Below are 57671 nucleotides of genomic sequence, written 5' to 3'. Positions count from 1 at the left end.
ATCAATGGGTTATCAAAGCTCAACGGAAGGTGGTTTTTTAGCACGACGCCGCCACTTACAAGCGCTTGAAACTGCTGCGGAACATTTGGAACGCGGTCATGTGCAATTAACCCAATTCTTTGCGGGCGAATTACTCGCAGAAGAATTACGTATGGTACAAAATGCGCTCAGTGAAATTACAGGGCAGTTTACCTCGGATGATCTGCTAGGCAATATCTTTAGCTCGTTCTGTATCGGCAAATAGCAACAGAACAAGCGGTCGAATTTAGCAAATATTTTACCAATAAAAAAACCACGGAATATTTTATGTTCCGTGGTTCAGTCTTTATTCGTACCAAGTAAAATGCTAAGTAATTTGGCGGAAGTGAATGGGAGTCGAACCCACCCAAGAACGCTGGCGTCCTCAATAGGATTTGAAGTCCTACCGCCTCACCAGAGGCGACTCACTTCCGTTGAAAAAGTAGCGGTATTCTACTTTATTTATTAGAATTGTTCAAAATTCTCCTACTCTTTTTTATTATGCAAACATTATTCCGACTTATTCCCTCAATTGATAAACTACTAAAAAGCCAACAAGCTATTGATTTAATTAATAAATTTGGTCATCAAGCCTTTGTTTCTGAGGCAAGAAACTTAATTGAAGAAGCTCGTCAACAGATGGTTACCACACAAAAATTGCCTGCATTTCTTGAACACGAATCGGCGCTTTTTACCAAACTGTCTGCAAAGCTACAAGCGATACAGCAGCCTCAAATCAAAAAAGTGTTCAATCTGACAGGCACGGTGTTGCATACCAATTTGGGGAGAGGGCTATGGTCGGAAGCAGCTATTTCTGCCGCCACAGACGCAATGCGTCACAATGTTGCATTAGAATTTGATATTGAACAGGGCAAGCGCTCACATCGTGATAATGCGGTGTCTGCCTTGATTGCACAGCTAACGGGCGCAGAAGCCGCTTGTGTAGTAAACAATAACGCAGCCGCGGTGCTATTGATGCTTGCAACTTTCGCTCAAGGCAAAGAGGTTATCGTTTCTCGGGGAGAATTAGTGGAAATTGGGGGCGCCTTTCGCATTCCAGATATTATGCAACAAGCGGGTTGTACCCTAGTTGAAGTGGGTACTACGAACCGCACTCATTTAAAAGATTATCGCAATGCTATCAATGAAAATACCGCTTTTTTAATGAAAGTGCATACCAGCAATTATCAGATTCAAGGCTTTACCAGCAGTGTCTCTGAAGAAGAATTGGTGGAGCTAGGTAACGAATTTAATTTAGCGGTAATCAGCGATTTAGGTAGTGGCTCTTTAACGAATATGGCGCAGCTTAATTTACCTGCGGAGCCAATGGTGCAAGAAAAAGTCGCTGCAGGTGTGGATTTAGTCTCGTTTTCTGGCGATAAATTGCTTGGTGGCCCTCAAGCTGGAATTATTGTCGGCAAAAAAGCACAGATTGAAGCGCTACAAGCCCATCCTCTAAAACGGGTATTGCGTTGTGATAAAGTGATTTTAAGTGCTTTAGAGGCAACACTGCGTCACTATTTATTCCCAGAAAAATTAACCGAGGCATTACCGACGTTACATTTACTTACTCAACCACTTTATGTCTTAAAGCTGAAAGCTGAGCAATTAAAACAAGCCCTCAGCAAACATTTAACCGCTGAATTTAGTTTACAAATTGAAGATAGCCTTGCTCAAATTGGCAGTGGTGCGCTTCCAATGGAAACGCTCGCTTCGGTGGCAGTTACAATCAGCGCCGAGAAACAAAGTGATTTATTAGCGTTAGAACAGCGCTTTAAAAGCTTTCGCTGTCCGATTATTGGGCGCTTTGCTCAGCAAAAATTTTGGTTAGATTTACGCTCGGTCGCACAATTTGAGCTACTCATTACAATGTTGGAGAGAGAATGATTATTGTCACCGCAGGCCATGTCGATCATGGCAAAAGCGCTTTGTTACAAGCGCTTACAGGCACTAATACTGCTCATTTACCTGAAGAGAAAAAGCGTGGTTTAACTATTGATCTTGGCTACGCCTATTTGCCGATAACCAACGATTCACCTCAAAATGAAATTCTTGGTTTTATTGATGTACCAGGGCATCAAAAATTTTTATCGAATATGTTAGCAGGACTCGGGGGCGTACAGCATGCGTTATTAGTGATTTCTGTCGAAGAAGGCATTAAACCCCAAACCATTGAGCATTTGGAAATTCTTAACTTATTGAATTTCAAGCAAATTATAGTAGTGCTAACCAAAGCAGATCGGGTTGAAGCAACGCAAATTACCCCGCTTATTCAGCAAATTAAACAACAATTACCTTCGCTGAATCATGCACCTTTTTTTGTGACTTCTAGCCTAACAGGGGAAGGTATTGCCGAGCTAAAAGCATACTTAATAGCCGAAAACCAACAGCAAAGTTGCATACCGCCATTTAGGTATGTGATCGACCGTGTGTTTCATATCAAAGGTGCTGGGCTTGTCGTAACAGGGACAGCTGTGGCAGGTAAAGTGAGCGTCGGAGATTCGCTGTATCTTTCTGATGGCACAAGGGTGCGCATTAAAGCCATTCATGCGCAAAATAGCCCGTCAGAAATTGGTATGGCAGGACAACGTTTGGCGCTTAATTTGGCAAATATTGAAAAAGAGCAAATTCGCCGAGGTCATTGGCTGAGCGAACTACCACCCGCTTTTGCAACGGATCGAATTACCGTAAAACTGACTGCTGCCCAAGCGTTAAAAGAAACTTCTGCCGTGCATATTTACCATTTCGCTTCGCATATTACGGGCAAACTGAGCTTATTAAATGCAAAACAAGCGGTCAAAAAAGCCGAATATTTTGCAGAATTATTGCTTGATGAGCCGTTGCATATTGCATTAAATGATAAACTGATTATTCGTAGTGGTGATGATAGCCAAACCGTGGCAGGCGCACAGGTGTTAGAAATCCATTCGCCCAAACGTTATAAACGAAGTGAAGCTCGCTTAGCTTATTTGGCGCAATTGGCACAAACTGAAAGCTACGCACAACGTATTAGCCTTTATTTGCAACGTGATGCGATTGCACGAGACCGTTTACTGTGGGATGAACAATTACTCCCTGCACAGCTGGAACAATTAGGCTTTAAACTCAATGATGAATGGCTTTATAGCAATGCGTTTAAAATCGATGCACAACAAAAAGTATTAGCTAAATTGGCTGAATATCATGAGCTTCACCAAGATCAGTTAGGTGTGGCAAAAGCCCGTTTACGCCGTATGGCACTGCTTGATTTACCTGAAAAGCTCGGCTTAATGCTGATTGATGATCTACTGGCCACACACCAATTAGCCCAAACTCGAGGCTGGTTACATCTGGCGGAGCATCGAATTGAATTTAACTCGCATGAATTGCAAATTTGGCAACAAATTCGACCGCTTTTTGAAGCAACTAACCAAGCACTATGGGTAAGAGATATTGCTAATCAATTGGCAATGGATGAAACCGAAATGCGTAATTTATTGTATAAAGCGGGCAAATTAGGCTATTTAATTCCGATTGTTAAAGACCGCTTCTTATTAACTGAGCAGATTGAAACTTTCGCACAATTTATTCGCAATTTTATTCAGCAACATGGTGAAATCTCAGTAAATCAGCTACGAGATGAGATCCAATACGGACGCAAACTTACCGTACAACTAATTGAATATTTTGATCGCTCTGGATTTTTACGTCGTAAAGGCAATATCCACTTACTGAGAGACAACGACATTTTTTAATATGAAAAACAAAACACAAAACGTGCGTGCTGTTGCCGCACAAATTATCTTACAGGTGTTAGATCAAGGGAAATCGCTCTCGAGCTTAGTGCCAGAAGCACAAAGCCAACTTGATCCCAAAGACCTCCCTTTAGTACAAGAAATGGTATTTGGTATCTGCCGTGTACTGCCTCGCTTGGAACACATTATCAAGCTATTAGTCGATAAACCACTGAAAGGTAAAACCCGCTTGGTACATTGTTTGCTATTAGTCGGGTTATATCAATTGCTCTATATGCGAGTGCCTGCACATGCCGCAGTAGATGAAGTGGTGAACGCCACGAAATTAGTCAAGCTAGATAGTTTTAGAGCGCTAACCAATGGCGTGTTACGCCGTTTCTTGCGTGAGCAAGCCGATATTTTAGCGAAAGTAGATAAACACTGGCAGACAATGCATCCAGATTGGTTTATTAATCGAATCAAAAAAGTTTATCCCAATTGGCGAGAGATTATTGAAGCCAATAATCAACGCCCACCAATGTGGATTCGTGCAAATCGCCAACATATTAAAGCGCAAGACTACCGTGTGTTATTGGGCGATTTAGTTGCCAAAAGTTCAGAAAATTCGACCGCTTGTGTGCCCGAATGCGCTATCTTGTTAGAAAATCCTGTACCTGTTAGCAAATTAATGCATTTCGAACAAGGCTGGGCAACTGTGCAAGATGCGCATGCTCAATGGTCTGCCGAATTACTCGACGCTCAAAATGGCGAGCTGATTTTAGATGCTTGCGCAGCCCCTGGTGGTAAAACGACCCATATTTTAGAAACAGCACCGCAGGCACAAGTAATTGCGTTAGATATTGAAGAAGGGCGTTTAAAACGCGTGCGAGAAAACTTAGCACGTCTAGGACAAACGGCGAAAGTGATTTGTGGCGATGCGGCTAAACCTGAAGAATGGCTTGACCAAGATGTAATGTTTGATCGCATTTTATTAGATGCACCTTGCTCAGCAACGGGCGTGATTCGTCGCCACCCAGATATAAAATGGTTACGCAAAGATCAAGATATTGCAGAACTAGCAAAACTACAAAGCGACATTCTTAATGCACTATGGCGTCGCTTAAAACCAAATGGCGTTTTATTATACGCAACCTGTTCAATTTTACCTGAAGAAAACGAACAGCAAATTCAACAGTTTATTGCACAACAAAACGATGCCAAATTACTCGAAATGGACTTTCACACTGAAAAAACTGCAATGAAGCAATTTCTACCACAGCAAAATGGCGGTGATGGCTTCTTCTATGCGAAATTGGTAAAAACGACATGAAAATAATTATTTTAGGGGCTGGGCAAGTCGGCTCTACTCTCGCAGAAAATTTGGTGAGTGAAGATAACGATATTACCCTGATTGACGATGATCAGGGTCGTTTAAACACGCTACAAGATAAGCACGATTTACAAGTTTTAAAAGGTAACAGCGCTTCACCACAAATATTGCGTGATGCAGGTGCAAGCGATGCAGATTTGATTGTTGCAGTAACGGAAAGCGATGAAACCAATATGATCGCTTGCCAAATTGCGCATACGTTGTTTCATATTCCGACCAAAATTGCTCGTATTCGTAATTCAGACTATGTGCGTGAGAAAGAAAAATTGTTTAACGATGGTGCGTTACCTATCGATCATATTATTGCGCCAGAAGTCTTGGTTAAAAAAGAAATCTTGCGCTTGATTAATTACCCAGGGGCATTACAAGTAGCGCATTTTGCAAATGAATTAGTGAGTTTAGTGAGCGTAAAAGCCTATTATGGCGGTCCGTTAGTTGGCTATCCTATTTCAGCACTACGTGATCACCTGCCCTATATTGAAACTCGTATCGTCTCAATCTTCCGCCAAGAGCGCGCAATTATTCCGCAAGGATCGACCATTATTGAAGCAGGTGACGAAGTATTCTTTATTTGTGCCACGCACAATATTAAAGCAGTGATGAGTGAGCTACAGCGTTTAGAACGGCCACATAAACGAGTGATGATTGTTGGCGGAGGCAGTATCGGTACTGGTTTGGCGAAAGATCTTGAAGAACAATGTAGCGTAAAAATGATTGAGCGAGATCCACACAAAGCGGAAAAACTCGCCCAAAAATTAGAAAAAGCACTCGTGTTGTGCGGTGATGCTTCCGATCAGGAGCTGTTATTTGAAGAACATATCGAAAATATTGATCTGTTTTTAGCGCTTACCAGCGATGATGAAGCAAATATTATGTCGGCATTATTAGCAAAACGTTTAGGTGCGAAAAAAGCGATTGTGTTAGTGCAGAAAATGGCTTACCTCCACTTAATTCAGGGCGGTACGATTGATATTGCACTTTCACCAAAACAAGCCACCATTTCAGCCCTTTCTAGCCATGTGCGCAAAGGCGATATTGTACAAGTTGCCTCACTCAAACAAGGGCAAGCGGAATGTATCGAAGCGATTGCACACGGAGATATTGAATCCTCTAAAGTGGTTGGTCGAAGCGTGCGCGAGCTAAAATTGCCACAAGGGGCGATTGTCGGGGCAATTGTGCGTAACGAAGAAGTAATTATTGCGCACAAATCCACCCAAATTGAAGAAAATGATAGAGTGATTGTTTTTGTAAACGACAAAAAACAAGTGAGCGAAATTGAAAAATTGTTCCAACTCAGCACTTTTTTCTTATAAATCACGATAGCCATAGTTATTCACTATGGCTATTTTTTTATGCACAAAAGTAATTGAGCTGATAAATTCTGATCCATATCACAAAATCATAAAAAAAGCGGAATGGAATGTTTTTAGTCGGTTTCTTTCTTGGTTTGCCAGTGCTACTATCCTACCTAGAAATTATTAGATACCCCAATTCAACATTTATATTATCCACAGGAGAACACAAATGGAATATCGTATTGAAAAAGATACAATGGGCGAAGTTCAAGTACCTGCTAATCGTTATTGGGCAGCACAAACCGAACGTTCTCGTAACAACTTCAAAATTGGTCCAGAAGCTTCAATGCCTGCTGAAATCATCGAAGCATTTGCTTACTTGAAAAAAGCAGCGGCGTTTGCCAATACAGATTTAGGTGTGCTTCCTGCTGCAAAACGTGACTTAATTGCGACCGCTTGTGATGAAATTTTAGCGCATAAACTTGATGGCGAGTTTCCATTAGTAATTTGGCAAACGGGTTCAGGCACACAATCAAATATGAACCTCAATGAAGTGATTGCTAACCGTGCGCACGTCATTAATGGCGGTACATTAGGTGAAAAATCCGTTATTCACCCAAATGATGATGTAAATAAATCACAATCTTCAAACGATACCTACCCAACAGCAATGCATATTGCAGCTTACAAAAAAGTGGTAGAACATACTTTACCTTGTGTAAAACGCTTACAAAAAACCTTCGCCGAAAAAGCTGAAGCATTTAAAGATGTGGTAAAAATCGGCCGTACGCACTTAATGGATGCAACGCCATTAACATTAGGCCAAGAATTCTCTGCTTACGCAGCGCAATTAGCATTTGGTATTAAAGCGCTTGAAAACACCCTTCCACACTTATCTGAACTCGCATTAGGTGGTACAGCGGTGGGGACAGGTTTAAATACACCGAAAGGCTATGATGTATTGGTGGCAGACTATATTGCTAAATTTACAGGTTTACCGTTTGTAACTGCACAAAATAAATTTGAAGCACTTGCAACCCACGATGCTATCGTAGAAACTCACGGTGCATTAAAACAAATTGCTGTGTCGCTTTATAAAATTGCTAACGACATTCGCTTACTAGCTTCAGGCCCTCGTTCTGGTATCGGTGAAATCTTAATTCCAGAAAACGAACCAGGCTCATCAATCATGCCAGGTAAAGTAAATCCGACCCAGTGCGAAGCAATGACGATGGTAGCGGCGCAAGTATTAGGTAATGACACAACAATTTCATTTGCAGGTACGCAAGGTCATTTCCAATTAAACGTATTCAAACCTGTAATGGCAGCAAACTTCTTACAATCTGCACAGCTTTTAGGTGATGTTTGTGTGTCATTCGATGAACACTGTGCAACAGGCATTGAACCAAACTTCCCACGTATTAAACAGCAACTTGAGCAATCATTAATGTTAGTCACCGCATTAAATACGCATATTGGTTACGAAAATGCGGCGAAAATTGCGAAAACTGCTCACAAAAACGGGACAACCTTAAAAGAAGAAGCAATTAACTTAGGCTTAGTAACCGCTGAACAATTCGATGAATGGGTGCGTCCAGAAGATATGGTGGGTAGCTTAAAATAAGCGACAACCAACATACAAAAGGGCTATCAAATGATAGCCCTTTTTGCTACTTACAAGCGGTCGGATTTTCCGCCACTTTTGCAAATATCCAGTATTATGTAGCACTTGCACAAGACCTAAACCGCAATAAAAATTAAGATCTCCATTGAAATTTATCCTTCAATGGAGATTTTTAGGGGCTATCCTAGATAACTAGCTTAAACTGCCCTTAACTAGTTGTTTTAAAAAAGAAATTTGAGATTTTAAATTACTGTGATTGAGGCGAAAATGGTTAAATTCACTCACATCAAGTACATCATAACTTCGGTAGAAATCGGTGTAAACAATGCTGTCAGGCTTCACTTTTCCCGAATTATCGGCAAAAGCGTTGCAGATTGTGTATTCGGCACCACGATGGTATAAACCTTGCCGTCCCACTTTAATAGCCCGAATACAGCTGTTTTGCCTGTTACACCACGCTCACGCTTACCTTTGCGAACACCACCAAAGTAGCTCTCATCTGCTTCAATTTCGCCTTAAAACATTTCGAGATGAAGGCTATGTTGATAAATAAGCAAACGCAAGCGGTGGAAATAGTAAGCTGCTATGACTTTGTTTACGTTCACTAACTCAGCGCCTGTTCGGGCTGTTACGCCTGCCACGAATAGCTCAATGAGTTTAAATCGTTTGTGCTGACTTAGACGACTTTTCCTCATTTGGGTATCTTAACCTAAATGGCATTTTTAGTCGTTATCTGGGACAGCCCCTAAATGTTTTGCTGTAAACAAAGCTCTGTGCGTTTCAGATAGCATTTGATGTATCCTTTAAATTCTTATCTGAAAACAAGTGAGTAATTGTCTTATTTTTAATAAAACTCGATTTTAAAAATAAAAAAGATTATAATGTTTAATCAGTAGGAGTTTATTATATGATTGAAGCAATAGATTTATTTTGTGGAGCAGGTGGTTTAACTGCTGGATTACAAAAAGCAGGAATTAAAGTAAAAGCTGGATACGACATTGAAGAACAGTGTCGTTATGCTTTTGAATTTAATAACAATTCTGAATTTGTGAACAAAGATGTTGCGCAGGTTGAAAATGTTGAGATTGCACAGCGCTATTCTCATGATGCAATTCGCTTGTTAGCAGGTTGTGCACCCTGTCAACCTTTTTCTAAATACAATCAAGGAAAAGATACTTCACTAGATAAAAAGTGGCCGCTGTTATATGCTTTTGCTCGTTTAATTGAAGGTAATTTACCTGAATTAGTGACAATGGAAAATGTGCCAGACGTGGTTAAGCATCTAGTCTATCACGACTTTGTCAAAAAATTAGAAGAATTAGGGTATCATACTTGGGCTGACACAGTAAGTTGTGCGGATTATGGTGTGCCACAACGCCGTCGCCGTCACGTTTTGCTTGCTTCTCGTCTAGGTCCAATTGAATTAATTGAACCAACACATAAAGAAAACTGGGTCAATATTAAAGATGTGATCGGACACTTGCCAAAAATTAAAGCAGGAGAACAACATAAAGATGACCCATTACATCGAGCTGTATCTCTTAATGAGATAAATTTAAAGCGCATTCAAGCATCTAAACAAGGTGGTTCTTGGAAAGATTGGCCAGAAGAGCTACGTTTAGCGTGTCATAGAAAAGATTCAGGCTCTACTTATGTAAGTATCTATGGACGAATGTGTTGGAATGAGCCAAGTCCAACAATGACTACGCAATGTTACGGATACGGTAATGGACGTTTTGGACATCCTGAGCAAGATCGAGCGATTTCACTACGTGAGGCTGCTATTTTCCAATCATTCCCCGATGATTACCAATTTCACCCAGTAGATGTGAAAATGCAAACAAAAGATATAGGAAGAATGATCGGAAATGCCGTACCAGTTCGCTTAGGAGAGATTATAGGGCTAAGTTTGAAAAATCATCTGCAATTAATATAATTTTGATTTGCTAGATAGTCATTAATAAGTCGCATAAGATTTTCTAAATACGTAAAAATATCTAGGGAGAAAGTTTCAAGGTCATCAACTGCTAAATCAGCGCCATAATCAATAAAAGATTTTTTACCATGAGCTAGTTGATTTCTCCCTTTTTTTACCCTAACTAATGTATTACATTGTTGTCTTGTAAATATAGTTGATTCTGCAATTTGATAGAAACCGTATATTTCTCCTAATTCCTTTATACTTCTATTATCTACATTCCCCGAAAACCAAGGGGACTTATCTTCATCTTCTACTTTTTTTCTATAAAATTCCAACCATTCTTGGAACAAAATTTTTTCGATAGATCTTACTCTTGGTCTATTGATGTGTTGAATAATATATCCAGCCATCTTATTTGAGCTTTTATGGTGTTCAATAATTCTTGTCATCAATTTTTCATTTATTTTGCGAACATTTAATTGGTTGGATTCTAATTTATTTTTAAAATGTTCGTGGATTTCTCTCATCAAAGTACTCACAATCGCTTCAGACAGGCTATACAATAATAATATACCACTAGATTTTAAAGTATGCATTAGCTCATTAGAAACGTTATCTTCCTTAATAGTTATAGGTAGTATTTGATTATCAGGGAAAGTGGTATTTGATTGTGGTTCAAAAAATAAATCTTCAAATCTATTAGTTTCTACCTTGTATTTGATTTTTGTATCACGACTTGCTAATTTTTTCAAAAAAGAAATAAAATCTTCAACCTCTTTCTTTTTATCTAAAAATAGTGCTGTTGTTTCGGGAATAAAGTTCATTTTATTGCTTACTACCAAGTAATTGATCTCTTACAAATTCTATTCTATCTTTTACTTTAGGTCTTGAATTACTTCCATCTGAGCGAATATGATTTAAAAACTCATCTGACTCTAACCATTCCTCTGTTGATGATGGTTCTAATTGTGGATTTTTTGCTAAAGCCAAAGTTGTTCCAACTGCAATTACCTCAAATCTCAATCTAGGTACTGTTTGAGTTGTTTTATTTCTTTTAAACCCATATTTAAAATGTTTTTTCACAAAAGATAACATTGTAATAAATTGATGTTCTAGCTCATCTTTATTAAAGTTATTTTCTTTGTATGAAACATATTCATCAAGAAAGCTATCAACTCTATGTTTGAAGTTTAAATAATTTTCACTATATGCGAAATAGCGTAATACTAATTCATCATATTCTGCTTTTTTCTTTTTAGATGATCCTATAGGGCATAATGTATGCAATTCTGCATTTTGGGCAAGTTTTCTAATTAATTTCAAGAATTCACCATCATTTGTACCTCGTCTTATCTCCATTGGCTCTAATTTTGAACCGCCAGAATTTAATCTAGCAAAGATTTCTCTACGAGCCTCTTCATCAACAGCCTCAGTTAGCTCTATCATCCTGAGAGTTTTGCGTAAAAAACGAAGCTGTCTAACTCTAGGGAAATCTTTAAAATAGAGACCATTTGCTTTAGGAATATATTTTAAGGAAGCTAGAGAGAATTTATTCTGAACAAAATCCACTAAGGTCCTAATTCTTTGGCTACCATCTACAATTTCTAAACGACCTTCATTATCTGCTACAAACAAATAGGGAATAGGTAAATTGAGTAAAATGGATTCAATAAACTCCCTTTGTTGCTTTACACTCCAACGAAAAGCCCTCTGATATTCAGGAACAAATAGCTCAGCACTATTATCTTCTGAACCGTTTATATATTTATCAATAATGACACCAATAGGGTATTCACGAATGTCGTGTGAGGTCATTCGCTGTTTATCTCGGATTTCTTGTTCTAATTCTTCTAATAATGAATTGTTAGCATTTTCTGTTAAAAAAGACATTATAAATTTCCTTTCACATCTAGAATTACCATCAAGATAATTATCCTCTAAAATTAACTACTTGCAAAATTCTTTTAAGCATTAATCTCATCATTATTCTTCTTTTCAAGTAACTTATTCATCAGGCTTTCTTTATCGTTAGCATGGGATAGTACAAGTTTTAATTGCGCAATCTCTATCAATAATGAAGATTTTCACAAGCCCTGATACATAAACTTAGCAGAAATTAAGTTTGGAAACAGATATTCTTTTCGCTTGATTGAATCATTTTACATTATGAGTTTTCTGTTGACTTACATGTTAGTTAGGCTAGTTAGCATTTCGCTGTTAAGATAACTGACGCACATTCTTAGTCACTACATTAATGATCTTGCATATAATAATCATAAATTGCAAAAGTGTTCCTGATATTGAATGTAAATTGGCAAAATGTAAATTACTACTTGTAAGAGTAGCAAGCTCAATTTAAGTCAGAGTATCTTAACATTCATTATTCTTTTATGGAAACCTCACAGATTAATACGGATTTAGCCGTAATGAATTATGAAGAATTTAAGTGCTTTATGAAAGAATTAGCCACAATGTATTCCAATATATCAGACGATGGTTATCCATTACTTTATGATACCTTACGAAAAATCAGTAAAGCGAGAACAACATGTCCTTTTGAATACCATATTATTTATGGGGCATATGAAATTACCAATAAACAAGTGCTTGTCGCTTAATGAAAATGAGCTGGGTAACACCACCGTCTGCTTTGCCGAAGATAACCTACATTTAAATTGTCCGTCCAAAGGACGACAACAATTTACTCAACAAGGCTATATCACTTCCACAGAAAGTGCTTACCCTTGCATTATGGAAGAAATGCTATTAGATAAAATTTGAGAAAAACAAAGACAAAGTGTAACACCTCTAACTAAAGAATAATTAGAAGCACTTAGTTAATATTAGTACTTAATTCATTTTGGTGCTTAAAATAAAGTAAAATACCTTTACCTGTATAACGAGTAAAGGTATTTTTTATGCGGTTAAGGCTGAATTTGGGTTTTGTGCAAGCTCTACATAATACCGCAAATGTTCTGACCAAAATGACCGCTTATTGCTTCACCCCAGTAATACGACACCATTCTTCTTTTTCCACAACAGGATCAAGTTTGAAATCACCTGCGTAAGCCTCACAAACAGAAGCCGCTTGGGTTGCTAAAATACCTGATAATCCTAAATCGCCTTGTGGTTTAACTAAGGTAATAATATTTGGTGCAAGCTCTTTAAGTGGACCAGCTAGAATATTCGCCACCACCACATCAGCCTGTAGATTTTGTGGCTGATCTTTCGCTAAAAATAACTGTAAACGATCGGCTACACCATTTGCTTGCGCATTATTGGTTGAAGCGAGAATTGCTTGTGGATCAATATCAATCCCGATCGCTTGTTTCGCCCCGAGTTTAAGTGCTGCAATCGCTAAAATTCCTGAACCACAACCGAAATCGATCACCGTTTTACCTTCAAGATCTAAGCTATCTAGCCATTGTAAACAAAGCGCCGTAGTTGAGTGTGTCCCCGTACCAAATGCTAAACCTGGATCTAACATCACATTTACCGCATTTTCATCTGGCACTTCACGCCAACTTGGACAAATCCATAAACGTTTACCGAATTGCATTGGGTGGAAATTATCCATCCACTCACGTTCCCAATCTTTATCTTCAATTTGCTCGATTTTATGGGCAAAATCAGCCAAAACTAGACCGCTTGCCAGCAATGCTTCTACTACCGCATTCATATCGGTTTCCGCATCAAATAACCCCACTACATCGGTATTCCCCCATAAGCGAGTTTCACCAGGTAATGGCTCAAAAATTGGCGTATCTTGGCTGTCCATAAAGGTTACCGATACTGCACCAATTTCTTCTAAAAAATCACTAATTTGCTCTGCCTGTTTATCCGTACTATTTAAACGAATTTGTACCCATGCCATATTGTTTTCCTTATTGCTATCTGCAAAATGCAGATAATTTGTAAAATATCAGTCAAAAATGACCGCTTATTGCTTCAATTAGCCTCTACCACCAACCGTAATTTTATCGAGTTTCACTGTCGGTTGTCCTACGCCAACAGGCACAGATTGTCCTTCTTTACCACAGGTGCCAATACCTGGGTCGAGTTGCATTTTCTTACCCACCATAGAAACTTGTTGCATTGCATCAATCCCACTCCCGATAAGGGTTGCGCCTGTAACTGGCTTCGTGATTTTGCCCTTTTCGATTAAATAAGCTTCTGCGGTTGAGAACACAAATTTACCCGAAGTAATATCGACCTGACCGCCACTGAAATGCGGTGCGTAGATACCGTAATCGACTGATTCAATCATCTCTTCAAAACTGTGCGAACCTTCCGTGAGATAAGTGTTTGTCATGCGAGGCATTGGCAAATGCGCATAAGATTCACGGCGACCATTGCCTGTTGGTGCCACGCCCATTAAGCGAGCATTAAGTTTATCTTGAATGTAGCCTTTTAAAATACCATTTTCGATCAACACATTACGTTGTGAAGGCATACCCTCATCATCCACCGTAATGGAACCACGTACATCAGCAACAGTACCATCATCCACAATAGTACAAAGTGGCGAAGTCACCAATTCACCAATTTTGCCTGTGAACAACGAAGATTCTTTACGGTTAAAATCGCCTTCTAAACCGTGCCCCACCGCTTCGTGCAATAAAATACCAGGCCAACCTGCTCCCAGTACAATCGGCATTGTTCCTGCTGGTGCTGGCATTGCACCTAAATTCACGAGCGCCATACGCACCGCTTCTTTAGCAAGGTAAATCGCACGGGTATCACCCGTCATTTCGCCATTGACCACTTGTGGCTCAAAGAACCAATTTAAACCGAAACGCCCGCCTGCACCTGCAGAGCCACGCTCACGTTTGCCGTTTTCTTCTACCAACACTGACACCGATAAACGTACTAGCGGTCGAATATCTGCTGCCAGTGTACCGTCTGTTGCAGCAACTAGCATTTCTTCATACACTGCAGAAAGGCTTGCATTAACTTGAATCACACGGCGATCTTCCGCACGCGCAACTTTGTCCACTAATTGCAATAGCTCCACTTTTTGCTCACGGCTAAGCGTATCTAACGGATTGATTGAAGCGTAACGTGGAATGGCGATGGTCTCTTTGAAATTTTTTACGAATAATTGACCGCTTGCACTAGTAATTGAACGAGCCGCTGTAGCGCATTGTTCTAATTGTTCTAAGCCGATTTGATCTGCGTAAGCAAAGCCGGTTTTTTCGCCTGAAACCGCACGCACACCAAAACCACGATCAATATAAAAACCGCCTTCTTTGATAATCGAATCTTCCAACGACCAGCTTTCGTCTTGGCTTAATTGGAAATACAAATCTGCATAATCGATCTGACGATTAGAAAAATGATCAAGCACTCGAGTTAAGTGTGATAATTCAAGTCCGCTTGGTGCAAGCAAACTTTCTGAAACTTGGTTTAACATGGTTTTTCTCTCGTTATAAAAATCCTGCCATTCTATCCTAAATCACGCCTTTTCCCCAAATGACAAGCGGTCAAATTTAGCTAATTTTTTGCAAAATTTCAGCTAAATTTGACCGCTTGTTTACTACGATTAAGCGCTTTCGACGCTAAATGCCATGACTTCTTCAATTTTTTCTGCATTCATCGCAATCATCATCAGTCGATCCACGCCTAACGCCACACCAGAACAATTTGGAATACCTGCTTTAAGCGCCGCAAGAAAGCGAGTGTCTAACTGCTGTGGCGGTAAATTCATTTGCGTGCGTTGCACATTATCTTGTTCAAAACGGCGCATTTGTTCTTTGGCATCGCTTAATTCGTGGAAGCCGTTTGCCAGTTCTAAACCTTGATAATACACTTCAAAACGTTCCGCCACGCGGTGATCTTCCGAGCTAATTTGCGCTAGTGCCGCCTGTGAAGACGGGAAATGATAAACTGCGGTTGGGCGTTCCTTACCGATATTCGGCTCGACAATTTCACTGAACAGGAATTGGAGCAAAGTATCTCGGTTTTCATCATCTTCACAAGGGAAACCATGTTTACGTGCTTTTTCAATGAGTTGCGCACGTGTTGCAGACAGAGGGTCTAATCCCACATAAGTTTGAAATACAAATTGGTAGCTGTAAGATTCAGCGGGTTCACAATCTAAAATTTGCTGAAGCAAATCATCGACTTCATTGATCAAACGATACATATCAAAATGCGGGCGATACCATTCCAACATGGTAAATTCGGGGTTGTGGCGTTTGCCTGCTTCCTCGTTACGGAACACGCGGCATAATTGGAAAATCGCACCGCTTCCCGCCGCTAATAAACGTTTCATATGGTATTCAGGGCTAGTCATGAGGTGTAACGTTTTTGCTTCGCTGGCGAAAGGCGATAAAAATTGGGTGCTGAATGTAGAAAGATGAACATCGGTGACCGAAAATTCACTTAACGCTGGTGTTTCAACCTCTAATACGCCACGATCTTTAAAAAATTGGCGAATTTCCGCCATAATTTTACTGCGTTTAATAAGGTTTTGAATGGAAGCGGTCGGTTTCCATTCAATATTTGCAAGATTTAGTTCGCTCATAAGAAATAATTTAGCAAGAAAATAAAATCAGATTTTAGCGAGAATTCGATAACTTTGCGAAGTGAAATTTCAAAATTAAACCAAATTAGTTTGATCTTTTCCCTAAAAAATTTGCAACATAAATTGCAAAATTATCACAAAAAACCACCGCTTAATGCGACAGATTCTCATCTACGATTGCGATTAATTCTCAATACATTCAATGATTTACTACCTTTTTTGAGGTAGATCACAAAACGCAAATTTTTACCAAAATAAAACACGAAATAGGCTTATATTGCACAAAAAATAGTGGCACAATGCGGGTAAGTTATATTGATTAATTTATCTTCTTTTGGAGTGCATTATGCAAAGTGTTAATTTTGATGTCGCAATTATTGGAGCTGGCGGTGGCGGTTTACGTGCAGCGATTGCTGCTGCGGAAGCAAATCCAAATCTTAAAATTGCGTTAATTTCGAAAGTTTATCCTATGCGTAGCCATACAGTGGCAGCAGAAGGCGGTTCAGCGGCGGTAATTAAAGATACCGACTCTTTTGATAATCACTTTAATGATACTGTAGGCGGTGGCGACTGGTTATGTGAACAAGATATCGTAGAATATTTTGTAGAACACTCCCCAATCGAAATGACCCAATTAGAACGTTGGGGTTGTCCTTGGTCTCGTCGTCCAGACGGTGAAGTAAACGTACGCCGTTTCGGTGGGATGAAAATCGAACGTACTTGGTTTGCTGCTGACAAAACAGGTTTCCACTTATTACACACTCTTTTCCAAACCTCTATCAAATATCCTAACATCGTACGTTTTGACGAACATTTCGTATTAGATATTCTTACCGACAACGGCGAAGCTCGTGGTTGTGTAGCGATGAATATGATGGAAGGCACACTGGTTCAAATCAATGCAAATGCAGTAGTAATCGCCACAGGCGGTGGTTGCCGTACTTATCGTTTCAATACTAACGGCGGTATCGTAACAGGCGACGGTTTATCAATGGCTTATCGCCATGGGGTGGCACTTCGTGATATGGAATTCGTACAATATCACCCAACAGGCTTACCAAATACAGGTATTTTAATGACCGAAGGTTGTCGTGGTGAAGGCGGCATCTTAGTGAATAAAGACGGTTACCGTTACTTACAAGATTATGGTCTAGGCCCTGAAACGCCAATCGGTAAACCTGAAAACAAGTATATGGAACTTGGTCCTCGTGACAAAGTTTCACAAGCGTTCTGGCAAGAATGGAAAAAAGGTAACACCTTAAAAACGGCAAAAGGCGTGGACGTAGTTCACTTAGATTTACGCCATTTAGGTGAAAAACACTTAACTGAGCGTTTACCATTTATCTGCGAATTAGCGCGTGCTTATGAAGGTGTTGATCCTGTAACGTCACCAATCCCTGTACGCCCAGTGGTGCATTACACCATGGGTGGTATTGAAGTGGATATGAACGCAGAAACTTCAATCAAAGGTTTATTTGCAGTCGGTGAATGTGCTTCTTCAGGCTTACACGGTGCAAACCGTTTAGGTTCTAATTCATTAGCTGAACTTGTTGTATTCGGTAAAGTTGCGGGTGAAAATGCGGCACGCCGCGCCCAAGAAGCAAGCTCTCGTAATCAAGCACAAATTGATGCACAAGCACAAGATGTCGTTGCTCGTTTACATGCTTTAGCTCGCCAAGAAGGTAATGAATCTTGGGCGGATATTCGTAACCAAATGGGCGATGCAATGGAAGAAGGTTGCGGTATCTATCGTACACAAGAAAGTATGGAAGATGCAGTAAATAAAATCCATGAATTAAGAGAACGTTACAAAAATATCAGCGTGAAAGATAAATCAAGCGTATTCAATACTGATTTACTCTACAAAATTGAATTAGGCTTTATTTTAGATGTGGCGCAATCAATCGCTTGCTCAGCTGTTGAACGTAAAGAGTCTCGTGGTGCTCACCAACGTTTAGACTATACCGAACGCGATGATGTGAACTACCTCAAACACACTCAAGCATTCTACAACGCAGATGGCGCACCCACTATCAAATACTCTGATGTGAAAATTACTAAATCACAACCAGCAAAACGTGTGTACGGTGCAGAAGCAGAAGCGCAAGAAAAAGCAAAAAAAGCAGCAGAACAGGCACAAAAATAGGAGAGCGAGAATATGGCAAATTTAGAAAAAATGACCATTGAAGTGCTTCGCTACAATCCAGAAACAGATAGCGAACCACATTTAGATAAATATGAAGTGCCATTCGATAGTCAAACTTCATTATTAGATGCACTTGGTTATATCAAAGATGAACTTGAGCCAGAGCTTTCTTATCGCTGGTCGTGTCGTATGGCAATCTGTGGCTCATGCGGTATGATGGTAAACGGTAAACCGAAACTGGCATGTAAAACCTTCTTACGTGATTATAGCGGTTTTATGCGCATTGAACCGCTTGCGAACTTCCCGATTGAGCGTGACTTAGTGGTAGATTTAAGTCACTTTATTGATAGCATTGAAGCAATCAAACCTTATGTGATTGATAACAAAGCACCTGAAGGTCAGCGCACGAAACAAACACCTGCGCAATTAGAGAAATATCGTCAATTCTCAATGTGTATTAACTGTGGTTTATGTTATGCCGCTTGTCCACAATTTGGTTTAAACCCAGAATTTATCGGACCTGCTGCAATTACGCTAGCTCACCGTTATAACTTAGATAACCGTGATAATGGTCGTGAGCAACGTATGAAGTTATTAAGCTCAAAAAACGGTGTCTGGAGTTGTACTTTCGTTGGTTATTGTTCAGAAGTGTGTCCGAAGCACGTAGGCCCAGCCTCTGCAATTAACCAAGGTAAATTAGAAAGTGCGAAAGATTACGTAATTTCAATGCTTAAACCAAAAGGCTAGGGGGCGATATGACAACAGCAACTAAACGTAAAGCGTATGTCCGTGAAATGAAAGCAAATTGGTGGACAAAACTAGGCTTCTATAAAATGTACATGGTGCGGGAAGCAACTTGTTTAGCCACCGTATGGTTCTGCCTTGTGCTACTTTATGGGGTAATTAGCTTAGGTAGCAATGGTGATTTAGAAAGCTTTAAAGGCTTTTTACAAAATCCTATCGTATTGATTTTAAACGTTATCAGTATTGCTGCATTGCTCTATCATGCTGCAACACTTTATGTGATGACACCACAAGTACTAACTTTCATTGTAAATAATGAACGAGTAAACCCAAATATTTTACGCAATGTACTTTGGGCGGTAACAGGAATCGTCAGCCTTGTTGCATTAGTATTAAGTTATATCTAAGGGAGGAATGGCAATGAGTAAACAAGATCCAAAACGTTCTAATGAGCCACCTGTATGGTTGATGTTCAGTGCTGGCGGCACAATTAGCGCTATTTGCTTTCCTATCTTAATTTTAATGTTAGGCGTGTTATTACCGCTCGGTTTATTACCAACAGAAAACATTATCGCTTTTGCACATACTTGGTTTGGTAAATTAGTCATTTTAGCGGTAACCATTTTCCCAATGTGGGCGGGTATGCACCGTGTTCATCACGGTTTACATGACCTCAAAATTCACTTTCCTGCTGGGGGCTGGGTATTCTACGGCTTATCTGCGCTCTACTCAGTGATTGTGTTATTTGCAGTAATTGCACTGTAATCAATATAACGTGAATAAAGCCATCCGCAAGGATGGCTTTTTTGCTAGAGAGAATTGGCGCATTAAAAATGGTGCGTGGGCAGTAAAATGCAAGCGGTCGAATTTTCCAAAACTTTTGGATAGTTAGCTTAATATTTTGCGGCAATTATCCGCAACTTCACGCAAAATAGCCGAATAATCCGTACTTTCTAGTCCAATACAACCAAAATAGTGCATTTTTACATGTTCAATGCCACAAAAATTGAAAAGTCCATTACCCATAGTGTGTTCAAACGCTTGTAAAAAGCCTTTTTGTTGATATTTTTCATTCGGGTTACCTAAGGTAACGAACTGTTGCATTTTTTTGTCTTTTAATAAGCCTATGCTTTCAATTTCGCCATTTTGATAAGCAAAACCGTAACTTAATACCCGATCTAAATAACCTTTCAAAATCGCAGGAAAGCCCATCCACCACAATGGATAAATTAAAGTAATGACGTCTGCTTGTTGCCAATATTGATGTTCGGTTTGGATTTCTATGGGATATTGGCTAATTAGGCTGGATTGAAATTCTTGCCAAGTTAAGTTTGGATTAAAATTTAGTTGATATAAATCTCGCACGATAACTTGATGTCCTTGGCTGGCTTGAATGGCTTGTGAAAGTATAGCGTGATTAAAACTTTCAGGGTTCGGATGAGCATAAATAATTAAGTGATTCATATTTTTCTCCACTAAATAATAACCGTTCGTAATTATCGCCAAAATTGTGCATTACATACAAAACTTGCCTCAACTATTCTTTGATAATAATCAATCTTTACCCCCATTCCCAACCAAATACCTCCTTAGAGTAATAAAAGCTGACCAGTAAAAATCGGATAATGCCAACCATTTAAATTAGATTTGAACTGGGGATGTTTTGTCCAATTTTAGCCAACAATCTCTCCCTCGTCGGAGCTTCTTGCGTGGTCATTTTTTGAATGCACTACAAACCGAACAGGTCAAGCAACAGGGGCATAATGCGATACGCCCACCATGGACAAATCTTGCAGATTTTTATCAAAAATGCACCGCTTGCGATCAGTGTATTTCCGTTTGCGAAACACAAATTATCGTAAAAGGCGCTGGCGGTTATCCTGAAATTGATTTTAGCCGTAGCGAATGTACTTTTTGCCAAGCTTGTGTAAACAGCTGTGAGGCGGATGTTTTTTTACCTATCACGGAACAAGCGTGGCTTCATAAAATTGAAGTGCAAGAAACTTGCCTGTTAAATCAACGAGTTGAATGTCGTTCTTGTGGTGATAGCTGTGAAAGCCGTGCAATTCGTTTTCGCCCAGCTTTAGGCGGTATTGCAAATTTAGTGTTGGATTTGACCGCTTGTAACGGCTGTGGCGCTTGCTTGAGCGTGTGTCCAACCAAGGCAATTAGAATTAATAAGGAAAATAATGAGCAATTTTGATTTAGATAAAAACTGGTACGTTTGTAGCCTTGTGGTACAAGCACAACCAGCCAAACTTGAGCAAGTGAAGGCAGATATTCTTGCGATTCCGTTTGCAGAAATTCACGGTGAAAAAGCCGAAGAAGGTAAGTTAGTAGTAACGCTTGAGAGCGACCGACAACTTGCACTTGCCGATTTAATTGATCAGGTAAAAGAAATTAGCGGTGTGATTGTGGTTTCGCTTATTTCAAATTACTTGGATGAACAATAATTTTTTAATCATTTATAAACGTGGGAAACATTATGGAACTCAATCGTAGAGATTTTATGAAAGCAAACGCAGCTATCGCTGCGGCTGCTGCTGCAGGAATGACAATTCCTGTGAAAAATGTTTATGCTGCTGATGATGGTATCAAATGGGATAAAGCCCCATGCCGTTTCTGTGGTACGGGTTGTAGTGTACTTGTTGGTACGAAAGATGGTCGTGTTGTGGCAACACAAGGTGACCCAGATGCAGAAGTAAACCGTGGTTTAAACTGTATTAAGGGCTATTTCTTATCAAAAATTATGTACGGTGCAGACCGTGTACAAACGCCTTTATTACGTATGAAAGACGGTAAGTTCCACAAAGAAGGCGACTTTACACCAGTTTCTTGGGATCAAGCTTTCAGCATTATGGCAGAGAAAGTGAAAGATATTCTTAAGAAAAAAGAGCCAAATTCAGTAGGTATGTTCTCATCAGGACAAACTACTATTTTTGAGGGCTACGCCAAAGTAAAATTATGGAAAGCAGGTTTACGTTCTAACACAATCGACCCGAATGCACGTCACTGTATGGCGTCTGCAGCGGTGGCGTTTATGCGTACCTTTGGTATGGATGAACCAATGGGCTGTTATAACGACATCGAGAAAACCGATGCGTTTGTACTTTGGGGTTCAAACATGGCGGAAATGCACCCAATTTTATGGAGTCGTATTTCTGACCGTCGTTTATCAGACGATAAAGTGAAAGTCGTGGTAATGTCTACTTTTGAACACCGTTCGTTTGAACTTGCGGACACGCCAATTATTTTCAAACCACATTCAGATTTAGCTATTCTTAACTATATCGCGAACTATATTATTCAAAACGATAAAGTGAATTGGGATTTTGTGAATAAACACACCAAATTCAAACGTGGTGAAACTGATATCGGCTATGGTTTACGTCCAGAGCATCCGCTACAACAAGCGGCTAAAAATGCGAAAACCGCTGGTAAAATGTACGATTCTGATTTCGAAGAATTCAAGAAAATTGTTGAACCTTACACATTAGAAAAAGCGCACGAAATCTCTGGCGTACCAAAAGATCAGTTAGAAACATTAGCGAAAATGTACGCTGATCCAGAACAGAAATTAGTTTCTTACTGGACAATGGGCTTTAACCAACACACGCGTGGTGTGTGGGTAAACCATATGATGTACAACGTACACTTATTAACAGGTAAGATTTCAATCCCAGGTTGTGGTCCATTCTCTCTGACAGGTCAGCCATCTGCTTGTGGTACAGCGCGTGAAGTAGGTACATTCGTACACCGTTTACCAGCAGACATGGTGGTAACTAATCCGAAACACGTTGAGATCGTAGAAAAAGCTTGGAAATTACCAAAAGGTACTATTCCTACTGTACCAGGTTATCCCGCAGTACAACAAAGCCGTATGTTAAAAGACGGCAAACTTAATTTCTTATGGCAACTTTGTACTAATAATATGCAAGGTGGTCCAAATATTAATGAAGAAATTTTCCCAGGCTGGCGTAATCCTGAAAACTTTATCGTGGTATCAGATCCATACCCATCCGTTTCAGCGGTGGCAGCGGACTTAATTCTTCCAACCTGTATGTGGGTAGAAAAAGAAGGTGCTTACGGTAACGCAGAACGTCGTACTCAATTCTGGCGTCAACAAGTAAAAGGCCCTGGCGAATCTCGTTCAGACTTATGGCAAATTGTTGAGTTCTCAAAATACTTCAAAACTGATGAAGTTTGGGGCGAAGAATTATTAGCACAAATACCTGAGTATCGTGGTAAAACCCTTTATGAAGTGCTTTACCTCAATGGCGAAGTAAACAAATACCAAGTGCCAACTAACGTTCCAGGTTATATCAATGATGAAGCGGAGCACTTTGGTTTCTACTTACAGAAAGGCTTATTTGAAGAGTATGCAAAATTTGGTCGCGGTCACGGTCACGATTTAGCGGACTTCGATACCTATCATCAAGTGCGTGGCTTACGTTGGCCAGTAGTAGACGGTAAAGAAACCTTATGGCGTTACCGTGAAGGTTTCGACCCATATGTGAAAGCAGGTGAAGGTGTATCGTTCTACGGTTACCCAGATAAGAAAGCGATTATTTTAGGTGTGCCGTATGAAGCGCCAGCGGAAAGCCCAGATGAAGAATACGATTTATGGTTATGTACGGGGCGTGTACTGGAGCATTGGCATACAGGTACTATGACTCGTCGTGTTCCAGAGTTACACCGAGCCTTCCCAAATAACTTATGTTGGATGCACCCAACGGATGCGAAAAAACGTGGTTTACGTCATGGTGATAAAGTGAAATTAATCACTCGTCGTGGTGAAATGATCACTCACTTAGACACTCGTGGTCGTAATAAAGCACCTGAAGGCTTGGTATATACCACCTTCTTCGATGCAGGTCAGTTAGCCAATAAATTAGTATTAGATGCAACCGACCCAATCTCAGGCGAAACCGATTACAAAAAATGTGCGGTCAAAGTGGTTAAGGCTTAACCAAAATGGCAGGGACACAATACTTTGTGTCCCGTGTTCGGATGCCAAGCATGGCGTCCCAACCCAACTTTAAGGATTATTATGAAACTTGATCCGAATCGCCGTCAATTTTTGAAAAATGCAACGAAAACCGCTGCAGGAATTTGCGGGGTTGGAGTAATTTTAGGGTTACAACAACACCAAGCAAATGCCAAAGAAGGGGTTGCATTACGTCCGCCAGGTGCATTAGAGGAGAAAGATTTCCTCGCAGCTTGTACTCGTTGTGGACAATGTGTACAGGCTTGTCCGTACGATATGTTGCATTTGGCTAGTTTGCTTTCGCCAATGGAAGCTGGCACACCTTATTTCGTAGCTCGAGATAAGCCGTGTGAAATGTGTCCTGATATTCCGTGTATGAATGCTTGTCCAAGCGGTGCATTGAGTAAGGAATTAACCGATATTAATGATGCTCGCATGGGATTAGCGGTATTACTAGACCACGAAACTTGCCTGAACTGGCAAGGTTTACGTTGTGATGTTTGCTACCGTGTTTGTCCATTAGTGGATAAAGCAATTACGCTCGAGCGAATTCATAACGATCGAACACAGATTCACGCCAAACTTATTCCCACTGTGCATTCAGATGCCTGTACGGGGTGTGGTAAATGTGAGCAGGCTTGCGTATTAGAAGAAGCGGCAATCAAAGTGTTACCAATGAATCTGGCGAAAGGCTTACTCGGCCGACATTACCGTCTAGGTTGGAAAGAAAAACAAAATGCAGGTAAAGCATTGTTGGAAGACCAACACCCAGATGGCTTACGTCCAGCACTAGATGCACGAATGCCAGAAGGAATGCATGAACCGACTTATCAGTTTATGCAAGTACAGCCAAATCAAAAAGTCGCAACGCCAAACCGTGCTACTTATGATTATGTGCCGAAATCTACTACAGTACCTGAAGCGGAACATTTCCCTAATTTAGATTTAAACATTAAGGGGGTGAAATAATGGCTGAAGTGAAATATACACCAAACAAGCCGAAAGATGCAGGGTTAGAAGCTCGGCAGAAATTAGGTTGGTGGCGAGCTTATCGCTTTTTGATTCTGCGTCGTTTGAGCCAATTAAGCATTATCTTAATGTTTTTAAGCGGACCGTTTTGGAATGTGTGGATTTTAAAAGGCAATTATAGTGGCAGTATGTTGTTTGACACGATGCCGATGAGCGATCCGCTGATCACAGCAGAAAGCCTTGCTACAGGTTATTTGCCCGAATGGACAACGATCTTAGGTGCACTGATTATCATCGCATTTTATGCGGTAGTTGCTAGCAAAGCCTTTTGTAGTTGGGTTTGCCCAATGAATATGGTAACCGATGCAGCAGCGTGGCTTAGACGTAAATTAGGCATTCGTCAAAGCGCTAAAATTTCTCGCAATTTGCGTTACGCCATTTTAGCAATGATTTTAGTGGGAAGCGCAATTTCAGGCACACTATTGTGGGAGTGGCTCAATCCTGTAGCAGCATTAGGTCGAGCATTTGTATTTGGCTTAGGTGCGACATTATGGTTGATAGCAGTTATTTTCTTATTTGATCTGCTGGTAGTAGAACACGGTTGGTGCGGGCATTTATGCCCTATTGGCGCAAGTTATGCATTGATTGGTGCGAAAAGCGTACTAAAAGTCAATGTGGTAGATCGCAACCGTTGCGACCGCTGTATGGACTGTTACAACGTCTGCCCAGAACCACAAGTTTTACGCATACCATTACATAGTAAACCAGAAGATAGTACAGTGGTGTTATCAAAAGATTGCATTAGCTGCGGACGTTGTATTGATGTTTGTGCTGAGAATGTTTTCGCATTCGGTACACGTTTTCAAAGCAGTATTGAAGTAAAAAATATTTAAACGGATAAAGCATTTTTAATTTTTAAACGGAGTGATTTAACATGAGAAAATATCTCACCCTCTTATTTACCGCACTGGCGGGATTTGCTGTGGCAGAAACGCAAGTGGCAAAAAGTATTGATAGTACAGTAGAAAGCATTGCTCCTGCTTATACCAATGCACAAAAAGATGCAGGAAATATTCCAATTACTTTCCCTCATCAACCCCCTCTTGTTCCGCATAGTATCCGTGGCTTACAAGTAACTAAAAACACTAACCAATGTTTAGGTTGTCATAGCCCAGAGGTTGCACCAACTACGGGTGCAACTCGTGTACCAGAGAGCCATTTTATGGATCGTGATGGCAAACGTACAGAAGGTACTTCGCCACGTCGTTACTTCTGTTTACAGTGTCACGTACAACAAACAGACGTAAACCCAATTATTCAAAATAAATTTGACACTATTCGTCAAACGCAAGGTAAATAAGGAGAAAGGTAATGATTAAGAAATTTTGGAACTGGTTCCGCACGCCAAGTAAAATGGCAGCGGGTACGCTCATTATCATCTCTGCCATTGGTGGTATTTTAGCGTGGGGTGGTTTTAACCAAGGTTTAGAACACACCAATACTGAGCAATTCTGTTCAGACTGTCATATGAATGACGTTGTGCCTGAATACCGTGCTTCAGCACACTATTCAAACCGTAGTGGTGTAAAAGCAATCTGTTCAGACTGTCACGTACCACACGAATTTATTGATAAATGGAAACGGAAAATCATCGCTTCAAAAGAAGTTTATGCGCATTTCACTGGCAAAGTGGATACTAAAGAAAAATTTGAAGCACACCGTTTAGAAATGGCAGAACGTGAATGGGCGCGTTTAAAAGCGAATAATTCACAAGAATGCCGTAACTGCCACAATTTTGAAGATATGGACTTCACTCAACAAAAAAATGTGGCACAACAAATGCATGCGATGGCACAAGAACAAGGCAAAACTTGTATCGACTGTCACAAAGGTATCGCTCACAATCTTCCACATATGGAAAAAATCCAGAAGAGTTTTATTCCTGAAGATATGTTAAAACCAGAAAAAAAAACAGAAGGTAAATAACAAGCGGTCAAATTTGCACGCCATCTTACGCTCCCCGAGTACGGTGTACTTGGGGATTTTTTTTATGAATTATGGTACACTCCAAACAATTTTTGTTACGGATTAATCCTTTATGAAACATAGTTTAACCTCTTTTCACACCTTCCATTTACCCGCAAACGCCAACAAAATAGTTGAATTTAGCCATGCTGAACAATTAGTCAACGAGTGGCAAAATGCCGTAAAAAATCAGCAACCTGTCTTGATTTTAGGACAAGGTTCAAATGTAATTTTTTTAGATGATTTTGACGGTTGTGTACTGATCAATAAATTAAAAGGCATTGCACATCATGAAGATGAACAGTTTCATTATCTGCATGTACAAGGCGGAGAAAACTGGCACGAACTCGTCAAATGGACACTTTCACATAATATTGCAGGACTAGAAAATCTTGCGTTGATCCCTGGTGTAGCAGGTTCTGCACCGATCCAAAATATTGGTGCTTACGGCGTGGAGTTTGAGCATGTTTGTGATTTTGTCGAAGCCATTCATTTGCGCACGGGTGAAATTTTCCGTTTAACCAAACAGGAGTGCCAATTTGGTTATCGTGAAAGCGTGTTCAAACATCAATATAAAGATGAAGTAGCGATCCTTTCAGTGGGGCTAAAACTTGCCAAAGCATGGCAACCTGTGTTGAGCTACGGCTCATTAACCCAATTTGACCCGCAAACCGTCACCCCGCAACAAGTGTTTGATGAAGTGTGTGCGGTACGTTCGGCGAAATTGCCGAACCCTGATGAGTTTGGCAATGCGGGGAGTTTCTTTAAAAACCCTGTAATTGAAGCGATAAAATTTCATGAAATTCGGACTGCTTATCCAAATATCCCAAACTATCCGCAAATAGATGGCACAGTAAAATTGGCGGCAGGTTGGTTAATTGATCAATGCGAATTAAAAGGCTTCCAAATCGGCGGTGCTGCAGTTCACGAAAAACAAGCGTTGGTATTAATCAATAAACAAGCAGCTCGTGGTTCAGACGTGGTAGCACTCGCAAAAGAAGTACGTCGCCGTGTGCGTGAAAAATTTGGGGTAGAGCTTCACCCAGAAGTACGGTTTATGGGTAAGCACGGCGAAGTGGATAGCGAACAAATAACCAGATAACAAGTCGATGAGTAAATTAGATCAAGCCCAAATCCAAAACGCATTACTGTGCGGCCAAGCGGTCGTTTTTGAGGAAATTGATTCAACCAATGAATATCTACTCAAACACTATCAAGGTCTGCCACAAGGCTCAGTTTGCCTTGCCGAGCAACAAACAGCAGGCAGAGGCAGACGCGGGCGCAAGTGGTATTCGCCACAAAGTGAAAATGTCTATTTTTCGATTTTATGGCATTACCTAACCGAACAAGCTGCATATATTTCCTCGCTTAGTCTGGTGGTTGCACTGGTGATTGCCGAAAGTTTACAAGCGCAACAAGTGGAAAATATCCAGATCAAATGGCCGAATGATATTTATTATTGTGGCAAAAAAATGGGGGGGATTCTGATCGAAACTAAAGCCGATCGGAATGGTGTGCATTTAGTGATTGGCATTGGTTTAAATTTAGGGATGACCAAAATAGATGAACAGATCGTGACCCAACCATGGGCTGATCTCTCTCATTATCAATTTGATCGCAACGGATTGGTTTGCCGACTTGCTTACCAATTGCAAAAAAATCTCAAAATTTACCCGCTTGTCGGCTTTGAACATTATGTCGAACGTTGGCAATCTTTTGATATTTTCCGCCACCAAGCGGTGAAATTAGTCACAGAAGGCAGTGAAATTCACGGTATTTCACGAGGCATTAATCAAAATGGCGAATTATTGCTAGAACAAAACGGCGTAATTACCCCGTTTGGCATTGGTGAAATGTCGTTACGGGCTGAGGAAAAACAAGAGTAACGAAGGCAACAAGCGGTCAAATTTCAGCTGAAATTTGCAAATCATTAACCACGGAATCTGAGGCGCTTGCGTTAGGTTCCGTGGTTTTTCTTGCACGTTAGAGGGCACTTTGTTGGTAGCAATAACCGCCATCTTGCTTCGGCACAAATTCAAATAAATGCGTGATGCAATTTGGTGCATCTGCATCTTGATGCGACACAAATAATAGCTGAGTTTGGCTGTTATGCACCAACTGCTCAATAAACTGTTTAACCAGCTTACGATTAACGCCGTCTAAGCCTTGTAGCGGTTCATCTAAAATCAAAATTGGCGGATGTTTTACCATCGCTCGAGTAATCAGTAACAAGCGCTGCTGTCCCCATGAAAGCGAACGAAAGGGCTTTTTTGCCAAGTTTTCTAAATGCAACCGCTCCAGCCATTCCATCGCCTTTAAGCGCAATGCACTCGGTACTTGTTGATACACACCAATCGAATCTAAAAAGCCTGAAATAATCACATCTAGCGCCGAACAATTTACTCGGTAATCCATATGTAATTGGCTACTTACATAGCCGATATTTTTCTTAATATCCCAAATGGTTTCACCAGAACCACGCTGACGCCCAAACAAATGGACGTGATTAGCGTAGGCTTGCGGATGATCACCTGTAATAATTGAAAGCAACGTTGATTTACCTGCACCATTTGGGCCTTTAATCCACCAATGTTGGCGGGGAGCAACTGTCCAAGTTAAATTATCAATAATGTTTTTTTCAGCATAACGAATCGTCACATTTTTCAGCTCAAATGGATTGCTATCGGCAGGTAATTGCGTCAGCGGTGCTGCGCTATCTGGCAAAGGTGCGTTGACATTTTGTTCTGCAAATTTTAGTTGAGAATAGACCGCTTGTTGTTCAATTTCTTGACGTTCGCCTTGTAAAATAAGTTGTAAATTATCCAGTAGCGCAATATGCGTAGCGCATTCGGGAATATCGTTAAAGCGGTTTGAAATCAGTACCACTGCCATTTGTTCGGGCAGTTGCGCTAATACTTGTTGCCAGTAAGCTACTGAGGCTTGATCTAGCCCCTCAAATGGCTCATCTAAAATCAATAAATCAGGTTGACTGACTAGCATTTGGCAAAATAACACCTTACGACTTTCGCCCGTAGAAAGCTGGATAAAAGGGCGATCTAATAATGGCTGAATCTGTAATTTTGCCGCATATTCATCGCATAATTGCGTATTTTCACTGCTGTTTAAGATAATTTGTCGAGCACTTAAGCCAAAATCATCGGGCGAAATCGCATCGTTATTGCGATCTTTAAAAATTTGCTCAATGATTTTTTGTTGCTGTTCAAAGGAGAGTAAAGCGATATGTTGAAAGCTATTATGATATTCACCCGCATAGCATGAAAGTGATTGATGTAATGCTCGGGCAAAAGCGGTTTTGCCAGAGCCGTTACCGCCTACAACCACCCAAAAATCATGGGCGTTTATCTGGAATGATTCAATTGATAATTTATGCGAAGACGTTAGGGAAAATTGGGCATTCTGAATGTTGATGTTTGGCATATTGTGTTCCTTTTGCAGCGGAAAATACCACGCTAAAAATAATCATTGTGTGTAGTATTTTCCGCTATCTGATATTAGAGTTGTTTCCCAACCACAAACCAGTCTGCACGTCCATTTAGGAAATCTTGCACAGACATTGGCTTTTTACCCGAAGGTTGTAGCTGAGTGATATTTAACACGCCATCTTGTGTCGCAATTTGAATGCCATTTTTATCCGCTTGTAACACTGTACCCGCTGCTTTCGCTTGATGTGGCAATACATTTGCTTGATACACCTTCACGCTTTGCTCCACACTTTCAACCTTTAATGTAAGGAAGCTAATCGGCCACGGATTAAATGCACGAATATTGCGTTCTAGCTGACAAGCGGTCAAATTCCAATCTAATTTTGCTTCTTCTTTCGAGAGTTTTTCCGCATAGTTAGCCAGCGCCTCATCTTGTTTTTCCGCTTTAAACGCTTGGTCTGCTAAACCGTCTAAGACCTCTAATAACGCAGGTGGCGCTAGTTCAGCTAACTTCGCATATAATGATGCAGAAGTTTCGTCTGTGGCAATCGGCGTGCTTACTTTATGTAGCATATCACCTGTGTCTAAGCCAATATCCATTTGCATAATGGTAACCCCTGTTTCCTGATCGCCTGCCCAAATCGAACGCTGAATCGGCGCCGCACCACGCCAACGAGGCAATAGTGAGCCATGCACATTTAAGCAGCCATATTTCGGCGCATTTAACACCGCTTCAGGCAAAATCAAACCATAAGCCACAACCACCATGACATCCGCATTCAGCGCTTGTAGCTCCGCTTGTGCCTCTGCTTTGCGTAATGATTTTGGCTGATAAACAGGAATATTGTGTTGTTCCGCTAACTGCTTTACAGGACTTGCTTGCAGTTTTTTCCCACGCCCTGCAGCCTTATCAGGCTGAGTATAAACCGCAATCACATTATGCTGTGAATCTAATAACGCTTGTAAATGTTGAGCCGCAAAGTCTGGCGTGCCCGCAAAAATAATATTAAGTTTCGACATAGTTTTTCGCTGATAAATGAATAAGTGAATAGATAACAGAATTGTAACAGAATTAACGAGGATTTTTGCCTAGGTCATGAAATGTAAACGCTATTTGGGCTGTGCAAAGAAGATCATGGCAAAATCTTTGAGGAATTTAACCGCTTGCTTTTTAGCTATTCCCACCAAAGGTTCGTCGCCATTCATTTGGGCTAACTTGAAAGCGTTGTTTGAAATGTTGGCGAAAACTGACCGCACTTTGAAAGCCGATTTGTTCGCTAATTCGCTCAATCGAAAGTTCACTACTTTCTAATAATTCCAAACTTTTTTGGAGCCGTTCAATAATGAGCCATTGGGTGAAACTTGTACCTGTCATTTTTTGAAAATGGCGGGTAAAAGTGCGACGACTCATATGAGCCATTTCCGCCAGTTCATCGATATTATGTGATTTTTGCAGATTTTCACGTACATATTGCAACACTTCGGACAATTTATCGTTTTGCGAAGTTTCCAATTTTAATGGCTCGATAAACTGCGCCTGCCCGCCTTCTCGGTGTGGTGGAGCAACCATTATCCGTGCTACTTGGTTAGCGATTTTTACGCCGTAAAATTTGCGAATCAAATAAAGACAGCAATCCAGCCCTGCGCTAGTGCCCGCAGAGGTGAGCAAGCGGTCGCTTTCCACATACAACGCATTCGCATCGAGCTGAATTTGCGGAAAACGCACCCGAAAATCTGCTTCACCGTGCCAATGTGTGGTTGCCCGTCTACCGTCTAGCAAGCCCGTATAGGCAAGTGCATAAGTGCCGTAACAAAGCCCAACTAAATAGGCGCCTCGCTGATATGCCGATATTAGCGCAGTGCGCAATGCCTCGCTTGGCGGTTCGTTCAAAGCTGCCCAACCTGCAATCATCACAATATCCGCCTCTGCCAAATAGTCCAGCCCGCGTTCCGCCTGCACACTAAGCAAATGGCTCTGCACACTCGGCTCCTCTGCCACCAGCGTGAGAGTAAATAAATCAGGCGACGGCAATGCTGTGGTAAAAATGGCATACGGCACCGAAAACTGAAACAAATTAAGATTAGGTTGCAATACAAGCGCAATTTTTAGTGGCATAGCCCCCTCCTGTTATCTGACCCAATTCTTTCGTTTATTGTCCTAAAAGTCAATTTTTCTGCTCTAAAATTCCCTGCATAATGCACTCCATAATGTAAACCGCAACAAGCGGTCTATTTTTCTTATTTTTTTGCAAGAGGTACAAGATGAAACTTAAAACAACATTATCAGCATTAACACTCGGTTTATTAATGACAAATTCAGCTCACGCACTGGAATATCAGCACGTTCGCAATGCAACAGCGAAGGTCAATTTCGGTGGCTCAACTTTTTTAATTGACCCATATTTAGCGGAAAAAGGTGCGTATGAAGGTTTTGCTGGTACAGTAAACAGTAAGCAACGCAACCCTGTGATTGAGATGAAACAATCTGCAGATGAGATAATCAAAAGTGTGCAAGCGGTGATTGTAACCCATACCCACGATGACCACTGGGATAAAGCAGCCCAAGAAAAATTACCAAAAGATTTACCAATTTTTGTGCAAAATGCAGATGATGCGAAGATTATCCGTTCGCAAGGTTTTAAAGACGTACGTGTAGTGGGGGCGAATACCGAGTTTAACGGCGTGAAATTAAGCCGTGTGAAAGGCGGTCAGCACGGTACAGATGCAATGTATGCCATGCCACAATTAGCTGAGTTATTAGGCGACGCAATGGGCTTTGTAATGCAGGCAAATGGTGAGAAAACTATGTATGTGGTGGGCGATACGGTGTGGAATGCGTCAGTTGATCAAGCACTTAGCCAATATCAGCCTGAAGTTATCGTGATGAACACAGGTAAAGCAATGCTCGAAGGTATGGACGGTGGCATTATTATGGGTACAGAGGATGTGGCAAAAATGGCAAAAGTAGCACCAAAAGCGAACCTTGTTACCGTACATATGGATTCTGTAAATCATACAACTGTAAGCAGCCAGCAAATGCGTGAATTTGTGAAAGCGAAAGGCTTGAAGCAAGTTGCAGTGCCAAAAGAAGGCGAAACGCTGAAATACTAATTGCCATCACATTACATGATCTGCCCCCTAAAACCTGTCCAACTTTTAGGGGGCAGATCATATTACCAATAAAAAACCACGAAATACCTCAATATTTCGTGGTTTTATTTTAACTGACTAATAAAAACTTAGAGCCACATATTTGCAAATAATAAACCCAATGCAATGCTAAATGCCATACTTAACAAGCCTGGTAACATAAAGCTATGATTAAAGATATATTTACCAATTTTAGTTGTACCTGTGGTGTCGAAGTCGATTGAAGCAATAATCGGACCGTAGTTAGGAATAAAGAAATAACCATTTACCGCTACAAATACCCCAATTAATACTGGTGCTGGAATGCCAATCGCAATCGCTAATGGGAATAACGTCGCAACCGTGGCTCCTTGGCTATTTACTAATACAGATAACACGAAAAGTGCAAAAGCAAATGCCCATGGCGCAGTTTCCACTAAACCTTTCACCATTTCTTTCACCTCGTCCATATGCCCTTGCATTAAAGTATCGCCTAACCACGCAATACCGAAAATCGCAATCACCGCACGCATCCCCGCATGGAAGATTGAACCTTTTGTGATTTCATCGCTATTTGGTTTGCAGAATAAGATGATTAATGCACCGACTGAAAGCATTACGATTTCGATCGTGTGTGCCATTCCCATTGGTTTACCATCAAATACTGGGCGAAGCGCTGGTACTGCACCCATTAATACCACTAATAATGCACCAAACAAGAATAAGCCAACTGAGGTTTTTGCAGTTGATTTAATTTGAATATCTGCTGGATCTACTGAAGCGTGATTTTCTTTTACATAATCAGGATCTTGCAATAATTTTTGATAGTGCGGGTCGTCTTTTAATTCTTTACCCATTTTATTCACGAACACACACGCTAGCATTAAGCCTAATAAAGTAGCTGGAATAGTGACTGAAAGCACATCGCCTAATGTAATGCCTTGTGGTTCTAAGAATGCGACAACTGCGACTACTGCTGCTGCAATTGGGCTTGCAACAATCGCAAATTGCGATGCAATTACCGCCATTGAAAGAGGACGCTCTGGACGAATACCATTATGACGGCTTACTTCCGCAATAACTGGTAACACTGAATAAGCTACATGACCTGTACCCGCTAATACGGTGAATGTCCAAGTTACCAGTGGTGCGATAAAAGTAATATATTTTGGATTACGACGTAAAATATTGGTTGCGATTTTAATCATATAATCTAAACCGCCTGCAGCTTGCATTGTAGCTGCAGCGGCAACCACCGCCATAATCATAAACATTACATCGATCGGTAAACCAGCAGGTTTTAAGCCAAATACAAAAGAAAGGATTGCTAAACCTAAACCGCCAAACACCCCTAAACCAATACCACCAACACGGGCACCAATTAAAATACATAGTAAAACTATGGCAAATTGCAAAAGAAACATTGCAGACATAATTTAATTACTCCATTGTAATTCAGTAAAAAAATCCTCATACTTGAGGGAATCGTCCTTAGAGATAAACCTTCTCAAAGCGCATTCTCATCTTTGAAAAGGGTGATTAATATAGCAATAAATAAAACTAATCGCTATAAGAATCAATAATTAAATTTTTTTATGGTAGGAAATAATATGCAATTTTCAAAAATGCACGGACTTGGCAATGACTTTATGGTGATTGACGGTGTAACACAAAACGTCTATTTAACTGAAGAGGTAATCAAAAAATTAGCGGATCGCCATACAGGAATTGGTTTTGATCAACTACTACTGGTTGAGCCACCTTACGACCCAGAGCTTGATTTTCACTACCGTATTTTCAACGCAGACGGCAGTGAAGTTGCACAATGTGGCAATGGTGCGCGCTGTTTCGCTCGCTTTGTTACCTTAAAAGGCTTAACCAATAAACAAGATATTCACGTGAGTACCGCTAAAGGTAAAATGATTTTAACTTTAAAAGGTGAAGAAAAAGTGCGCGTAAATATGGGCGAACCCATTTGGGAACCAGTACAAGTACCCTTTACTGCCAACAAATTTGAAAAAAATTATATTTTACGTACCGATTTACAAACCGTGTTATGTGGCGTGGTATCCATGGGTAATCCACACTGTGTTTTACAAGTTGAAGACATTAATAGCGCACCCGTGAATGAGCTTGGACCTTTGCTAGAAAACCACGAACGTTTTCCTGAGCGTGCCAATATTGGCTTTATGCAAGTGATCAATCGTAACCATATCAAACTACGTGTATTTGAACGAGGCGCTGGCGAAACGCAAGCGTGCGGTAGTGGTGCTTGTGGTGCGGTTGCCGTGGGAATTATGCAAGGCTTATTAGATAGCAATGTTCAGGTTGATTTACCAGGTGGTTCACTCCAAATCGAGTGGGAAGGCGTTGGACATCCGCTCTATATGACAGGCGATGCCACCCATATCTACGATGGATTTATCAAACTTTAAATGCTTTTAGAGATCAACAAGCGTTCAAATTCTTCGGTAAATTTTGACCGCTTGTTTTGAATCATTCGTAAATTTAGACTATGATATATTCAAATTTCTTGCCAAAGAGTATGCATATGAAACATCTCAAACTTAGCTATATCGCTTTGCTTAGCGCCTTGTCTCTTCCTGCGCTTGCCAATCAAACCGAAAACACTTGGGCTGATCAGCAACACAATTCCATTCGTGCTAAATTACATGACTGGTCAAACGGTATCAATGATTGGCTAGGTGAAACTGATCCAAACAAACCCGCCTCTGCAAGTCTGCGCGTAATGTTAGATAACCAATGGAATAAACACGACCGCTTTTCGTATAAACCTCGTGTGCGAGGCAAAATCAAACTGCCTGTACTAAAAAAACACCTTAGCGTAGTGTTTGGTGATGAGGATTTAGAAAACCAAGCGCGTGACAAAAATCAAATTGGACAAAATTATCGTAACTTACCACGAGATCGTAGTTACGACGCTCGCCAAGCTCGTAATGATAATGCGTCGATCGGTTTACGTTGGTCGAATCAAATTAAACGCCTAGGTATTGAAAGTGATTTAGACGGTGGTTTACGTTCGGGTGGTGATATTTTTGGGCGCTTGCGTTTGAGCAAGACTTGGGAGATTACAGAGAATTTCGGTACTCGTTTAGAACAAATTTATCGTTACGGCACAAACAGTAAACATTACTTACGCACCAATTTAGAAAATCGTTATATTGATAGCGATAATACATTTGTGATGAACCATACGTTCTTCCAATATACTCATGATGTAGACGAAGAAACAGGTTGGGGCAATAGCTTATACCGTCAGCACAATTTTTCTGAATTAAAACGTTTAAGTTACGGTATCTTTATGGGCGGACGTTTTGATAAAGATTATTCCAAATTTAATAGCTACGGACCATTTATTAGCTACCGCCAACCTATTTTCCGTAATTGGGTATTTATTCAACCAGAAATTAGCTTCTACAACGATAAAGACAAAGATCGTAATCATTTCATCAATACCTTTATCCGTTTAGAAGTGATTTTCTAACATAAAACAAGCGGTCAAATTTCTCTGATTTTTTGCAAAATATTTGGGAAATTTAATCTGCCCCCAAATTAGACACTAATAACAGGATTGATTTCGGTATTATACTGAGGTCAATCCTTTTAATTTATAGCTTTTGTCTATCTATAAAAATTATACGCTAGGCGTATGAAATCAATTTGGTTGAAGTTAAACAAGCTGTTCTTTGAAAAATTTGGCATAGTAAACAGATATGCATAATTCATTGTTTAAATAATCTGAATTTGACTAGCGGTCTTTGTACCTGCTAGTCATTTTTTACTACACTGTAAATAAAAAAACATATAGCTATTGGGATGGCTAAAAAAAAGCTTATTGTAAATGAAAAGGATTCAATTGGCCTAAGCAGAGCGCTCCGATAGCCAGGTGGTATTCTCTTTAATTTTTCATGAACAAAATTCTGATATATTTTCTCAAGAGCATATTTTGTAATAGGAAAGAATATGGCATTTAAACAAAAAAAGATCATAACAATATATTGTGTTTCCATATAAACAAGGAATATTACAATAATAAAAATTGCAAAAAAATTTTTAAAATAATATTTCTTATTCATCTTTATCTCCTTATTCCAATATAAAATACTTTTTTAATCTTTTTGCAAGTACTTTTGCCCCTTAAATTGCCAAACCATAAAACGCTGCCCCTTACTAAGCGTCCAACTTAGTAAGGGGCAGATTAATTTGCCCGCTTGTTAATTAAGATTCCGTTTGATTATACGGATAACGCAAAATCACTTTGTTATAAAAACTACCGTTAATATGAGTTTTGTGTAAATGGAATTTGCGATAGGCGTTAAACAAATGCTCATCGGGTTTGGTTGGGTTCTCCCAAAACGCATCTAAACTCCCCTGATAAGTTAAGCCAGCAAAATCATAATTCGCTCGTCCTAGCGTTTTAACAGGCATATTATGCAACAATGCTGAAATACCACTCGTGCTATTAAGCGTAACCATTCCTTTGCCATGGCGCAAAAATACTGGCATCGGTACATCATGAATATAATAAATCCGTGCTTTTAGATCAGGATATTGTGCAATATACTCATCTATTACTTTTCCGTAATCAATAAAACCACGATCCATTGGATGATGCTTTACAATCAAACGCAAGTTTTTAGGCGCTTTGGTTGCAAAAGAGTGTAGCACTTCGCGTAACATTGCCTCCACGCTTGCATAATCACTATGCACCAAAATTTGGCTATCGTCATAAACCTGTAATGGCAAGATAAAAAACTCGCCAAATTCGCCTCGTTCCACCCGCTTAGAAAAGCTACAGTCGTGCATATAGTAGTGCAACCGCTTCACCCCAGAAATTAGCCATAACTTCACGTAATACCACACATTCAATAAGCGATGATGACGATATTCTGGGTATTGGTGGCGACGATAATAGGCTGACACATAATATTGGATTGCAAGCTTTGCCATTGGACAAAAGCCTTTCGCAACATTTTCAGCTTTAGCAGGTTCGGGTAGCTGTTCAAATGCTCGAAAATAGTCTGCATTACACGGAATTGGTGAATGGGCATTAACCCCCGTTTTTTCAAACGTAACATAATCGGGGCGAAAATAGCCTTCTTCAAAAGCCCAAAATGCGATATTTAGCTGCTGACAAACGGTTTTAGCCCGTTTGTGATATTTGCGATTATCACCAAAACATACCACACTATCAATTTGGTGCTGAGCACAAAAAGCAGTTAAATATTGAGGAAAATTTTCCAATGTATCTCGATAAGCAAATGTATTAGCGATGCTGTTTGGATAGAAAAATTCATCACCCGCATTTAGATTTATTTTAAATACGCTACGATCTTGAGCTTGTAACCATTCCGATAATTCAGTGAAGAACGATCCGATTGGACCTTGCAATAGCAAAATCCGATTTGATTGCTCAATCAAATCATCTAAATAATGGCTGATCATCGTTAAATACTCTTTGAGAATTTTATTTTAATGCTCGGTAAAGATGTTTTAATTTACCAAGTTGTTTTGCGATCCAAGGGCGTTTAATGCCACTGTTCGCTAATGTTCGTTTTTGCTGTTGTAAAATTTCGATTGCTTGTTTAGCGTCAATCATAATACGCTTTTCAGGATCAACATATTGCGGATAGTAAACTAATACTGCGGCAATCAACTCTTCCAAATGCAACTGGCGTGAGCGTCTGGCTAATGGAAGGTGGTCTTGCGTTAATCCCCAATTAGAATAAAACGGCAATCCATAACAATGTACTGTTTTGCCTCGTAACAGCGCTTCAAAGCCTGCCAACGAGGTCATAGTATGCACTTCATCAACTTGATTGATACAATCCAAAATATTCGCACTTTCGACAATTTGATCGGCAAATTTGACCGCTTGTTCGTGCGCAACATTGCCTTGTCGATTCCCGCTTACTACATCAGGATGCGGTTTATAAATAATATATGCCTCTGGATTTAGCGATCTCACCGTTTTGAGCAAATCCAGATTACGTTGAATTTGTGGCGAACCGAAGCGAATAGAAGCGTCGTCCTCCACTTGGCCTGGCACTAAAATTGTTTTTTTATTCGTTACCGATAACTGAAAGCCCGCATTCCCAACATTATATTTACCAATATTGGCTTGTACTAGCCGTTGTTGTAAATATTTCGCCAACGCTAAATCTTGTTCGCTAAACTCTTGATTTTGCAAGATTTCTTCGAGACGTGAGGGCGTTTGTGCATTGAAATAAATCCCTAAATCATCGACCACCAATGATAATGGCGCCACTAAGTTCGAACCGAGTCCAACCGAGCGAATAAAGCCGTCTTCCATGCGTAAAATCGGTAAATGGTGCTGTTCTGTAAAAGCTAATACTTCAGGTTTACCTTGGCTCCAAATCAGCAATTTTGCGTTTGTTGCAAGCGGTCGATTTTCTAGTTGTTTTAGCGAACGCACAAAATGCAATTTACATAACGGCAAAGCAAAAAATGGCTTGATGACCGCTTGTTTCCAAAGCGACATTCCCACGCAATATAGGTTTCCGCTTAGACGCTGATTCAACGCTTTAGTTTTGCTTAAGTAATCTATTACGTCAAAAATTGTACCGATCTTACCGTTATTTGGATTGATATAGCGGCTATATTGCAAATAAGCTGCTGCAAAAAGCTGAATAAACGAACGATTTTTACGGCGCTGTTCTAGCTTTAAAATTTCAAGATCTGGGTGTCTATCGTCCGTCACCCCCCAACCTGCAAACCATGGAATACCAAAGGTAACCACCTTTTTGCCCAGCAATAGCGCCTCAAACCCCATTTGCGAAGTAACGCAATAGACTTTTTGCACTTGCTTCAGTAATGAAATCGGGTTTACATCTTCGGCAAATAAGCGAATACGGTCACCATAATGATGCAAATTGGTTAAATAGCCTTTTTTCTTGCCACTAAGGACATCAGGATGGGTTTTTACCCAAATTTGCGCATTCGGATTTTCCCGAATTGCAGCATCTAACATCTGCTTAAAATGAATTTCACTTGCCCAGCCATATTTCACTGCCATATCGCCAAAGGTTTGATCCACCACTAACACAATAGCGGTCGACTTATCCACAGATTCTGCAAAATCGGCGTTATGATTATATTTAGAAAGCTGATTACGTTGAATTAGCCAAATCGCCCGTTCTGCTTCACGCATTTGTTCTGGAGAAAGATGCGAATTTAAAATCAGCGCCTCTAAACGAGAAGGACGAGTGGTATCGTAATAAATCCCCACATCATCATAAACCATGGAGAATGGCGGATAGCCCATTACACCCAAACCTAATGAGCGTAAAAAACCATCCTCTAAAGCAATATATAGCAACCCATGTTTTTGAGCATACTCTCGTGCTTTTTGAGTGGATGGCCGTAAACCCCAGCCTATCACACTATCAACTCGAGGAGCCGTTCCAATTCGAGGAAAAGCAATCACCTCACTATCATGTAAGAAAGCATTGAGGTGCGGAATTTTCAAAATTCCACGTGAGAAAATAAGAGATTTTGCCATGGTTTAAATCGTTTAAAATTAGGGTCGTAAATAATTACTTACAAAGTATAGAGTTTACTCTTTAGCGTCGATAAAGTAAATTTGAGCCACTCAAAAAGCCCGAAGAAACGTGATATTTCCTCGGGCTTTGCGAATGAGAATAACTTATATGTTTGAACGCTTATTGGGCAAGTAATTCAGGTTTATCACCATACACAGGCACTAATGTTTTTTCGTAAGCGGCTTTTAATTTACCATTTGCTTTTAATTGCGCAATTGCTTTATTAATTACTTCTAACAATACGTTATCGCCTTTTTGCACAGCGGGGGCAATCTGCTCTGCTGGGCCGACACTGCTAATCGCAACATCAAACATTGGATTTTCTTTTGCCCAAGCCCATACTAAAGCGTTATCGTGCGCCAGTGCAACTCCTCGCCCATCTTTCAACGCATCAAAAGTTTCGGTATTTTGATCGAATTTTAATAGATTGATTTCAGGGTGATTCTTGGTGAAATAAGCATCCGCTGTTGTGCCTTTGTTCACTAATAAGGTTTTACCTTCAAGCTGTTTTAGATCGGTAATCAGCGCACCTTTTGGCGAAACCACGCCTAATGCCACATTCATATAAGGTGAAGCAAAATCCACAACTTCGGCACGCTCAGGGGTTTTGGTGAAGTTTGCTAAAATTAAATCGACTTTATTTGATTTGAGATATTCAACACGATTTGCTGCTTCTGTTAATACAAATTCCACTTTATCTGGGCTACCAAGTAAGTCGGTCGCAATTTCTTTGGCAATTTCAACATCAAAGCCTTGGTTTTTGCCTTCTACATCAACATAACCAAATGGCGGCTTATCACCAAATACCCCAATGCGAATCACACCGTTGTCTTTAATTTGTGTAACGCTATCTTTTACGGTGTTGTTATCCGCATTATCACAAGCAGTTAAAGCAAACGCTGCAATTGCGCTTGCTAATAAGGTTTTAAGTGTGGTTGTGAGTTTCATAAAGGCTCCTGTTTCATAAAGTCATGAAGTTCAGCCGAATTTGCAAAAAGTAGGTAAAATTCGACCGCTTGTTTTACTAATTAATAATCCATTCCGCTTAAAAATTGTTTAGCTCGTTCAGTTTGCGGTTGTTTGAAAAATTGTTGTGGCGGTGCTTGCTCAATAATGACACCTTTGTCCATAAACACAATTCGATCAGCTACTTTTTCTGCAAAGCCCATCTCATGGGTAACAATCAGCATCGACATTCCCTCCTCTGCCAATTCTAACACCACGTCCAATACCTCTCGTACCATTTCGGGATCTAGCGCTGCAGTAATTTCGTCTAATAAAATCACTTCTGGATTCATACATAAGGCACGCACAATCGCAATCCGCTGTTTTTGCCCGCCTGATAATTCTCGAGGAAATGCTGTTTTACGATCTAACAAGCCGACCCTTGCCAGCAATTTATCTGCTTGAGCTTCTACTTCTTGGCGTGAGCGTTTTTGTGCTTTAAGTGGGCCTAATAAAATATTGTCGATCACATTTAAATGCGCAAAAAGCTCGTAACTTTGAAATACCATTCCGACTTTTTGGCGAGACGCTTCCCAGCTTAAATCTTTGCCAAATTCGCCAACACCTTGCATCACAATGCTACCGCTTTGTTTTTCTTCTAAGCCATTTACGCAACGTAATAAAGTGCTTTTACCACAGCCTGAAGGCCCTAAAATTACCACGACTTCGCCTTTTGCCAAGTCTAAATCTAAATTAGGAATTGCGACCGTTTCGCCATATTTTTTATGTAAATTACGGATAGAAAGTAACGCCATTTAGCTCTCCCATTTATGCTCTAAACGTGTTGCTAACAAAGATAGTGGATAACAAATTACAAAATATAAAACAAAGATTAAACCATAGACAAAAAATGAAGCGCTTGGGTTCGTTAGTAACGAATTTTCAATGATTTGTTGTCCCACTTTGACCATTTCAATTACGCCAATTAATGCCGCTAGTGAACTAGTTTTTACCATACGTGTAAATAAATTAATCGCACCAGGTAAAACTCGGCGTGTGCCTTGTGGCAGTTCAATATATTGGAAAATTTGCCAACGGTTTAAGCCCAGCGCTCTTGCTGATTCAATTTGGTGTTTCTCAATCGAAGCAAGCGCCCCACGCACCAAATCCCCCATTTCGGCAATCCCCCATAACACAAATACCCAAATACAAACCCAGAAGCCACTGATATGCAAATTAAACCAAGTGGATAGCCCAAAATAAAACGCAAACAGCCAAACTAAAATAGGCACAATTCTAATCGTTTCTAAATAAAAACGACAAACCGCACGCACGACAATATGATTGGCTCGCATTAATAAACCGAATAAGGTTCCAAAAACGAGCGATAAGGCAACTGAAATAAATGAAATCTGTGCAGTAATCCATAAACCTTGTGCTAATCTTGCTGCATTTTGCCCCTCAAATAACCAATCAAATCCCATATTTTGCACTCCGAACTTTATTTTCAAAGTGACGAGCCAGCAATGAAATCGGTAACAAAATTACTAAGTAGCTCGCAAACAGTAAGAACAGTGCTTCATTGGTTTTGTAATCCATGCCGATAATATCTTTGGTGACAAACATTAACTCCGCCACTGAAACCGCACTGATCACCGAAGTTTCTTTGATCAAAAACAGAACATTTGCCCCAATTGCTGGCATAGAAACAGCCCACGCCTGCGGGAAAATCACATAACGAAACACTTGTACTTGATTTAGCCCAATTGCTTTTGCAGCTTCAGCCTGCCCTTTTGGCACAGTAAGCAATCCAGCCCGTAGTGCTTCCGCCATATAACTTGCACCCAAAAAGACCAACGCAATAACACCGCAAGTAAAACCGTCCCATTTAATTCCAATTTTGGGTAAGCCGTAATAAAGGAAAAAAAGTTGAATAAGAAGAGGGGTATTGCGAGATAGCTCAATATAACCTCGAACCAAACCCTCTAATGGCTTAACTCGATAAGCGGTAATAACTGCAATCAACAAGCCAAAGATCAACGACAGCAAAATCCCCCAAATAGAAAGCTGGAGCGTGATGATTGCTGCGTCAATAAAGCGTGGAATCGCATTAATAACGTAAGACCAATTCATAGTAAGTAGTAGGTGAGGTGAAGACAAAATGCTTAAAAAAGTTGAATGGATTGTTGATCTAATATGAAGGAAAAGGAAAGGATAAGGAGCTATTTTTTATAACTTTTAGTTATTTCAGGCAAACAATATAACTGCCAATACATCACATACAACATTACCTCTCTATGCATTAAGCGAGAAAGATTTCGTCTAGTTGCTGCATTTCAGCATTAAATTTTTAAATTTAAGCAAAATTTTTATGAAAATTGACCGCTTGCACGTCATAAATTATCGCTTACAATAACCAAGTTTCTATCCTTTTATTGAGAAATTTTATGACTAAATCAATTTGTATTATTACAGGTAGCACTTTAGGCGGGGCGGAATACGTGGCCGATCATCTCGAAAGCTGTTTAACCTCGCAGGGCTTTGCGGTGGAATTATTCAACCAAGCAACACTCTCTGATATTCAGCAACAAACACATTTAATTGTGGTCACCTCCACGCATGGCGCAGGCGAATTGCCTGACAATATCAAGCAGTTATTTGATGAGATTGCAACAAGCGATTTAGACTTTAGTGGAATGAAATTTGGTGTGGTTGGCTTAGGTAGCACGGATTATGACACCTTCTGCCACTCAGTGGATATCGTTGAAGAAGCGCTAACTGCCAAAGGAGCAACATTAGTTTGTGAATCAGTACGAATTGATGTAGCAAACAACTTTGACCACGATGAAACGGCAGAAGAATGGTTGCCAAGTTTTATTGAAAAGCTATAACAGAACAGCCACCAACACGGTGGCTTTTCCCTTTATAAGCACGAAATTAAATCGTTTTTGGCTTGCTCACCATAATTTCAATTACTTGGCGATCAGTATATTGCATACTGCGTGAAGCGATTGCACAAAGGTTATTAATTGAGCGGTCGATTTGGTGTTCAACAATCCCTTCATTGCCCGTGACTTGGGTATCGTCTAACGCCATTAAAATCGATTTATAACTTGAGCTGACACTAGTCGATACTTTCATTGCACAACTATTTGCCGCACCGTCACAAATAATTCCACTAATATCACCAATCATACTGCTGATCGCCATACTGATTGCCTCAAATTTACCTGTAAGCAACCACGCAACGCCCGCACAACTGCCCATCGCAGCCGTGGTTACCGCACAAAGCGCAGAAAGTTTTGGTAATTTGCTATGAATATAAATCGCCATTAAATGTGAAAGGAATAACGCTCGAATTTGTTGCTCTTCCGTTGCGCCCAAATGGCGTGCGACTACCACTACAGGCATAGTAGCGGTGATGCCCTGATTGCCCGAGCCTGAATTACTCATCGCAGGCAAATTTGCACCGCCCATCCGTGCATCACTAGCGGCAGTGGTTTCAATCACAATACGATTGAGCAAATCGTCGCTAATTAATCCTCTACCAATTTGTTTTTGTAGTGTACGCCCAATGTGCAATCCGTAATCTTTGTTTAACCCCTCTTGTGAAAGCGCACTATTTAAAATAGCCGCTTGCTGAATAAAACGAATTTCATCAAGTGCAACATTTAACGAGAAATCGTAAATATCTTTAGCGCTAAGCTTAGCAAACACATTTTCAGCATTTTCGCTTTCAACTAAACAAGGTTTAGAAAATAACATTTCACCATTTTTCTCAATATAAATCACATTCGTATGATGAGCGGCAATCCGCACCTTAACTTGTTGATCTGCATGGAATAATGTTGCTTCAGAATACAAAATATGCTCGGTATCAGAAATACTCACTTCAATTTTGTGTTCGTTAATCATCTGTTTAGCGAGCGCTACTTGTTCTGCGGTAATTTGTTTTAATACTTCTAAACCGCCATTTGGATCGCCCCCGATTGCGCCAATCGCTGCTGCCATCGTTAAACCCACCGTGCCCGTACCTGGTACAGTTACGCCCATACCGTTTTTCATTAAATTCGGCGAAACTTTTGCCTCAATTCGCTCGGGCAAGGCGCCCAAATATTGGCGAGCTACAGCAGATGCTAGCGCCAAAGAAACAGGCTCGGTACAACCTAATGCAGGCACAACTTCTTGCTGCACCGTGGCTAAAATAGTTTGAGCTAATTCATTTGTTATATTCATTTTTTATCCTTTCACACTCATTAATTACTTATTTTAACGATAGGCAACAGAGTTGATTATTAGAACAAACTTTTATAAAAAATGCTGTACAATATTTACTCGAACAGAGTATAAATCTGAACTAATATTTGAGCATTCAGTCTTAGAGTCCTGTTTGGGTTGAGCTGACTACTCAACTTTCCCCAATCCATCATTTTAAATAGGAAGCAAATTATGAAATCTTTGAAAACTCTTTTAGCGTTGGCTACTGCAATGGCTGTTTCAGCGACTTCATTCGCAGAAATCACTAGCCCATTAACTGCGGTAAAAGATAACGCCAAAAGCACAGTAACTAATCAGATGAGCCAAGCAAAAAACTCCGCAAATACCGCATTAACCAATACAAAAAATTCAGTGAGTACTTTTGTTTCCAATAAAGCAACAACTGCTAAAGAAACTTTGAGCACCACAAAAACGCAAGCGACAGACAAAGTGACTGCAACCAAAGAAACTGTAGCAAAAGTAAAAGCTTCAGCAACAGAAAAAGCAACGAATGCAAAAGACACATTAAATAGCGCAAAACGCACAAAAACAAACGCATTAGACGAAGTTAAAACCAATGCGAAAGAAAAAGTCAAAACGGTAAAAGCACAAGCGACAGACAAAGTAACCACCAGCAAAGAAGCTGCAACTAAAGTGGCTTCTTCTGCAAAAGTAAACGTAAATACTGCAGATGCAAAAACATTACAAACGTTAAGTGGCATCGGCGAAGCAAAAGCACAAGCCATTATTGATTACCGTAACAAAATGGGAAAAATCAAAAATGCAACAGAGCTATCAAACATTGCTGGTATTGGTGATGCAACAATCCAAAAAGTTGCACCTTATTTAAGTTTCTAATATAAACTCAATGCACACAAGCGGTTAGATTTAGCAAAAAATTTGCCAAATTTGACCGCTTTGTTTGCTATTAGGCTTGTATTTAACAAAATCATCCCCATAACAGTGCGCGTCTTTATATTTTTTAACAAAAAGGAAACAAAAAATGGCATTAGATTTCAACGCAGTTGCTTTAGAAAGTACAGAAGCAAAAGGTGGCTATGGTATCGGTTTACAAATCGGTCAACAATTATTAAGTAGCGGTATGGACGTAGACGCCGAAGCAGTCGCTCGTGGTATCTATGATGTATTAAACCAAAACCCACCAGCAATTGACTTAAACGAAGTAACTCAAGCGTTACAAGAATTAGGTGCTCGTGCAGAAGCGGCACAAGCAGAAGCATTCAAAGCTATTGAAGCAGACAACAAAGCATTCTTAGAAGAAAACAAGAAAGCAAAAGGCGTAAACGTCACTGACTCTGGCTTACAATTCGAAGTGTTAAGCGAAGGTACAGGTGCAAAACCAACAGCAGATAGCACAGTGCGTGTACATTACACAGGTTCATTAATTGACGGCACGGTATTTGATAGCTCTGTTAAACGTGGTACACCAGCAGAATTCCCAGTAGCTGGCGTAATCAAAGGTTGGACTGAGGCATTACAATTAATGACCGTTGGCTCAAAATGGCGTTTAACTATTCCACAAGAATTAGCATACGGCGAACGTGGCGCAGGCGCTTCAATCCCTCCATTTGCAACTTTAATTTTCGAAGTTGAATTATTAGATATCCTATAATTTCAACGCAATAAAAGCCTCTTCGGAGGCTTTTTTATGTCAATCTTCTCTTATAAATTTATTGTAATAGCTTAAACCAGCTCAATGAAATAAGCAGTTAGATTTTCGGTTTTGAAGTTGCTCACTGCTATTTAGATAAAGACGAATGGGCAGAATAAAAAGGAAAACGCTATTTCTGTTGGGGAAATGGCGTTTTTTGTTTCAGGTAGCCTAAAAAATTACCCCAAATCCAACTCTTTCATCACCAGTGTAGAAGTAATTCGTGCCACATTGGGCAAATTAGAAAGCTTTTCATCATACAAACGCTGATAGCTGGTTAAATCGGCAGTATGGACATGGAGCAAATAATCAGGTTCGCCAAATAACCGCTGGGCTTGTGCGATTTCCTTCACATCGGTAAGCGCTTGTTCAAATGCCAAAATCTCTTCTTGCGTCGTGCCTTTTAATTGCACAAATAACACCGCTCCAAAACCTAAGCCAAGTGCTCTATCATTAATCACGGCACGATAACCGAGAATGACACCTTACTCTTCTAAAGCCTTAACACGGCGTTGACAAGGCGATAAACTTACGCCCACTTGCCCAGACAATTCAGTGAGAGAAATTCGCCCATTCTAGTGAATTTCGCAAACACCTTCCAATAAAAATATTTTATGATAGGCCTAACTTTTAGTAACAAAATCAAGGATTTTTATGAATAGCGAAATACTCTGGGCGTTTGCGATTGTAGCACTTTCTCTCACGCTTTCACCTGGTGCAGACTGGGCTTATATGATTGCTGCAGGCATTCAAAAACGGGTAATTCCCGCCATATTAGGCATCGTGGTTGGCTATGTGATTGTGGTGTTAATTGTAGCGACAGGGCTGGGCGTAACATTGGCAAAATTTCCCGCATTATTAAACCGCACTTACCATGATTGGCGCGATTTATTTGGCTTATTTGGGCATTCAAATGCTACAAAGTGCAGGAAAAATTAGCGCCGAAAAAGTAGAAACACTTTCCGCCAAACAATGGCTAACCAAAGGCTGTATTGTTAGCCTATTGAATGTAAAAGGCTTTTTGTTATTGCTCGCCATTTTGCCACAATTTGTGCGGGTTGATGCCAGTTGGAGCACCACAAACCAAATTCTTGTATTAGGGTTCAGCTTTATCGCCTGCTGTTTAGTGATTTATCCCCTTGTTGGCATTACCTCTAAAACATTATTAAGTGCATGCCCAATTGCCGCCCAATGGGTTTCCCGCCTTTCAGGCGTGGCAATGCTCACCGTTGCCGTAGGCTTGGTGGCAGAGCAGTTTTTTATTTAACCATGCCAATGATGACAGTTTGAGACCATAAGCGGGTAAATTTCCACACAATTTTGCAATTGTGCCATCTACACCCATAAGTATTCGAAACACTAAACTTACTGAAAATTTCCTCTTTCCAGCTTTCGGGAGAGAGGAAAAAATTTGTGTAACAAATTTCACAAAATGAGTATTTTTCCCCTCTCCCGTAAACGGGCGAGGGGAATTGTTAGCTTTTGCATATTTCAAACTGCTATGGTTTGGGGCTTGTAAAAAATTCGCAAAAAATGACCGCTTGTAACCCTCCCCTGATGGCAATATCAGGGAAGTTTTTTTATTCAAACACCCCAAAATTCTTAAAAATTTCTAGCCGCACTTTGGAAAGAATTCGACTCAACCCATTTTTTCCTAGGAAAAAATGTGAAATTAAACAATTTTTCCTAGGAAAAAGTGTAATCTGCTTTATAATAGCTGAAAATTTAGACAATAATTGGAGGCGATATGCAACGTCATATCCTAAAAGATTTAGTAACGTGGAAAAACAAAAACAACCGCAAACCGTTGGTGATTCAAGGGGCAAGACAGGTTGGCAAAACTTGGGTGATGAAATATTTTGGTGAGCAACATTTTGCCAAAACCGCCTATGTGAATTTTGACAATAACAGCCGAATGCAAACCTTATTTGAGGGCGATTTCAATATTGATCGCCTGATTCTAGGCTTGCAAATTGAAATGGGTGTAGATATTGATGAAAATGCGCTTTTGATTTTTGATGAAATTCAAGAAGTGCCGAAAGCCTTGTCTGCCTTGAAATATTTTTACGAAAACGCACCGCACTTTGCGATTGTGGCTGCAGGTTCATTGTTAGGTGTCGCTTTGCACAAAGGTTTATCGTTCCCTGTTGGCAAAGTGGAGTTTTTACACATTCAGCCAATGGATTTTGGCGAATTTTTGTTAGCGATGAATGATGCGCCGTTATACAAATTGCTACAAAGCCAAGATTGGGCGCTAATTACTACAATGAAAAGCCGTTATATCGAGAGATTACGCCAATATTATTTTGTTGGAGGAATGCCAGAAGCAGTGCAAACCTTTGTTGATACACAAAATTTTGCCGAAGTGCGGTCAATTCAAACAGCACTTTTGCAAGCCTACGAACTGGATTTTTCTAAGCATATTAAAGACGGCAGAACGGTAAACCGTGTACGTGCGCTATGGCATTCGATCCCCGAGCAACTGGCAAAAGAAAACAAAAAGTTTATGCCAAGCCAAGTTCAGCAAGGCTCACGGCTAAAAGATTTTGAAATCGCCCTGCAATGGCTGACCGATTGCGGATTGGTTCAGCCTGTTTACCGCATTAAAAAACCGCATTTGCCTCTCACCGCCTACCAAGAAAACAGCTTCAAACTGTTCTTTTTAGATGTGGGGCTACTCGCCGCCAAATCAGGTTTAGACGCTAGTATTTTGCTAGACGGCAACCGCTTATTTACCGAATTTAAAGGGGCTTTAACCGAACAATATGTACTCCAACAATTAAAAACCGACCCTGAAAATCATATTTACTACTGGGCAACGGAAAAAGGCACGGCGGAAGTGGACTTTGTAGTGCAAAACAAACAAGACATCACCCCAATCGAAGTAAAAGCGGAAGAAAATCTAAAAGCAAAAAGCCTGCGGTCTTACTATGAACAATACCAGCCAAAACAGGCGATTCGCTTTTCAATGTCGGATTATCGAGAACAGGATTGGATGCGGAATGTACCGTTGTATGGGGTTGGGTCAAAAAATTTATTTTAATTAAGGATAACTATTATGTATTTTTATATAGATGAAAGTGGGCATTCAGGAACTAATCTTTTTGATCCAAATCAGCCTTATTTATACTATGGAATTTTAAATTCCAAGTTTGATTTAGATAATATTGCCAAGCAGGATATTTTAAAATTACAAAATAAATTATCTGTAAATGAGTTGCACGCAAATGAACTAGGTAATGGAAAACTGATAAAAATTATTGATGATTTAGAACACATATATCAAAAATATGATATAAATTTTGATGTATGTAGACTAAATAAGAAAGATTTTGCAATTATCAGTTTTTTTGATCAAGTATTTGATCAAGGAGCTAATCCTACAGTACCTTGGACTTGGTATTGGACACCTCTTAGGTATCCCTTATTATTAGCCATTGCAAAGCTATTTGATGATGAACTAGCAAAACAAGCTTGGAATGCAAGAATAAATACAAATTCAGAAAAAGCTCAACAAAGTTTAGTTAGCATTTGTCAGATTATTTTAGATAGAGCAAACAGTCAAATTATAGACAAACGACTACTTGAAGTTATTACCGATGCACTAAAATGGGTCATAAAACAACCATCAGAAATATATTATAATGTTTTTGATAAAGATAATATATTACAAGTTTCTCCAAATATAATTTCTTTTCAATCTGTTCTTTTCTTAATTTGCTATAAAATTGAGCAAAATGACATAGAAGCAACAAAAATTATTGTAGATATTCAATCAGAATTTAATCGTACCCAAGATTGGATAACTAAGCTTTATCAAAATGTCAGAAAAAATAGTAATGAGCCACTCCAAATAGGTCCGCATATGCCCAGTATGGACTTATCATCAATGCCATTGGTAGACATAGATTATAAATCAGGTGAAAGCATTGGTTTGCAGTTGGTTGATATTCATTTATGGATCTGTAAAAGATTTTGGGAAAATAAAAAGTTAGCATTAGAACTAGTAAATTTTTTTACAAAAAAGATTAATAGTACACAATATAATGAAATTTCTTTGCTCTCTATATCAGAAAGATGGAGCAAATGGTTTGCCGAAATTCCTGAATTAACAGAAAAAGAATTAGAAAGTGGGAGAGAACTTCACAAACTAGTGGAGGAAAGAAGAAAGCCCCATATTATTAAATAAACAACCATAACAATTTGATTTAAAACAATTATACAAAATTATACACGCAACGTATAATTATACATTGCGTGTATAATTTAATATAAACCGTCTATTTTATAAACAATCTCAATCCCCCCCTTGACACCTATCCCTTTAACACCGCAACCAACGCCTTCAATAACGGCGAATTTTCTCGACGATTAGGGTAATAGAGATGAAGTCCTTGGTATTGCATATTCCAATCAGACAAAATCGGTACCAATTCGCCGCTAGCGAGTTGGTTTTTGACTAGGTGAATCGGTGTCCACATAATCCCAATACCAGATAAGCAAGCATTGATAAGCACGCCATTGGTATTCGCAATAAAGCGTCCGTGCGGCTGAATTTTTAATGTTTTACCTTTGATTTTAGGATCAAAAAACTCCCAGTCTAAAATGCCACCATTGATCGGTAAACGCAGTTGCAGGCATTGATGTTCAGTTAAATCATAGGGTGTTTTTGGCGTACCGTGTTGAGCAAGATAAACAGGGCTTGCCACGCAACACATTGCTAAATTTTCGGAAATTTTAACCGCTATCATATCCTTTGCCACGTCATCGCCTAAACGAATCCCTGCATCAAATCGCTCAGCAACAATATCGGTAAAACGTGTGTCACTTGAAAGCTCCACATTCACTTCAGGATAAGCGGTCAGAAATCGCTCGAATTTTTCCCATAACAAGCTGAATGAGAGTTCGGTTGCGTTGATGCGTAGCGTGCCTCGCAACTCACCTAAAAATTCCCCTAGCTCATTGATTTCACGATCTATTTGATCAAACAACGGTAACAAGCGTTGATAAAGCTGCTCGCCTGCTTCAGTAGTTGAAATGCTGCGGGTGGTGCGGTGAAATAGTTTGATTTTTAACCGTGCTTCAATGCCTCGAATAGCGTGCGACAACGCCGATTGCGATACGCCCAATTGTGCCCCCGCTTTGGTAAAACTGCCCGCACGAGCGACCACTAAAAACGCCCTAAGATCATTTAAATTTTCTTTCATAGCTCAAAATCCTTTGCAAAATTAACCACTTGTTTTTGCCGATTAATGAATATTTTTCATTACTTTAATCAGAATTCCCTATCTAATCAAGCCGAATCCATTATCCTATAATGTGCTTAATTAATCCAAAAACGGAGAAAAAATAATATGCAAAACATGCTGATTCTTGGTGTCAATGGTGGCTTGGCAAAAGTGGCGATTCAAACCTTACTCGTAGAAACCGATGCGCATTTAACCCTATTTTTACGCAATGCGAAACGTCTTGCGCACTTGGCAAGTGAGCGTGTGAGTGTAGTTGAAGGAGATGTGATGAACCTTGAGCAACTCACTCAAGCAATGGTGGGGAAAATCTTGGTTTATGCCAATCTTGCGGGCAATTTGGAGCCAATGGCGAAAAATATTGTGCAGGCGGGTTTGCACTCGGATTATGAAACCTAAATACGTTTTTCAACGGTTACAAGATGTGTTGCTCTCGGGCGTATTGCTTTCGCTGTTTGGCTATCATCTTTTTGCCATTTTGATCAGCATTGCCTATTTCACTCGCTTTATGCTGTGGCTATGCTTTTTTCGGAATATTAAGGAAAAATAATGCACCCCAAAACCTCCCTTTCGTTTTTATTTATCTTAGGCACATTAATGGCATTTACTTCGCTTTCAACTGATGTGTATTTGCCTGCTATGCCACAAATGGAACTGGATTTACAAGGCGATGTAGAACTAACCGTAACAGGTTTTTTAATCGGCTTTGCGATTGCACAGTTAGTTTGGGGACCAATTTCGGATCGGATTGGACGAAAAATTCCGCTGTTTATTGGCATGATTTTGTTCACCATTGGCTCGGCAGGCTGTGCGCTGTCAAATTCGATTGAGCAAATGATGCTTTGGCGTATTTTCCAAGCATTTGGTGCCTGTGTTGGTCCAATGCTGGCGCGCGCAATGATTCGTGATCTTTTCCGTGCCAGCCAAGCGGCACAAATGCTTTCTACACTCACGCTGATTATGGCAGTTGCTCCGATTATAGACCCATTGCTCGGTGGGCAAATCATCACAGTCAGTAGTTGGCACGCCATTTTTTGGTTGCTCGCTTTAATCAGTATAGTGATGTTTCTAACTATTTTTTCCCTGCCCGAAACATTGCCTAAGACGAAGCGTACAAGCGGTTCGATTTGGTCAGCATTTCGCAATTATCAAACGCTGTTACATCACGCAAAATTTATGAAATATACACTGGTCGTTACGTTCTTCTATGTTGCTGCTTATGCGTTTATTGTCGGTTCACCTGAGGTTTATATCCACTATTTTGGCGTTGAACCACAGCACTACGGCTGGCTATTTGCGCTCAATATTGTGGGCGTGATGACATTAAGTTTTTTTAACCGAAAATTAGTCCACCGCTTTTCTCTCGATCAACTGTTAAAAGCCGCCACAGCGGTAGCAGGCGGTGCGGGCGTGTTATTGCTCTTTTTTGCGTATAGCGAAATCGGCAGGCTTGTGGCGATTGTGTTTGCGGTGTTTTTACTGTTTTCCGCTAACGGTATTATTGCTGCTTGGCTCAACGGCGGCCACCCTTGACGGCGTACCACAGATTGCAGACTCCACCTCTGCGCTAATTGGCGCATTGCAATACGGCAGCGGCATTATTTCTTCGCTCTTACTCGCATGGTTCTCCAACGGCACCCCACTTGCGATGGCAACTATTATTGCACTGTTTTTACTGTTGAGTTGCATAACTGCGTGGAAGAAGATTGATAAATAACATCACTTCTTGCCAAACTCGTTAAAACAAGAGGTCGGATTTCCCGAAATTTTTGCAAATTTTTTGAGAAATTTGACCGCTTGTTTATCCTTTCAACACGTCTACCAACGCCCGCAACAACGGTGATATATTACGGTTAGGGTAGTAGAGATAATACGGCGGATAAGTTACCGCCCAATCATCGAGTGCGGTTTCAAGCGTACCCTGTTGAAGTTCACTTTCCACTAAACTGCGTTCTATCCAAAAAATACCTTGCCCATTTCGACAGGCATTCAGTAATAACGTATCGTCATTGCTGATAAAATACCCGCCTAGCGTGGGAGACATTTCCGTGTCGTCCCGATGTTTAAATGCCCAATTCAATAAACCGCCGTGCGTAGGCAAGCGAAGACGCAAACAATGATAATGAGCCAAATCCGACGGCTCATTTGGCTTACCGTGTTCCGCCCAATACGCAGGTGTCGACACACAGCACATCGTCATCGGTTCAGAAACCTTCACCGCCACCATATCTTGTGCCAGCAGATCGCCCATTCTCACGCCCGCATCAAAACGTTCTGCCACAATATCGACAAACCGCATTTCACTGTGTAATTCAAGAGTAACCTGCGGATATTGGCGTTGAAAATCGGCAAATTTCTCACCTAATACCACGGAAAGGGCGTGTAGTGTGCCTGTAATTTTAAGCGTGCCTTGCAAGCGGTCATAATTGCCCAATACTTCGCTAATTTTGTGGTCGATTTCCAAAAAGAGCGGTTGAATTTGACGAAAAATTTGCTCGCCTGCATCCGTGAGCGAAACTTTACGGGTAGTACGTTGAAATAAGCGAATGCCTAATTGTTGTTCGAGCTGATTGATGCTGTGGCTAATTGCCGAGCGAGACACACCAAGCTGTGCAGCGGCTTTGGTAAAACTTTGTGTTTCCGCAACCAGTAAAAAAGTACGAAAAAGTGCGTGATCCATAAAATGCCATATTGTTGAATAATTTTAAACACTGTATGCAAAATTAGCTATATAGTCAATACAAATCTAACCGCTATAATGCACCACATCAATTATTTATTCACACATAGGAATTTAAAATGAAATCGACTTTTCTCAAAAATACACTTTTTACCTTAACCGCAATCGCAGGATTAACTCAAACTGCCTTTGCAGGTAACGAAATCGCAAAAACGCAACAAAATCAGACCGTTTACACTGTGATGACCGAAGGTAAAATCTATTCGGAAGCACATCGCAAATCGCTATCAAAAAATATGCAATCAACCCGTTACCAAAACGGTGACATCACGATGGCAGCGAACATTTACTTCCCTGAAAATTTCGATAAAAGCAAAAAATACCCTGCGATTATCGTCGGGCACCCAGGCGGTGGCGTAAAAGAACAGGCTTCGGGTTTATATGCCAAAATGTTGGCGGAAAAAGGCTTCGTGGCGATTGCGTTTGACGCATCACACCAAGGCGAAAGTGGCGGTTATCCACGTTTACTTGAAGATCCTGAAAAACGCATTGGTGATTTCCACGCCACCGTGGATTACTTAACGACATTGCCTTATGTAGATAGCGATAAAATCGGTATGCTCGGTATCTGTGCGAGTGGCGGTTACACCGTGGCAGCTACCACCAAAGATCCACGCATTAAAGCATTAGCAACCGTGAGTGCATTCGTCCGCCACAATACCGCTTGGGACGGCACGCCGATGACTGATGAGCAAAAACAAGCATTTTTAAAACAAGTAAACGATCAACGCACAGCGGAAGCAAACGGCGCACCACTAAAATATACTGATGTGCTACTTCCAGTGACCAAAGATACGCCAAAAGACTTGGCAGACGCTTACGAATATTACTTAGGCGAACGTGGTTACTACCCAACGGCACAAAATAAATTCTTGTTCTCAGGCTTGAGCAAAGCGATGAATTTCGACGCATTAAACGGCACGGATACATTACTCACGCAACCATTACTGGTGATTGCAGGCGACGAAGCTGACTCACGCTGGCAAAGTGAGTTGGTGTATGAAACGGCAAAATCAGCGAAAGAAAAAGAGCTATTCATCATCAAAGGCGCAAACCATATGACAATGTACGACAGCATTCCGCACGTTAGCCAAGCAATTGACAAAATGGACGGTTTCTTTAAAGCGAATTTAAAATAACCGCCCCAAAATAACCTAAAAAACGACCGCACTTTGATCTGCCCCCCAAAAGTTGGACAGGTTAGTACACTATAAATATTGAGCTCTGTATTGTGCAGGGCTCAATCCTTTTAAATCCATTTTAATACGCTTTTGGTTGTAATACATCACATATTCTTC

At 40.3% G+C, this 57671-nt stretch carries 56 protein-coding genes, 1 tRNA gene and 1 pseudogene (1 of these 58 running past the window's edge); 34 read left to right on the top strand and 24 right to left on the bottom strand.

Annotated elements, in window-relative coordinates:
- On the top strand, nucleotides 1-244 hold the end of the coding sequence (gene mnmE, locus F8M47_RS00285) for a tRNA uridine-5-carboxymethylaminomethyl(34) synthesis GTPase MnmE (protein WP_150538224.1). Its footprint begins 1115 nt before the window's first position; only the last 244 of its 1359 coding nucleotides appear in the window; its start codon lies off the left edge, out of view; the stop codon is at nucleotides 242-244.
- A gap of 112 nt (nucleotides 245-356) precedes the next feature.
- Here mnmE and F8M47_RS00280 read toward each other — a convergent pair.
- Nucleotides 357-451: transfer RNA gene (locus F8M47_RS00280), tRNA-Sec, on the bottom strand.
- Between the two features lie 68 nt (nucleotides 452-519).
- Here F8M47_RS00280 and selA point away from each other — a divergent pair.
- The 5 genes from selA (at nucleotide 520) to fumC (ending at nucleotide 8040) form a co-directional block, all read left to right on the top strand.
- Nucleotides 520-1905, top strand: a complete 1386-nt coding sequence (selA, locus tag F8M47_RS00275) for an L-seryl-tRNA(Sec) selenium transferase (protein ID WP_150538223.1) — start codon at nucleotides 520-522, stop codon at nucleotides 1903-1905.
- Complete coding sequence (gene selB / locus F8M47_RS00270) at nucleotides 1902-3752, top strand: selenocysteine-specific translation elongation factor (protein ID WP_150538222.1); 1851 nt, start codon at nucleotides 1902-1904, stop codon at nucleotides 3750-3752. The genes selA and selB overlap by 4 nt, the downstream gene beginning before the upstream one ends.
- Nucleotide 3753: 1 nt before the next feature.
- A complete protein-coding gene (gene rsmB / locus F8M47_RS00265; protein ID WP_150538221.1) occupies nucleotides 3754-5061 on the top strand; it encodes a 16S rRNA (cytosine(967)-C(5))-methyltransferase RsmB in 1308 nt (435 codons plus the stop codon).
- The gene (gene trkA, locus F8M47_RS00260; RefSeq protein WP_150538220.1) at nucleotides 5058-6434 is read left to right on the top strand and encodes a Trk system potassium transporter TrkA; all 1377 of its coding nucleotides are present in this window, start codon (nucleotides 5058-5060) and stop codon (nucleotides 6432-6434) included. The genes rsmB and trkA overlap by 4 nt, the downstream gene beginning before the upstream one ends.
- Before the next feature lie 211 nt (nucleotides 6435-6645).
- Nucleotides 6646-8040: a class II fumarate hydratase gene (gene fumC, locus F8M47_RS00255; RefSeq protein WP_150538219.1), complete on the top strand. Its 1395-nt coding sequence runs from the start codon at nucleotides 6646-6648 to the stop codon at nucleotides 8038-8040.
- A gap of 249 nt (nucleotides 8041-8289) precedes the next feature.
- Here the strand turns inward: fumC and F8M47_RS00250 are convergent.
- Nucleotides 8290-8735: pseudogene (locus tag F8M47_RS00250) on the bottom strand (IS1595 family transposase); the annotation flags it as partial.
- Between the two features lie 212 nt (nucleotides 8736-8947).
- Here F8M47_RS00250 and F8M47_RS00245 point away from each other — a divergent pair.
- Nucleotides 8948-9976: a DNA cytosine methyltransferase gene (locus F8M47_RS00245; RefSeq protein ID WP_150538218.1), complete on the top strand. Its 1029-nt coding sequence runs from the start codon at nucleotides 8948-8950 to the stop codon at nucleotides 9974-9976.
- Here the strand turns inward: F8M47_RS00245 and F8M47_RS00240 are convergent.
- Complete coding sequence (locus F8M47_RS00240; RefSeq protein ID WP_150538217.1) at nucleotides 9958-10785, bottom strand: MAE_28990/MAE_18760 family HEPN-like nuclease; 828 nt, start codon at nucleotides 10783-10785, stop codon at nucleotides 9958-9960. The genes F8M47_RS00245 and F8M47_RS00240 overlap by 19 nt on opposite strands.
- Nucleotide 10786: 1 nt before the next feature.
- Entirely contained in the window at nucleotides 10787-11851 is a 1065-nt protein-coding gene (locus F8M47_RS00235; protein WP_150538216.1) for a DUF262 domain-containing protein, read from the bottom strand.
- A 693-nt stretch (nucleotides 11852-12544) separates the two neighbouring features.
- On the opposite strand from F8M47_RS00235, the gene F8M47_RS12165 reads away from it, so the two are divergent.
- Complete coding sequence (locus F8M47_RS12165; protein ID WP_244298015.1) at nucleotides 12545-12742, top strand: hypothetical protein; 198 nt, start codon at nucleotides 12545-12547, stop codon at nucleotides 12740-12742.
- Nucleotides 12743-12953: 211 nt separating this feature from the next.
- Here the strand turns inward: F8M47_RS12165 and prmA are convergent, their stop codons facing one another.
- The 3 genes from prmA to epmA all read right to left on the bottom strand — a co-directional run bounded on the left by prmA (nucleotide 12954) and on the right by epmA (nucleotide 16487).
- Nucleotides 12954-13835, bottom strand: coding sequence for a 50S ribosomal protein L11 methyltransferase (gene prmA, locus F8M47_RS00225; RefSeq protein ID WP_150538215.1), 882 nt, complete (start codon nucleotides 13833-13835; stop codon nucleotides 12954-12956).
- A 78-nt stretch (nucleotides 13836-13913) separates the two neighbouring features.
- Nucleotides 13914-15374 (bottom strand): metalloprotease TldD, encoded by a 1461-nt coding sequence (tldD, locus tag F8M47_RS00220; RefSeq protein ID WP_150538214.1) that lies wholly within the window; start codon nucleotides 15372-15374, stop codon nucleotides 13914-13916.
- A 129-nt stretch (nucleotides 15375-15503) separates the two neighbouring features.
- Nucleotides 15504-16487, bottom strand: a complete 984-nt coding sequence (gene epmA, locus F8M47_RS00215; RefSeq protein WP_150538213.1) for an elongation factor P--(R)-beta-lysine ligase — start codon at nucleotides 16485-16487, stop codon at nucleotides 15504-15506.
- A gap of 346 nt (nucleotides 16488-16833) precedes the next feature.
- Between epmA and frdA the strand changes: the two genes are divergently transcribed.
- Genes frdA through frdD form a run of 4 tightly spaced genes read left to right on the top strand, consistent with a single transcriptional unit; the run spans nucleotide 16834 to nucleotide 20142 of the window.
- Entirely contained in the window at nucleotides 16834-18633 is a 1800-nt protein-coding gene (gene frdA / locus F8M47_RS00210) for a fumarate reductase (quinol) flavoprotein subunit (protein WP_150538212.1), read from the top strand.
- A gap of 12 nt (nucleotides 18634-18645) precedes the next feature.
- The gene (locus F8M47_RS00205) at nucleotides 18646-19380 is read left to right on the top strand and encodes a succinate dehydrogenase/fumarate reductase iron-sulfur subunit (protein WP_150538211.1); all 735 of its coding nucleotides are present in this window, start codon (nucleotides 18646-18648) and stop codon (nucleotides 19378-19380) included.
- A gap of 8 nt (nucleotides 19381-19388) precedes the next feature.
- Nucleotides 19389-19784 carry a fumarate reductase subunit FrdC gene (frdC, locus tag F8M47_RS00200; RefSeq protein WP_150538210.1) on the top strand — a complete coding sequence of 132 codons (396 nt, stop codon included), beginning with the start codon at nucleotides 19389-19391 and terminating at the stop codon, nucleotides 19782-19784.
- 13 nt (nucleotides 19785-19797) lie between these two features.
- Nucleotides 19798-20142, top strand: coding sequence for a fumarate reductase subunit FrdD (gene frdD / locus F8M47_RS00195; RefSeq protein ID WP_150538209.1), 345 nt, complete (start codon nucleotides 19798-19800; stop codon nucleotides 20140-20142).
- Nucleotides 20143-20265: 123 nt separating this feature from the next.
- Here the strand turns inward: frdD and F8M47_RS00190 are convergent, their stop codons facing one another.
- Nucleotides 20266-20841: an NAD(P)H-dependent oxidoreductase gene (locus F8M47_RS00190; protein WP_150538208.1), complete on the bottom strand. Its 576-nt coding sequence runs from the start codon at nucleotides 20839-20841 to the stop codon at nucleotides 20266-20268.
- Nucleotides 20842-21040: 199 nt separating this feature from the next.
- Here F8M47_RS00190 and napF point away from each other — a divergent pair, with 199 nt between their 5' ends.
- From napF to F8M47_RS00145, 9 genes are all read left to right on the top strand, one after another.
- Nucleotides 21041-21580 (top strand): ferredoxin-type protein NapF, encoded by a 540-nt coding sequence (gene napF / locus F8M47_RS00185; protein WP_150538207.1) that lies wholly within the window; start codon nucleotides 21041-21043, stop codon nucleotides 21578-21580.
- Nucleotides 21567-21830, top strand: a complete 264-nt coding sequence (locus tag F8M47_RS00180) for a chaperone NapD (RefSeq protein ID WP_150538206.1) — start codon at nucleotides 21567-21569, stop codon at nucleotides 21828-21830. Before napF ends, F8M47_RS00180 begins: the two co-directional genes overlap by 14 nt.
- Nucleotides 21831-21862: 32 nt before the next feature.
- The gene (gene napA / locus F8M47_RS00175; RefSeq protein ID WP_150538205.1) at nucleotides 21863-24346 is read left to right on the top strand and encodes a nitrate reductase catalytic subunit NapA; all 2484 of its coding nucleotides are present in this window, start codon (nucleotides 21863-21865) and stop codon (nucleotides 24344-24346) included.
- An 81-nt stretch (nucleotides 24347-24427) separates the two neighbouring features.
- Nucleotides 24428-25333, top strand: a complete 906-nt coding sequence (napG, locus tag F8M47_RS00170; RefSeq protein WP_150538204.1) for a ferredoxin-type protein NapG — start codon at nucleotides 24428-24430, stop codon at nucleotides 25331-25333.
- Nucleotides 25333-26226 carry a quinol dehydrogenase ferredoxin subunit NapH gene (napH, locus tag F8M47_RS00165; RefSeq protein WP_150538203.1) on the top strand — a complete coding sequence of 298 codons (894 nt, stop codon included), beginning with the start codon at nucleotides 25333-25335 and terminating at the stop codon, nucleotides 26224-26226. The genes napG and napH overlap by 1 nt, the downstream gene beginning before the upstream one ends.
- Nucleotides 26227-26267: 41 nt before the next feature.
- On the top strand, nucleotides 26268-26693 hold the full coding sequence (locus F8M47_RS00160) for a nitrate reductase cytochrome c-type subunit (RefSeq protein ID WP_150538202.1): 426 nt from the start codon (nucleotides 26268-26270) through the stop codon (nucleotides 26691-26693).
- Nucleotides 26694-26704: 11 nt separating this feature from the next.
- Nucleotides 26705-27319, top strand: coding sequence for a cytochrome c3 family protein (locus F8M47_RS00155; RefSeq protein WP_150538201.1), 615 nt, complete (start codon nucleotides 26705-26707; stop codon nucleotides 27317-27319).
- Nucleotides 27320-27431: 112 nt separating this feature from the next.
- The gene (murB, locus tag F8M47_RS00150; RefSeq protein ID WP_150538200.1) at nucleotides 27432-28460 is read left to right on the top strand and encodes a UDP-N-acetylmuramate dehydrogenase; all 1029 of its coding nucleotides are present in this window, start codon (nucleotides 27432-27434) and stop codon (nucleotides 28458-28460) included.
- 7 nt (nucleotides 28461-28467) lie between these two features.
- On the top strand, nucleotides 28468-29244 hold the full coding sequence (locus F8M47_RS00145; RefSeq protein WP_150538199.1) for a biotin--[acetyl-CoA-carboxylase] ligase: 777 nt from the start codon (nucleotides 28468-28470) through the stop codon (nucleotides 29242-29244).
- 97 nt (nucleotides 29245-29341) lie between these two features.
- Here the strand turns inward: F8M47_RS00145 and modF are convergent, their stop codons facing one another.
- The 3 genes from modF to F8M47_RS00130 form a co-directional block, all read right to left on the bottom strand.
- The gene (gene modF / locus F8M47_RS00140) at nucleotides 29342-30796 is read right to left on the bottom strand and encodes a molybdate ABC transporter ATP-binding protein ModF (protein ID WP_150538198.1); all 1455 of its coding nucleotides are present in this window, start codon (nucleotides 30794-30796) and stop codon (nucleotides 29342-29344) included.
- A 74-nt stretch (nucleotides 30797-30870) separates the two neighbouring features.
- The gene (gene fmt, locus F8M47_RS00135) at nucleotides 30871-31821 is read right to left on the bottom strand and encodes a methionyl-tRNA formyltransferase (protein ID WP_150538197.1); all 951 of its coding nucleotides are present in this window, start codon (nucleotides 31819-31821) and stop codon (nucleotides 30871-30873) included.
- A gap of 151 nt (nucleotides 31822-31972) precedes the next feature.
- Nucleotides 31973-32917, bottom strand: a complete 945-nt coding sequence (locus tag F8M47_RS00130; protein ID WP_150538196.1) for a GlxA family transcriptional regulator — start codon at nucleotides 32915-32917, stop codon at nucleotides 31973-31975.
- Nucleotides 32918-33063: 146 nt separating this feature from the next.
- On the opposite strand from F8M47_RS00130, the gene F8M47_RS00125 reads away from it, so the two are divergent.
- A complete protein-coding gene (locus F8M47_RS00125) occupies nucleotides 33064-33912 on the top strand; it encodes an MBL fold metallo-hydrolase (RefSeq protein WP_150538195.1) in 849 nt (282 codons plus the stop codon).
- A 128-nt stretch (nucleotides 33913-34040) separates the two neighbouring features.
- On the opposite strand, the gene F8M47_RS00120 is transcribed toward F8M47_RS00125, so the two are convergent.
- Entirely contained in the window at nucleotides 34041-35363 is a 1323-nt protein-coding gene (locus tag F8M47_RS00120; RefSeq protein ID WP_150538194.1) for an anaerobic C4-dicarboxylate transporter, read from the bottom strand.
- A 177-nt stretch (nucleotides 35364-35540) separates the two neighbouring features.
- On the opposite strand from F8M47_RS00120, the gene dapF reads away from it, so the two are divergent.
- Complete coding sequence (dapF, locus tag F8M47_RS00115; protein WP_150538193.1) at nucleotides 35541-36365, top strand: diaminopimelate epimerase; 825 nt, start codon at nucleotides 35541-35543, stop codon at nucleotides 36363-36365.
- A gap of 116 nt (nucleotides 36366-36481) precedes the next feature.
- Nucleotides 36482-37435, top strand: coding sequence for a hypothetical protein (locus tag F8M47_RS00110; protein ID WP_150538192.1), 954 nt, complete (start codon nucleotides 36482-36484; stop codon nucleotides 37433-37435).
- Nucleotides 37436-38169: 734 nt separating this feature from the next.
- Here the strand turns inward: F8M47_RS00110 and F8M47_RS00105 are convergent.
- The 6 genes from F8M47_RS00105 to F8M47_RS00080 all read right to left on the bottom strand — a co-directional run bounded on the left by F8M47_RS00105 (nucleotide 38170) and on the right by F8M47_RS00080 (nucleotide 44591).
- On the bottom strand, nucleotides 38170-39396 hold the full coding sequence (locus tag F8M47_RS00105) for a capsule biosynthesis protein (RefSeq protein ID WP_150538191.1): 1227 nt from the start codon (nucleotides 39394-39396) through the stop codon (nucleotides 38170-38172).
- Nucleotides 39397-39418: 22 nt separating this feature from the next.
- Nucleotides 39419-41473 (bottom strand): capsular polysaccharide biosynthesis protein, encoded by a 2055-nt coding sequence (locus F8M47_RS00100; RefSeq protein WP_150538190.1) that lies wholly within the window; start codon nucleotides 41471-41473, stop codon nucleotides 39419-39421.
- A 160-nt stretch (nucleotides 41474-41633) separates the two neighbouring features.
- Nucleotides 41634-42461 carry a cysteine ABC transporter substrate-binding protein gene (locus F8M47_RS00095; protein ID WP_150538189.1) on the bottom strand — a complete coding sequence of 276 codons (828 nt, stop codon included), beginning with the start codon at nucleotides 42459-42461 and terminating at the stop codon, nucleotides 41634-41636.
- An 80-nt stretch (nucleotides 42462-42541) separates the two neighbouring features.
- Nucleotides 42542-43273: an amino acid ABC transporter ATP-binding protein gene (locus tag F8M47_RS00090; protein ID WP_150538188.1), complete on the bottom strand. Its 732-nt coding sequence runs from the start codon at nucleotides 43271-43273 to the stop codon at nucleotides 42542-42544.
- The gene (locus F8M47_RS00085) at nucleotides 43274-43942 is read right to left on the bottom strand and encodes an amino acid ABC transporter permease (RefSeq protein WP_150538187.1); all 669 of its coding nucleotides are present in this window, start codon (nucleotides 43940-43942) and stop codon (nucleotides 43274-43276) included.
- Complete coding sequence (locus F8M47_RS00080; RefSeq protein WP_150538186.1) at nucleotides 43932-44591, bottom strand: amino acid ABC transporter permease; 660 nt, start codon at nucleotides 44589-44591, stop codon at nucleotides 43932-43934. Before F8M47_RS00080 ends, F8M47_RS00085 begins: the two co-directional genes overlap by 11 nt.
- A gap of 314 nt (nucleotides 44592-44905) precedes the next feature.
- Between F8M47_RS00080 and mioC the strand changes: the two genes are divergently transcribed.
- Entirely contained in the window at nucleotides 44906-45349 is a 444-nt protein-coding gene (gene mioC, locus F8M47_RS00075) for an FMN-binding protein MioC (RefSeq protein ID WP_150538185.1), read from the top strand.
- 46 nt (nucleotides 45350-45395) lie between these two features.
- Here the strand turns inward: mioC and F8M47_RS00070 are convergent, their stop codons facing one another.
- A complete protein-coding gene (locus F8M47_RS00070; protein ID WP_150538184.1) occupies nucleotides 45396-46694 on the bottom strand; it encodes an L-cysteine desulfidase family protein in 1299 nt (432 codons plus the stop codon).
- Between the two features lie 213 nt (nucleotides 46695-46907).
- Between F8M47_RS00070 and F8M47_RS00065 the strand changes: the two genes are divergently transcribed.
- Nucleotides 46908-47573, top strand: coding sequence for a ComEA family DNA-binding protein (locus F8M47_RS00065; protein WP_150538183.1), 666 nt, complete (start codon nucleotides 46908-46910; stop codon nucleotides 47571-47573).
- A gap of 145 nt (nucleotides 47574-47718) precedes the next feature.
- Nucleotides 47719-48348, top strand: coding sequence for a BamJ family beta-barrel-assembly machinery protein (bamJ, locus tag F8M47_RS00060; RefSeq protein WP_150538182.1), 630 nt, complete (start codon nucleotides 47719-47721; stop codon nucleotides 48346-48348).
- Nucleotides 48349-48566: 218 nt separating this feature from the next.
- Here the strand turns inward: bamJ and F8M47_RS00055 are convergent, their stop codons facing one another.
- Nucleotides 48567-48848 (bottom strand): Lrp/AsnC ligand binding domain-containing protein, encoded by a 282-nt coding sequence (locus F8M47_RS00055; RefSeq protein ID WP_244298013.1) that lies wholly within the window; start codon nucleotides 48846-48848, stop codon nucleotides 48567-48569.
- Between the two features lie 24 nt (nucleotides 48849-48872).
- Complete coding sequence (locus F8M47_RS12400) at nucleotides 48873-48953, bottom strand: winged helix-turn-helix transcriptional regulator (RefSeq protein WP_425292553.1); 81 nt, start codon at nucleotides 48951-48953, stop codon at nucleotides 48873-48875.
- 88 nt (nucleotides 48954-49041) lie between these two features.
- On the opposite strand from F8M47_RS12400, the gene F8M47_RS00050 reads away from it, so the two are divergent.
- From F8M47_RS00050 to F8M47_RS00035, 4 genes are all read left to right on the top strand, one after another.
- Nucleotides 49042-49326 carry a hypothetical protein gene (locus tag F8M47_RS00050; protein WP_150538181.1) on the top strand — a complete coding sequence of 95 codons (285 nt, stop codon included), beginning with the start codon at nucleotides 49042-49044 and terminating at the stop codon, nucleotides 49324-49326.
- Entirely contained in the window at nucleotides 49262-49654 is a 393-nt protein-coding gene (locus tag F8M47_RS00045; RefSeq protein WP_150538180.1) for a LysE family translocator, read from the top strand. The genes F8M47_RS00050 and F8M47_RS00045 overlap by 65 nt, the downstream gene beginning before the upstream one ends.
- A gap of 480 nt (nucleotides 49655-50134) precedes the next feature.
- Nucleotides 50135-51430: an ATP-binding protein gene (locus tag F8M47_RS00040; protein ID WP_150538179.1), complete on the top strand. Its 1296-nt coding sequence runs from the start codon at nucleotides 50135-50137 to the stop codon at nucleotides 51428-51430.
- Between the two features lie 15 nt (nucleotides 51431-51445).
- Nucleotides 51446-52576, top strand: coding sequence for a DUF3800 domain-containing protein (locus F8M47_RS00035; protein ID WP_150538178.1), 1131 nt, complete (start codon nucleotides 51446-51448; stop codon nucleotides 52574-52576).
- Between the two features lie 127 nt (nucleotides 52577-52703).
- Here F8M47_RS00035 and F8M47_RS00030 read toward each other — a convergent pair whose 3' ends face one another.
- A complete protein-coding gene (locus F8M47_RS00030; RefSeq protein WP_150538177.1) occupies nucleotides 52704-53594 on the bottom strand; it encodes a LysR family transcriptional regulator in 891 nt (296 codons plus the stop codon).
- 147 nt (nucleotides 53595-53741) lie between these two features.
- On the opposite strand from F8M47_RS00030, the gene F8M47_RS00025 reads away from it, so the two are divergent.
- Nucleotides 53742-54032: an NAD(P)H-binding protein gene (locus tag F8M47_RS00025; protein ID WP_150538176.1), complete on the top strand. Its 291-nt coding sequence runs from the start codon at nucleotides 53742-53744 to the stop codon at nucleotides 54030-54032.
- Nucleotides 54033-54182: 150 nt separating this feature from the next.
- Nucleotides 54183-55166, top strand: coding sequence for a multidrug effflux MFS transporter (locus tag F8M47_RS00020; RefSeq protein ID WP_208790015.1), 984 nt, complete (start codon nucleotides 54183-54185; stop codon nucleotides 55164-55166).
- Nucleotides 55167-55434: 268 nt separating this feature from the next.
- Here the strand turns inward: F8M47_RS00020 and F8M47_RS00015 are convergent, their stop codons facing one another.
- Nucleotides 55435-56313 carry a LysR family transcriptional regulator gene (locus F8M47_RS00015; protein WP_150538175.1) on the bottom strand — a complete coding sequence of 293 codons (879 nt, stop codon included), beginning with the start codon at nucleotides 56311-56313 and terminating at the stop codon, nucleotides 55435-55437.
- 119 nt (nucleotides 56314-56432) lie between these two features.
- Between F8M47_RS00015 and F8M47_RS00010 the strand changes: the two genes are divergently transcribed.
- Complete coding sequence (locus tag F8M47_RS00010; RefSeq protein ID WP_208790014.1) at nucleotides 56433-57512, top strand: alpha/beta hydrolase; 1080 nt, start codon at nucleotides 56433-56435, stop codon at nucleotides 57510-57512.
- A gap of 69 nt (nucleotides 57513-57581) precedes the next feature.
- Here the strand turns inward: F8M47_RS00010 and F8M47_RS00005 are convergent.
- The coding region (locus F8M47_RS00005) for an IS3 family transposase (RefSeq protein ID WP_150538174.1) at nucleotides 57582-57671 on the bottom strand (90 nt) is incomplete at its 5' end.

The sequence above is a fragment of the Actinobacillus vicugnae genome (assembly GCF_901687125.1).
Lineage (GTDB): Bacteria > Pseudomonadota > Gammaproteobacteria > Enterobacterales > Pasteurellaceae > Actinobacillus > Actinobacillus vicugnae.
The sequence above is the reverse complement of the archived record's forward strand: the minus strand, read 5'-3'. Positions and strand labels throughout refer to the sequence as shown.

Excerpts from the sequence above, each read along its gene's own strand:
- F8M47_RS00045 (WP_150538180.1), top strand. The coding sequence starts at position 49,262 with ATGATTGGCGCGATTTATTTGGCTTATTTGGGCATTCAAATGCTACAA.
- F8M47_RS00245 (WP_150538218.1), top strand. The coding sequence starts at position 8,948 with ATGATTGAAGCAATAGATTTATTTTGTGGAGCAGGTGGTTTAACTGCT.
- F8M47_RS00205 (WP_150538211.1), top strand. The coding sequence starts at position 18,646 with ATGGCAAATTTAGAAAAAATGACCATTGAAGTGCTTCGCTACAATCCA.
- F8M47_RS00050 (WP_150538181.1), top strand. The coding sequence starts at position 49,042 with ATGAATAGCGAAATACTCTGGGCGTTTGCGATTGTAGCACTTTCTCTC.
- murB (WP_150538200.1), top strand. The coding sequence starts at position 27,432 with ATGAAACATAGTTTAACCTCTTTTCACACCTTCCATTTACCCGCAAAC.
- dapF (WP_150538193.1), top strand. The coding sequence starts at position 35,541 with ATGCAATTTTCAAAAATGCACGGACTTGGCAATGACTTTATGGTGATT.
- selB (WP_150538222.1), top strand. The coding sequence starts at position 1,902 with ATGATTATTGTCACCGCAGGCCATGTCGATCATGGCAAAAGCGCTTTG.
- prmA (WP_150538215.1), bottom strand. The coding sequence starts at position 13,835 with ATGGCATGGGTACAAATTCGTTTAAATAGTACGGATAAACAGGCAGAG.
- F8M47_RS00130 (WP_150538196.1), bottom strand. The coding sequence starts at position 32,917 with ATGCCACTAAAAATTGCGCTTGTATTGCAACCTAATCTTAATTTGTTT.
- F8M47_RS12165 (WP_244298015.1), top strand. The coding sequence starts at position 12,545 with ATGAAATTACCAATAAACAAGTGCTTGTCGCTTAATGAAAATGAGCTG.
- F8M47_RS00030 (WP_150538177.1), bottom strand. The coding sequence starts at position 53,594 with ATGAAAGAAAATTTAAATGATCTTAGGGCGTTTTTAGTGGTCGCTCGT.
- F8M47_RS00235 (WP_150538216.1), bottom strand. The coding sequence starts at position 11,851 with ATGTCTTTTTTAACAGAAAATGCTAACAATTCATTATTAGAAGAATTA.
- tldD (WP_150538214.1), bottom strand. The coding sequence starts at position 15,374 with ATGTTAAACCAAGTTTCAGAAAGTTTGCTTGCACCAAGCGGACTTGAA.
- frdD (WP_150538209.1), top strand. The coding sequence starts at position 19,798 with ATGAGTAAACAAGATCCAAAACGTTCTAATGAGCCACCTGTATGGTTG.
- F8M47_RS00010 (WP_208790014.1), top strand. The coding sequence starts at position 56,433 with ATGAAATCGACTTTTCTCAAAAATACACTTTTTACCTTAACCGCAATC.
- mioC (WP_150538185.1), top strand. The coding sequence starts at position 44,906 with ATGACTAAATCAATTTGTATTATTACAGGTAGCACTTTAGGCGGGGCG.
- fumC (WP_150538219.1), top strand. The coding sequence starts at position 6,646 with ATGGAATATCGTATTGAAAAAGATACAATGGGCGAAGTTCAAGTACCT.
- F8M47_RS00040 (WP_150538179.1), top strand. The coding sequence starts at position 50,135 with ATGCAACGTCATATCCTAAAAGATTTAGTAACGTGGAAAAACAAAAAC.
- F8M47_RS00125 (WP_150538195.1), top strand. The coding sequence starts at position 33,064 with ATGAAACTTAAAACAACATTATCAGCATTAACACTCGGTTTATTAATG.
- F8M47_RS00160 (WP_150538202.1), top strand. The coding sequence starts at position 26,268 with ATGAGAAAATATCTCACCCTCTTATTTACCGCACTGGCGGGATTTGCT.
- F8M47_RS00240 (WP_150538217.1), bottom strand. The coding sequence starts at position 10,785 with ATGAACTTTATTCCCGAAACAACAGCACTATTTTTAGATAAAAAGAAA.
- bamJ (WP_150538182.1), top strand. The coding sequence starts at position 47,719 with ATGGCATTAGATTTCAACGCAGTTGCTTTAGAAAGTACAGAAGCAAAA.
- F8M47_RS00020 (WP_208790015.1), top strand. The coding sequence starts at position 54,183 with ATGCACCCCAAAACCTCCCTTTCGTTTTTATTTATCTTAGGCACATTA.
- napH (WP_150538203.1), top strand. The coding sequence starts at position 25,333 with ATGGCTGAAGTGAAATATACACCAAACAAGCCGAAAGATGCAGGGTTA.
- F8M47_RS00090 (WP_150538188.1), bottom strand. The coding sequence starts at position 43,273 with ATGGCGTTACTTTCTATCCGTAATTTACATAAAAAATATGGCGAAACG.
- epmA (WP_150538213.1), bottom strand. The coding sequence starts at position 16,487 with ATGAGCGAACTAAATCTTGCAAATATTGAATGGAAACCGACCGCTTCC.
- rsmB (WP_150538221.1), top strand. The coding sequence starts at position 3,754 with ATGAAAAACAAAACACAAAACGTGCGTGCTGTTGCCGCACAAATTATC.
- fmt (WP_150538197.1), bottom strand. The coding sequence starts at position 31,821 with ATGTCGAAACTTAATATTATTTTTGCGGGCACGCCAGACTTTGCGGCT.
- frdC (WP_150538210.1), top strand. The coding sequence starts at position 19,389 with ATGACAACAGCAACTAAACGTAAAGCGTATGTCCGTGAAATGAAAGCA.
- F8M47_RS00110 (WP_150538192.1), top strand. The coding sequence starts at position 36,482 with ATGAAACATCTCAAACTTAGCTATATCGCTTTGCTTAGCGCCTTGTCT.
- F8M47_RS00080 (WP_150538186.1), bottom strand. The coding sequence starts at position 44,591 with ATGAATTGGTCTTACGTTATTAATGCGATTCCACGCTTTATTGACGCA.
- F8M47_RS00155 (WP_150538201.1), top strand. The coding sequence starts at position 26,705 with ATGATTAAGAAATTTTGGAACTGGTTCCGCACGCCAAGTAAAATGGCA.
- F8M47_RS00065 (WP_150538183.1), top strand. The coding sequence starts at position 46,908 with ATGAAATCTTTGAAAACTCTTTTAGCGTTGGCTACTGCAATGGCTGTT.
- F8M47_RS00105 (WP_150538191.1), bottom strand. The coding sequence starts at position 39,396 with ATGATCAGCCATTATTTAGATGATTTGATTGAGCAATCAAATCGGATT.
- F8M47_RS00085 (WP_150538187.1), bottom strand. The coding sequence starts at position 43,942 with ATGGGATTTGATTGGTTATTTGAGGGGCAAAATGCAGCAAGATTAGCA.
- F8M47_RS00100 (WP_150538190.1), bottom strand. The coding sequence starts at position 41,473 with ATGGCAAAATCTCTTATTTTCTCACGTGGAATTTTGAAAATTCCGCAC.
- F8M47_RS00025 (WP_150538176.1), top strand. The coding sequence starts at position 53,742 with ATGCAAAACATGCTGATTCTTGGTGTCAATGGTGGCTTGGCAAAAGTG.
- F8M47_RS00095 (WP_150538189.1), bottom strand. The coding sequence starts at position 42,461 with ATGAAACTCACAACCACACTTAAAACCTTATTAGCAAGCGCAATTGCA.
- selA (WP_150538223.1), top strand. The coding sequence starts at position 520 with ATGCAAACATTATTCCGACTTATTCCCTCAATTGATAAACTACTAAAA.
- frdA (WP_150538212.1), top strand. The coding sequence starts at position 16,834 with ATGCAAAGTGTTAATTTTGATGTCGCAATTATTGGAGCTGGCGGTGGC.
- napA (WP_150538205.1), top strand. The coding sequence starts at position 21,863 with ATGGAACTCAATCGTAGAGATTTTATGAAAGCAAACGCAGCTATCGCT.
- F8M47_RS00145 (WP_150538199.1), top strand. The coding sequence starts at position 28,468 with ATGAGTAAATTAGATCAAGCCCAAATCCAAAACGCATTACTGTGCGGC.
- F8M47_RS00035 (WP_150538178.1), top strand. The coding sequence starts at position 51,446 with ATGTATTTTTATATAGATGAAAGTGGGCATTCAGGAACTAATCTTTTT.
- F8M47_RS00070 (WP_150538184.1), bottom strand. The coding sequence starts at position 46,694 with ATGAATATAACAAATGAATTAGCTCAAACTATTTTAGCCACGGTGCAG.
- trkA (WP_150538220.1), top strand. The coding sequence starts at position 5,058 with ATGAAAATAATTATTTTAGGGGCTGGGCAAGTCGGCTCTACTCTCGCA.
- F8M47_RS00015 (WP_150538175.1), bottom strand. The coding sequence starts at position 56,313 with ATGGATCACGCACTTTTTCGTACTTTTTTACTGGTTGCGGAAACACAA.
- napG (WP_150538204.1), top strand. The coding sequence starts at position 24,428 with ATGAAACTTGATCCGAATCGCCGTCAATTTTTGAAAAATGCAACGAAA.
- F8M47_RS00180 (WP_150538206.1), top strand. The coding sequence starts at position 21,567 with ATGAGCAATTTTGATTTAGATAAAAACTGGTACGTTTGTAGCCTTGTG.
- modF (WP_150538198.1), bottom strand. The coding sequence starts at position 30,796 with ATGCCAAACATCAACATTCAGAATGCCCAATTTTCCCTAACGTCTTCG.
- F8M47_RS00190 (WP_150538208.1), bottom strand. The coding sequence starts at position 20,841 with ATGAATCACTTAATTATTTATGCTCATCCGAACCCTGAAAGTTTTAAT.
- F8M47_RS00120 (WP_150538194.1), bottom strand. The coding sequence starts at position 35,363 with ATGTCTGCAATGTTTCTTTTGCAATTTGCCATAGTTTTACTATGTATT.